This window comes from Leisingera sp. ANG-S5 (genome assembly GCF_000813925.1).
Lineage (GTDB): Bacteria > Pseudomonadota > Alphaproteobacteria > Rhodobacterales > Rhodobacteraceae > Leisingera.
Window position 1 is genome coordinate 1 of sequence record NZ_JWLH01000016.1, and the last position, 55,822, is coordinate 55,822.

Sequence of the window (55,822 nt, forward strand, 5' to 3'; positions counted from 1 at the left end):
GCGCAGTCAGGAAGCCCCGCATGCCGCAACACCCCGCCCCGCCTGAGTCCCGCCGCGACGATCCGGCAGAAAATTCTGCCCGCGGTTTCGCTTGGGCGGTTCCGCTGATGCGCGCAGGCTACGCCGGGCGCGGTCTGGTCTACCTGCTGGTGGGCGGCGCTTCGCTGTGGTCGATCTGGCACGGCGGCAGCGCCGAAGGCACAGGCGAGGCGATGGGCCGCCTGCAGGGCGCGCTTGGCACCGCCATTCTGCTGCTGATTGCCCTTGGCATGGCCGCCTACGCCATCTGGCGCGCGGTGGACAGCATTTGGGATCTCGAAGACTACGGAAACAGCCCCAAGGGCTTGATCGCCCGCGCCGGGATGATCACTACCGGCCTGGTGCATCTGGGCCTCAGCGGGCTCGCCATCACGGTGCTTCTGGGACGCTCCGAAGGCCTCGGAAAGACAGAGCTGGTGAACCGCCTCCTCGCCTCCCCCGGCGGGCAGGCCGCCGCAGGCATCGCCGGGGCGCTCACCCTCGGCGCCGGCGGCTATTACTTGCACAAGGCCTGGAGCGAAGGCTACCGCGACCACATGCAGGGCAATCCGGCGACCCTGCATCTGAACCTGGTGCTTAAGGCTGGCATGGCCGCCCATGGCGTTGTCATTGCCATCATCGGGTTTCTGATGATGCAGGCAGCCGCCCATGCCTCCAGCCACGAAGCCGGCGGGATTGGCACCGCCTTCAACTGGCTGCAGGACAAGACCTACGGCCAGATCCTAGTGACCTTCCTGTGCATCGGCCTCCTGGGATTTTCCCTGGTTTGTTTCGTCAACGCCGCCTGGCGCATCGTGCCCAAGGCCGATGACCGCGGCCTCCAAACTCTGAAAGACATGCTGAACAGCTAGGGGCGGCCTGCCCGAAAGCGGCCTATCCCGCTTCCGGCAAATCCACCGTGCCGCGCATCAGCACAAAGCCCTCGCCGGCCACCCGCACGCCTTCGATCGCATCCGGCGCGCCGATCCGCGCCACCCGGGCCTGACCGGGGCGGCCCAGCCCGTGGCCCTGCTCTGCAGTGAATTCCGCCTTCTCCATCAGTCCGTGCTTCCACAAATAAGATGCCATCGCCCCGGTGGCCGACCCGGTGAACGGGTCCTCCGGCGGGCTTGGCGGCGCCATCAAGAGGCGCGAGAAGGTGTCGCCGGCCGCGGTCGCGCCTTCCAGCGTCACCAGAAACGGCTCCATCATGTCGATGCCATCAGCGCCCAGCGATTTGCCCAAAACGGCCAGCGCCTCCAGGTTCAGCTCCGCCGCCTCCAGCGCCGCGCGGTCGCGTAAAACGGTGACACAGAACGGCAACCCGGTAGAGACCTTCTGCGGCTGCCCCACGATGGCCTCCACCGGCAGCGACACCGCCGCCGCCACCAGCTCCGGGTCGGCAAAGGGGCCGAATTCCGGCGCCACCTGGGTCATCTCAATCAGATCACCGTCCAGCCGCACCGGCACGATCCCGGCGCCGGTCTCCAGGGTGATGCTGTCCCCCTGAAACAGCCCCCGGTCCCGCATCGCCGCAACTGTCGCAATGGTCGGATGACCGGCAAAGGGGATCTCACGGCTGGCCAGGAAATAGCGCACCTTGACGTCAGCCACGTCCGACGGACCGGTAAAGGTGCACTCCACCAGCGAGGTTTCCCGCACGTAGGCGGTGCAGACCTCCACCGGCAGATGCGCGCCGCCATGCACCACCGCACAACCATTGCCGCCGAACGCCCGGTCCGAGAACGCATCCACCCAGTCGAAATTCAAAAGACTCATTGTTTCTTGTCCTTTCCGGCCTCTTTGCCGCGCCCTAACCCGAGCGGTGCCTGCAAGCGGCGCTCCACCTTTACTTCAAATGTCTCAACCGGCATTGCGAAGCTGCTGGCAAAGGCCTGCCGCCAGCCCATACCCTGCCCGAGCTTGTGCCAGTAATCAAATACCGCTGCCTTGCCGTGTTCCTCCGCCAGCAGCCGTACGGCAAAATGCGCCAGCGGGTAGTTGTCTGTATCGAAGGCCACCTCTGACAGGCGCATTTCCTGCAAACTGCGGGAGGATCCCTTTGCTTCCCGGCGCAGCTCCCCGAGAGACGCCCTGGGTTCATCCAGCATCTCGAAGGCAAACTCCGCCTGTACCAACTCAGCGGCGCCTTCGATCAGCCACAGGGGATGGGCCAGGGACCAATTCGCCTGGTTCGGTTTCAGCATGCCGAACTCGCCCGAGACTTCCGCCTGCCAAAGATGCATGTACTCATGCGCAATTACCGGGCCAAGCCAGCGGTACGATGCCTCCAGCCATTCCGCATCGTATTTTTCGACCTTCTCCCAGCAGATGATGAAAAGGCCGGGGAAGGCCCGTCCCGCATAGCCGCCATCAATGGAACAGGCCTCCTCTATAACTGCAGAAAAATCAATTGGCGGCAGCCCCAGGTCCTCCAGCATATAGCGGGTCTGCAGCATCAGGCTGCTGCGGTCTTCCCCCACAGCGATGCCAGGCCGCGACGCCATAGGCATCTTCAGGCTATTGTTGAAAAAGTTCCGCACCTTTCGGTAGTTCACCATCAATGCGGTGCGCGCCATGCCTTGCTGCGCATGAATGACCGGCCGCTGATCGTTCGGCATGTGCCGCGCCAGCTTCGGACGCAAAGTGGCCAGTTCCCGGCACCAGTGCACGGCACTGCGTTGCGAAAGCCCCGGCAAGCGGCCCAGACGCCCGGGCGGCCGGTCCCCCTGGTTGCCGGTCATCTTGTTCCAGGCCTGCCAGTGCTGGTAGGTGACCCGGTTGTTCTCCGCTCCCGGATCAAACCCCAGCTCCGCCAACTGCCCCTGAACACAGGCGACAAACGGGTCTGCCGCAGCCGGGACGGCCGCCAGGGCCAGCCCCGCCGCCAGCACAAGCCGCCGCAGCCTTCCGCCAGCTCTCAAGACTGCTTCCGCCGCATCTTGGAAATATAGGCCCGCGCGGTGCCGGGCCGCTTGCGCAGCTCCATTACCTGCGTCTCAAACTCGGCCAGAGCGACGCCAAAGGCGCCCTTGAAAGCCTGCTCCCAGTTCTGACCCGCGTTCAGGCGGCGCCAAAAGGTGAACAGCGCCTCCTCGCCGCTGATCCGGGTCAGGATATGCACCGCATAATGGGCGAAATCATAGTCGCCACTGGTGCTGACCGTCTTATGCGCCCGCATGCCGCGCAGGCTCTTTTTTGACTTCAATGACCATTCGTGCAGCTCCGCAAGCCCCGGCGCGCGCAGCCGCAGGGCTCTCTTGCCGAACCGTGCCGCAACCACTTCGGCGCTGCCTTCCACCAGCCAGGCCGGCCCCATGCGGGCGCGCAGCGAATTGCTGTGGAACCCTTCTGAGCGGGCGCCGCCCAGTTCCGCCTGCACCAGGTGCATGTATTCATGCGCCATCATCATGCCCAGCCACTTGCGCGACCGCTTGAGCCAGGCATTGTCGGCCTCATGCGGGTTGTCCCAGCAGATATACATGAACTTGAGATAGGCCGCGCCAGCAACACCAAAGGGCTTGTTGCAATGGGCGGCGATGGAGGCATCCGGGTTGAACCGCGCGCTCGACATATCGCGCAGCAGGCGGCGCACATAGGTTTGCACGTCCTTTGTGTTGCCTGCCGCACCGATGCCGATATGCCCGGCCAGCACGATGCCGTATTCCCGGTCCATGAAGCGCAGCACCTTGTCATAGGCCTGCCGGATACCCTTTTCCACGTTGGGCGTATCCGCCAGGATCCGCACCGGCGCCGCCGACGGCATATGCCGCTCCAGGCCGGTCTTCAGAGCCGGCAGCTCGCGGCACCAGTGGATCGCGGTCTTTTGGCTCAGCGGCGGCAGCGCGGCCAGCAGCGCGGTGCCTGCCTTTGCCTGGCGCAGTGCCTGCCAGGCGCCCTTGGTCTGCTGCGTCAGCCGCCCGTCCGGCTGGCCCGCGGCATAGCCCAGATCCGTCAGCTGCTGCTGCACGCATTTCACAAAGGGGTCAGCACCTGCAGGCGCAGCCAGGGCGGACAGCCCGAACGCCAGCCCCAGCGCCTGCGCCAGCGGACGGAAATTCCGGATCATTATTTGCCTCACTTGAAATATCAGCCGTTGAAAACAATTCAGGCCCCCAAAATGGGAGCCTGTCTCTCAGAAATGCAAGTGTTTTCCGGCGGATGCCGGGACGTCAGTGCACCGCAACCGGCGTCATGTCGTTCTGCCGGGCCAGCACAAAGGCCAGCTGCCGGTCGGCCACCAGCGCCAGCTGGCCGCCCTCGGCGTCGTGCACGGCGTAAAGCAGCTCGCGCCCGCCGGCATTCTCCTGCACGTCCTTGGGAAGATCTGCCACCGCAACCGCCTTCACATAGACGGTCCGGTCTCCGGCATCCTTGAAGTCAAACGGTGTATGCATTGCTCTTACCCCTTTCTGATACTGATTGTCTGGACCACGGTTTCAGGCCGCGCACGGGTCAGATCCACATGCAGCAGCCCGTTTTCCATCACCGCCTCGCCCACTTCGACGCCATCGGCCAGCACGAACATGCGCTGGAACTGGCGTGCCGCGATGCCGCGGTGCAGGAACACCCGCCCCTCGCTGTCGTCGCGCTGTCGGCCTCGGATCACCAGCTGGCGGTCCTCGACGGTGATCGCCAGATCCTCTTCGGCGAAACCGGCCACGGCCAGGGTGATGCGGTAGGAATGGTCTGATGTCTGTTCGATATTATAGGGGGGATAGCCTTCGTTGCCCGATTTTGCCGAGCGTTCCAGGAGGCGTTCCAGCTGCTCGAACCCCAGCATATGCGGGTAAGAGCCCAAGGTTAGTTTCGACACGTTGTTCGTCCTTTATGCCAAAGCGACGTATGCGCGCGGCCCCGGTCCCGGCAGCCGCTTCCCCAAGAATATGGGAAGTTCTTTATGGATTCACAAGACCATGTGCCCATAGGTCTAGCGGAAAAGCCCTTAACGAAGTATCTTCACTCTCACTTCATTCATAAGCCCGATTGAGTCCCCCATGAATGCACCCACAGATGTGTCGATGAAGACGGACGAAGTCCTGAAGGTCGAGCTCGAGGTTTTCCGCAGGCAGCACCGTGATCTGGACGAGGCCATCGCCGCGCTGGAAGAGCGCGGCACCGCCGATCAGCTGACCATCCGGCGGCTGAAAAAGCAGAAGCTGGTCCTGAAGGACAAGATTGCCCTGATCGAAGACCGGCTGACCCCGGACATCATCGCCTGACCCCGCGCCGGGTGTCCGGCGCGCCACCCTGTGCCCAAGCTGCACGGGAAAAGCTGCAGAACGCAGCGGTTTCACTGAATTAAAACAGGGCCTCCCGCCCCCTCCTCCGCGCAGGCAAGCTGCGCCGGAAGGCGTTGGGCATGGCAGCGGGCCTGACGGCGCGCTGCGGCCGCGCTGTGCGGCAGGTGTCACAGATCCTTGCAAAGGCGCAGCGCATCATAGACCGCCGCATGGATATTGCGCCCCGCCACCGCGTCACCAGCACGGGCCAGCCAGTACGCCCCTGACGGGTTCACCTCCGCAAAGGGGCTGCGGCCCGCAATCATCTCCTGATGATCGAGCTGCCCCAGATTGCGCGAGCCCGGCTTCAGTGCGTGGTACAGATCCTCCGCCGGGGTGATCCCGCGCTCCGAGACTACATGATCCACCACCCGCTCCTGCAGCTCACCGCTCAGCACATGGCGCAGGGTGATGCGCTTGCGGTTGCCCTCAGCAGCCACAGACACAGGTTCCAGCAGGCTCTCGAACACCACCCCCTGCAGCGCCAGATCGCGCAGGACCACGGCTGAGTTGGTCGGCCCCAGGTCATGCCCCGCCATCCGGTCCGGCGTTGCCAGCGTGACCGCGCAGCCCATTCGCGCCATCACATCGGCGCAAACCAGCGCCGCGTGATCGCCGACCTCGTCCAGCAGCAGAACCTCGCCAGCCACCCGCGCCTCGCCGGACAGCACTTCCCAGCTGGACGTCACCAGATGCCCGCCCGGAATATCCAGCGGCTCCGGCCAGCCGCCGGTCGCCACAATCACTGCATCCGGGCTTTCCGCCAGCACATCCTCCGCCTCGGCATACGCATTGAGACGCACATAGGCGCCCAGCCGCTCCACCTCCGAGATCAGCCAGTCCGCTACGCCCCAGATCTGGCGCCGGGTCATGCCCTTGGCCGCCAAGCCGATTTGCCCGCCCAAGCGGCTGCCAGCCTCAAACAACACCACCTCATGGCCGCGCTCTGCCGCCACCCGCGCGGCTTCCAGCCCCGCCGGGCCGCCGCCGGCCACCACCACCTTGCGCCGCACCTCCGCGGGTGCAATCACATGCGGCATCACCATCTCGCGCCCCGTCGCGGCGTTATGGCCGCAAACCGCGGGCTTGCCCTGATTGACCCGGTCGACGCAATAGCCCAGCGCCACGCAGGGCCGGATACGTTCTTCCTCGCCCTGGCGCAGCTTCTGCACCAGATAAGGGTCGGCCATATGCGCCCGGGTCATGCCGATCATGTCCGCCTGGCCTTCGCGGATGGCATGGCGGGCGGTGGCAATATCGGCCACCCCGCCCGCATGAAACACCGGCAGATCCACCGCCGCGCGGATTGCGCCCGCCACGTTCAGATCCGGCGCCGCGGGCATCCCCATCGGCGCCACCCAGCCGGCAAGGCCAAGGTCATCATAGGGCGCCCCTGCCAGCACGTTCAGGAAGTCCACAGAACCGGTGGCGGCAATCTTCTGCGCTGCCTCAATACAGTCTGCCGCGCCGAGTCCGCCCTCGGTCAGCTCATCGCCGGTGACCCGCATGCCGAGGATCAGGTCCGGCCCCACCGCCTCACGCACCGCTTCCAGGACCTGCAATGTCAGCCGCAGCCGGTTGTCCAAGGAGCCGCCGTAGTCATCCTCCCGGCAGTTCACCAAGGGCGACAGGAACTGCCCCAAGAGATGCGAATGCATCAGCAGTTCAATTCCGTCAAACCCACCCGCCCGGCAGCGTTCAGCAGCGGCGGCGAAATCCTTGATAACGCGGGAGATATCTTCCATCTCCATCACCTTGGGAAACGCGCGGTGCGCCCGCTCCCGCCGCCCGGACGGCCCCAGCACCGGCAGCCAGTGGCCGTCGTCCCAGGCGGTGCGCCGGCCCATATGGGTGATCTGGCACATCACCGCCGCGCCATGCTTGCGCACCCCGTCCGTCAGCCGCTGGAACCACGGGATGATGCTGTCATCACCCGCATACAGCTGCCCGAACACAGACGGGCTGTCCGGCGCGATATTGGTCGAGCCGCCGATCATCGTCAGCGCAATGCCGCCCTTCGCCTTTTCCTCATGGTACAGCCGGTAGCGGTCCCGCGGATGGCCGCCCTCCTGGAACGAGGGCGCATGCGCCGTGCTCATGATCCGGTTGCGCAGGGTCAGATGGCGCAATTGCAACGGCTGGAGGAGCGGGTCGGTCTGCTGGGTCATCAGGGAATTTTCCGGGCAAAATCTCCCCAGCACAAGAGCGGCCCTGCCAGCCCCCTGGCTTGCAGAAAACCGGCATCCGCCCGCCTCTGTTGCGACACCCTGTCCGCAGGCCGCAAAAACACCCTCTGACCGGATGGTCAAAGCCGGATTTTCCCTTTAGGAGCACTGCAATTTTGCCCGCACCCCAGCAACACCCCGGTCCGGGCCTGCGTAAACACCTGAGATAAGAGCGAGACCATGACCGCCACCAGCGACCCCGCCGACGCGCCCTCCGCCCCCGGAACCGATTACAAATTCACCCCGAAACAAGCCCTTGTCGGCGCCCAGATGCTGTTTGTCGCCTTCGGCGCGCTGGTGCTGGTGCCGCTGCTCACGGGCCTTGACCCCAGCGTCGCGCTGTTCACCGCAGGCCTTGGCACGCTGATCTTCCAGATCGTCACCCGCGGCCAGGTGCCGGTGTTCCTGGCGTCTTCCTTTGCCTTCATCGCGCCGATCATCTACGGCGTGCAGACCTGGGGCATGGCGGCCACCACCGGCGGCCTGGCGGCGGCGGGCCTCTTGTATGTGGCGCTCTCCTTTGCCATCCGCGCCTTTGGCGCAGGCTTCCTGCACCGGCTGCTGCCGCCGGTCGTGGTCGGCCCCGTCATCATGGTGATCGGCCTGTCGCTGGCGCCGGTTGCGGTCAACATGGCCACCGGCCTCGCAGGCGACACCCAGGTGATGCCGCGCAATACCGCACTGCTGCTTGCCGCCATCTCGCTGGGCGCTACCATGCTGACGGCGATCCTCGGCCGCGGCATCATGCGGGTGGTGCCGATCCTCGCAGGCGTTGCCGCGGGCTACATCGCCACGCTGGTCATCGGCGCCGTCACCGGCGAGGCGCTGGTCAACACCGCCCCGCTGGCGGACGCGCCCTGGTTCAAGGTTCCGGGCTTTGTCGCGCCCGAGTTCAACCTCGCCGCCATCCTGTTCATCCTGCCGGTCGCCATTGCGCCTGCGATTGAGCATTTCGGCGACATCATGGCGATCTCCAGCGTGACCAAGCGCGACTACATGGAGAAACCCGGCATCCAGAACACGATGCTGGGCGACGGCCTTGCCACTGCCGCCGCGGGCCTGCTGGGCGGGCCGCCCAACACCACCTATTCCGAGGTGACCGGCGCCGTCACCCTGACCCGTGCCTTCAACCCGGCAATCATGACCTGGGCGGCACTCTTCGCCATCGCGCTGTCCTTTGCGGGCAAGCTCTCCGGTGCGCTGTCGACCATCCCGATGCCGGTGATGGGCGGCATCATGATCCTTCTGTTCGGCATGGTCACCGTGGTCGGCCTGTCGGTGCTCGCGAAACTGGGCGAGGCGCTGTCGGAGGCCCGCAACATGGTGATCATCTCCACCGTGCTGATCATCGGCCTCGGCGGGCTGACACTGCAGTTCGGCGAAGGTTTCACCCTTGCGGGCATCGGCCTGTCGGGTGTTGCCGGCCTGCTCCTCAACCTGATCCTGCCGCAGCAGCGGGATTGATTCCACCGCCTGCGCAGCCCCGGCGGCTGCGCAGGCAACACCTTGTCATGGCAGGTTGCACGACTCTCAGGACACCACTGTCTCTCGACTCATGAAGCCCGGCAGCACCTCTGCGATGGCCACAAACTCGGGCCGGAACTTATCCAGAAGCTGCTTCATCGCAGCGCTGATATTTTCTGCATCATGCACATCCCGGATCTCCAGCGTGTTGTTCTTCAGGAATTTTGAGTATCTCTTGCCCTCTCCGGCAGCCCCTTTCTGGAACCGGATCCGGCTCAAACCTTCAGAAGCGGCCACACCCTCAATCTCTTCGATCAATGCCTTGCGCGCGGCATGGTCGGACAACGGCCCGACTTCCGCAAACAGCCGTAACTGACCCTTGCTTCCGTCATTGCCCGGCACCAGCGCCAGCCAGCAGGACAAAGGAAACCCCATCCACCAGTTTTCGCAGCCCGGCCAGCTGCCGCCCCGACCCAATGCGGCGACCCACTCCTGCGGCAGAAAGCTCACCCCGTCGCGGTGCAGGGCCCCAAAGCAAAAGACGCCTTTGCCGATTTTCTTTTCTTCCAGCGGCCCCGGACTGTCTCCGAACTGCTCATGCGCCGCCATTGCGAACTCCGATGCCGCACCATGCTCAATGACAAAATCCAGCACCTTCTTGTGGCTGCGGTACAATTCCCGCGCCAGTTTCACCATTTCATCGCGTTCCTTGCTCATGCCGGTCGCTTCCTGCAAAATTTCTATGTAGTGGGTCAAAAACGTGCTGATCTCGGGCCGCAGAAGATAGGCCTCCTGCTCCAGAAAACGCGATAGGAAAGTGCAGATCTCGCCATAGCCAATCGGCACATAGTCGTGGTTGTCAAAGGCCTCATCGCGCAGCGTCAGGAACACGCCCTGGATCTGCAAGTCCTCCTGCGTTTTGTAGACACCGCGGACTTTCCTCATGTAATTCGCAAGCTGGTCCCCGTGCAATTTGCTGTCGAACTTGTTTTCAATGACAAAAGCCCAGCGGTTGCGCTCGCTCAGAATGAAAATATCGATGTTCAGCCATTCACAGCGCACTTCGGCATCGCGCATATCTGCCTGCGAAATCTCCAGCGCAGTCGGCCCTGCCGGCAGGCTGCTGCCGCGGTAGGCCTCCGCGAGAAAGACCTTCAGGAACCGGTCGCCCAGACCATGCGTTTCGCTTGGATCCAACAGCCAGGCAAGTATCGCAGAATGGCGGATTTCCATCCGTTCCATCTTCATGACCCGGATCGGGTTGAACCGGTTCAGATAGGCTTCGATCCGTTCCAGGTGCTCATTGTTCACGAACAGCGCTTCCAGCGCGCCATGCGATGGCATCTGGTCTTTGGTTTGCATTGGTCAAATTACCCTCAATTAAAATCGGTCTGCCCAGAGAAATGATCAATCGGAGCCAGGCACATTTGGCTCCCCTTACCTCTCCTCCGGCTTCAAATGCCGGATGCGCGCCACATGCGCCGCAATATCCTCGCGGCTGAACTTCGAGTGCCGCCGCTTCACTGACGCCGGATGGTTCCCCAGCCCCAGCTTCAGCGCCTCCCGCCAGGCCCGCTTGGGCCGGACCGGGCGCGGCGCAAAACCGCCGCCGCAGGTCGGGCAGACGTTGTGCAGCTCCCGCTCCACGCATTCCGCACAGTAGGTGCACTCATAGCTGCAGATCCGCGCGTCCGCAGCCTCCGGTGGCAGATCCTTGTCGCACAGCTCGCAATTGGGGCGCAGTTCCAGCATTTTGCTCTCCTCATTCAGCCGCCACCGTGCCCCGCTTGCCGGTGGCCCGCAAGCCCCGCCACAGCCACACGCGCCGCGCCTGGGCGCGGCGCCACGCCCAACCGCGGGGGCGGTGCAGCTTGCCTGCATTCCCGCGCGGGCGGGAGCCGCCCCCTCCAATCCCCTGCCCATCCCCCTGCGGCATAGCGCCAAACCCTGCAAAACAAGGCAAATCCCGCCGTTTTCCAGCGCGGCCCGCATTGCGAAAACCGCAACTTTCCCTATAGTGCGCGCTCCACAAGCCGCGACAGGAGCCACCATCCATGGGTGACATCAAAGTGGGCATCATCATGGGCAGCCAATCCGACTGGCCCACCATGAAGGAAGCCGCCAATATCCTCGATGAACTGGGCGTCGAATACGAGGCCAAGATCGTCTCTGCCCACCGCACCCCGGACCGGCTGTGGAGCTACGGCAAATCCGCCGCCGACCGCGGCCTGCAGGTGATCATCGCAGGCGCCGGCGGGGCAGCTCACCTGCCCGGCATGGTAGCCTCCAAGACCCGCGTGCCCGTTGTGGGCGTGCCGGTACAGACCCGCGCGCTCTCCGGTGTCGACTCGCTCTATTCCATCGTGCAGATGCCCAAGGGCTTCCCGGTTGCCACCATGGCGATCGGCGCCGCAGGTGCCGCCAACGCAGGCCTGATGGCCGCAGGCATCCTGGCCCTGCAGGATCCCGCGCTGGCCCAGCGCCTGGACGACTGGCGCGAGGCGCTCTCCGCCTCCATCCCCGAGGAACCTTCTGATGACTGACGTTCTTGCTCCCGGCGCCACCATCGGCATCCTCGGCGGCGGCCAATTGGGCCGGATGCTCTCGATTGCGGCCTCCCGCCTCGGCTTCAAGACCCATATCTTTGAACCCGGCGCCAACCCGCCCGCAGGCCATGTCGCCGACCGCGTGACCACCGCAGGCTACGAGGATGCCGAGGCGCTGGCCGCCTTTGCCGCCTCGGTCGACGTCATCACCTATGAGTTCGAGAACATCCCGACCTCCGCGCTGGACCTCTTGGAATCGCAAAAACCGATCCGCCCGGACCGCGAGGCGCTGCGGATCAGCCAGGACCGGCTGACCGAAAAGAGCTTCCTGCAGGACCTCGGCCTGCAAACCGCGCCTTTTGCAGACATCAGTGATCAGGCCAGCCTCGACGCGGCGCTCGCGGATATCGGTGCGCCGTCGATCCTGAAAACCCGCCGCTTCGGATATGACGGCAAGGGCCAGGCCCGCATCAAGTCCCCGGAAGACGCCGGCGAAGCGCTCGCCGCCATGGCGGGCGCGCCCTCGATCCTCGAAGGGTTCGTGAATTTCAGCCACGAGGTCTCCGTCATCGCCGCCCGCGGCGTGACCGGCGAGATCGCCTGTTTCGACCCCGGCGAAAACGTCCACCGCGACGGCATCCTGCACACCACCACCGTGCCCGCCAAGCTGACCACCGGCCAGCGCATGGATGCGGTGCTGATGGCGGGCAAGATCCTGAACGCGCTGGAGTATGTCGGCGTCCTCGGTGTCGAACTGTTCGTGACCCCCGACGGCCTGATCGTCAACGAGATCGCCCCGCGGGTGCACAATTCCGGCCACTGGACCCAGAACGGCTGCACTGTGGATCAGTTCGAACAGCACATCCGCGCGGTGGCCGGCTGGCCGCTCGGCGACGGCCAGCGCCACTCTGACGTGGTGATGGAAAACCTGATCGGCGATGACGTGGACCGCATCCCGGAGCTGGCGAAAGAGGCCGATTGCGCCATTCACCTCTATGGCAAGGCGGAGGCCAAGCCGGGCCGCAAGATGGGCCATGTGAACCGGGTGGTGAAGGCGGAAGGCTGACGGACTGGGGGCGTTGCCCCCAGACCCAGGCTGAACTTGGGGCTTCGCCCCAAACCCGGGATATTTTCAGACCAGAAAGAAGAAGGCGGCCCAAGAACGGAACGCCCGTGAAAGCGGCCCCGCCGGGTTCACGCGCCGCAAGGAGGGCCATCCGGCCTGATGCGCGGCGCCCCTGCTCCAAGAACCGGCCGGTAACGTTGCGGGCTAACAATCACTGCAGCATAGCACCGGCGCGGGGTTAGTCGAACTTTGCGCTCAGCCCCTGCGACTTCCGCCACTGACGCCAGACGCAATAGATAACCGCCCAAATCACACAACAGAGGACCACTCCAAAAAACGCCATGTCGAGTGCAGTCTCAAACCAAAAACGCAGTGCGGTCGTCTCTACCCATTCAGCAGGCCTCCTCCCCACGCGTAGCAAGAGAAAGTACTGGCCTGCATCGGTTTTGGCCTCCCGCACACGACCTTCCAAAGAAAGCGCGGCTAACAGGCTGATTGCCAGATAACCATGTACAACCCAGCCCAACATATTGCGTATTTTCTTAAGAAATGAACGCATGTTGTTCTATCGTGCCAACCGATTGCCCCTGCCTTCAGGCAAGGAAACGACCCGCCACATCCCCCGACATATAGCTGACCTGCCCGCCGGACAGTGTCGCCGCAACCCGCAGGCTCTCCTTGTCCAGCACCACGATATCCGCCCGCTTGCCTGCCTCCAGCATGCCGCGGTCCGTAAGCCCCAGCAGCTGCGCAGGCCCTTCCGAGACCAGCCGCCACGCCCCCGCCAGATCCAGCAGGCCGGAGCGTTCCAGCATCAGCGCCGCACGCCGCGGGCTGGGGTAGTGATAGTCGGAGGCCAGCGCATCGCACAGCCCCATGGCGATCAGCTCCACGGCAGAAGCATTACCCTTGTGCGAGCCGCCCCGCACCACATTCGGGGAGCCGAGGATCACCGGATCACCCGCGCTGCGCGCAGCCTCTGCCGCCTCCAGCGTCTCGGGGAACTCGGCAATCCGGGCGCCGCGCTCGCGCCAGACGGCGCGGTCCTCTGCGGTCTGATCGTCATGGCTGCCCAGCCGCACATCCAGCGTGGCCAGTTCAGCACAAAGCGCGTCCAGCCTGCCCGGCACCTCGTCCCGGCGCGCGTGCATATCCTTCAGCATCTGCCAGTGGACCTCCGGGTTGCGCCCTGCCTTCAGCGCCTGGCCGGTCAGCCGCGGCGGCTTCTTGCCCGCTGCCAGCCGCTCATGCGGCAGGTGGTCGTTGAACACCACATAAGGCACCTGCCACTCCGCCACCTTGGCGGCGAGTGCGGCATAGTCCTCCAGCATATGGATTTCGAACCGCAGCTGCGGCAGCAGATCAGTCACCAGCGACCCGCGCACCGCCTTGATGCCCTCAAACACCTGTCCTGCAAACTCGGGACCGCGCAAGCCGCCCTCCCAGGAGTAGAACTGCGCCAGCACCGCGGTGGTGATGCCGTTGGCGGCCAGCTCGGCCTCCGCCGCGACGACGCCCTCGGACATCTGCTTCATCGCGCCGCGCCGCGGCGCCAGGTGGCGTTCGAACCCGTCGCCATGGGCGTCCACGATGCCCGGCAGCACCAGATAGCCCGACAGATCCACAACACGCCCCGCCGGCGCATCCGCCACCAGACCACCCGCAATGGCGATCTCACCGCCACGCTCCAGCCCGCCGGGGCGCAGCACATCGCCGCCCTGCAGCGTCAGTTCCAATGTCATTGTTCCGCCTCTTCACAGCCGCCGTTCAGCTGGCACGCCTCGCCAATGATCTCTTCCACCGCCGCCAGCCAGCCCAGGCTGGGCTCAAACCGCCCCTCCTCCAGGAAATGCAGCGCCTGCGTCATCACCTGCGGGTTGTTCATCATGTAGGTATGGGTGACCGGCAGCGTCAGATGCGCCGCCATGCCGTCCACCTTGGTGCTTTCGACCGAGACCTTGCCGTCATCCGCCCCCGGGATCAGCGCCGAAAATACCGGGTTCAGCGTCTCATCCCCCGCAATCACGCCGAGCTCAAACGCCACCGGTGGCAGCTTCTTGGGCAAGCTGTCCTCACCAGTGCCCAGCTGCAGCCCGGCGGGGCCGTTCAGGAAACCAAAGACCTCCCAGTCGCCCAGTTCGTCCACCAGCTCGCTGCCCTGGTTCGGCGGCCCCATCATCACCACCCGGCCCAGGTTTTCCGGGCTATTGTCCTGCAGCCAGTACCGCAGCAGAATACCTCCCATCGAGTGGGTCACCACATGGGCCGTCTCCCCGCCGCAGGCGGCAAAGGCGGCGGGCAGGGTCTCTTCTGCCAGAACCTGGATAGTCTCCTCAGTCGAGGCATAGCCGGGCCGCACCACAGCAAGCCCGCGCGACTGCAAGACCTCCTCCATCACCGCGAATGAGGTCTCGGAGCGCGCCAGCCCATGCAGCAGGATCACGCAATCGGCCGCCGCAGGCAGCGGCAGCAGCACTGCAGCAGCGGCAAACAGGGGTTTCAGAACATCACGCATGGGGCCCAGATAAGCGCAAGCGGCACCACAGGGAAGCCCCCGCAGTTACTTGGCTGCACGAACCCTGCGCGCAGGCGCCCGCAGCACCACCAGCGCAATGCCGCCCAGCACCGCCGCGCTGCCAAAGACCAGCCGCAAACCAATCGCCTCACCCAGCAAGGCCGCCCCGGCGAGGATCGCAATCACCGGCACGCTCAATTGCACGGTAGCGGCCACCGCGGGCAGGATCTGCGGCAGCAAGCGGTACCACAGCGCATAGCCCATGCCGGAGGTCACCGCGCCCGACACGACCGCCAGCACCGCACCATACAGGCTCACCGTGCTGCCGCCCAGCCACAGGGCCACCGGCAGGAACATCGCCGTGGACCACAGGAAATTCACCGCCGTCGCCGCCAGCGGCTGCGCAGCACCCCGCCCCAGAATGCTGTAGATCCCCCAGCCAAGCCCCGCCGCCGCCATCAGGAGCGACGCGCCAAGGGGCGCCGTGCCGCTGCCATCCGGCCAGACCACATAAGCAAGCCCCAGAAACGCCAGCACCGCGCCTGCCACCTGGCCCGCGCTGACCGGATTGCCCCGCAGCGCGCCCCATAGGAACATCGTGACCTGTACCACCCCGAACAGCACCAGCGCGCCAAGACCTGCGTCAAGCTGCTGATAGGCCAGCGAAAACCCGGCGATATACAGCGTCAGCGCCGCCCCGCCCTGCAGGCTCGCCGCCAGGTTCTGGCGCACCGCCAGCCCCTGCATCCGGCACAGCACCACCAGCATCGCAGCCCCCGAGGCCAGCCGCAGCAGACCAAAGCTGCCCGCATCCATATGCCCGCCCCCGATCGCCAGCCGGCTGAGGATGGAATTTGCGGCAAAGGCGATCATGGTGAGGGAGACGAGAAGAAACAGGCGCATGCGGAACGGGTAGCGTGCAAGCCTCGCGCGGACCAGTGATAATTTCGTGTCAGCCGTTGATACTCTTCAAGACATCTGCGTGCCGTTTAGCGTTTCAGCCCTTGAACACATTTTCCCGGTGCCAGCGAAGGTAGGATCGATGTGGCTTGAAAGCCGGGTTTACCGGTTCAATCAATCGCCGGTCTGGCAGCAGCAAACGGTTCAGTGTCGCCTCATCCACCGCCCTCTTCGCAACCAGCACCTCATTGTCATCGCTGATCGACAGCAGCCCCCGGTCAAACATCCAATGCACGGTTCCCGACAGGGCCAGCCCATTCCGCACCGTATCCGGGCCGCGCTCCGACACCGGAACGATATGCGCGGCCTCCACCTCCGGCCGTCCGCCGCCATTGCGCAACTCCAGCCCAGACATGGAACAGCGTCCGCCATAGGCGTGTTTGACCTGCCTCGCAAAACTACGGTCCCGGAATGCCCGCTGGGACAGCAGCATCTCGCGCGGCTGACCCTGGGGTTCGAAGGCGGCCTGCGCCTCAGCAAAACCAGGCTCTGCGGTGAAATCACCGGTGCGCGGAATGGCGTTCGGTTCTTCGCGCGCCGCCAGACCAGCGTTGATAATGCGTGCAAAATCCGCATCGGAGATCAGCCGGACCGCGCTGGTATTGCTGCCGCGCGACCTGGGCAAGCCGGTCTCATACGGCCCCTCCCCCTCCACCCACCGGGGAACAAAATTCTCGAAGGAAAGCTCACTCCCTGTGTCCAGCAGCGCATAAGCCAATGCAGGATCCGCGGGGTCATCCTGCACCTGAAGCACACGCTGAACGGAATGGTAGCCTTTACCGCCGCCGCGCCGCCCCTCATAGAAGATGACCCAGTCGCCGACGGTTTGTTCAACCCGGCTGAGATAGTGCTTTTTCGGGAAATGGTACGCTTTGCCAGGCTGGTCGTCATAACCAGAATGCGAAGACTGAATGAAAACCGCTTTGACCATGGCGGCGACTTTAGGGCGCTGTTTCCAAAAGGAAAAGAGGGGAGAGAAGAAGCACCCCGCATTCACCTTTGCACAAATACTCGCGCCGCAGGCAGCCCCGCAAGGCGGGCCTTCTTCTCCCAGTAAAAACGAAAAGGGGCCGCCCGAAGGCAGCCCCAAATCTTGCGGTCTTCAGCGGCGGGCTCTCGGCAGATTGGCCTGGTCGGCCAATCGCCTGTCGCCTCATCCCAAATCCCGGTGGGATTTGTGATTACATCATGCCGCCCATGCCGCCCATGCCGCCCATGTCGGGCATGCCGCCGCCGGCGCCTGCGCCTTCTTTGGCGGGCTTGTCGGCAACCATGGCTTCGGTGGTGATCAGCAGGCCAGCAACCGAGGATGCGTCTTCCAGCGCGGTGCGGGTCACCTTGGCCGGGTCGATCACGCCGAAGGAGAACATGTCGCCATATTCACCGGTCTGCGCGTTGTAGCCGAATGCGCTGTCCGAGGATTCGCGGATCTTGCCGGCAACCACGGCACCGTCGACGCCTGCGTTCTCGGCGATCTGGCGCAGCGGCGCTTCGATGGCCTTGCGGACGATGTTGATGCCTGCGTTCTGGTCGGCGTTGGCGCCTTCCAGGCCTTCCAGGCCTTTGCCGGCCTGCACCAGGGCAACACCGCCGCCGACGATCACGCCTTCCTGCACGGCTGCGCGGGTCGCGTTCAGCGCATCGTCCACACGGTCCTTGCGCTCTTTCACTTCCACTTCGGTCATGCCGCCGACGCGGATCACGGCCACGCCGCCTGCCAGTTTGGCAACGCGTTCCTGCAGCTTCTCGCGGTCGTAGTCAGAGGTGGTCTCTTCGATCTGGGTGCGGATCTGAGCAACACGTGCTTCGATCTCGGCCTTCTCGCCAGCGCCGTCGACGATGGTGGTCTCGTCTTTGGTGATGGAGACCTTCTTGGCGGTGCCCAGCATGTCCATGGTGACGGACTCGAGCTTCATGCCCAGATCCTCGGAGATCACCTGGCCGCCGGTCAGGATCGCGATGTCCTGCAGCATGGCCTTGCGGCGGTCGCCGAAGCCCGGCGCCTTGACGGCTGCGATTTTCAGGCCGCCGCGCAGCTTGTTGACAACCAGGGTTGCCAGCGCTTCGCCTTCGACGTCCTCAGCAATGATCAGCAGCGGCTTCTGCGACTGGATCACCTGCTCCAGCAGCGGAACCATCGGCTGCAGCGAAGACAGTTTCTTCTCGTGCAGCAGGATCATGCAGTCTTCCAGATCCGCGACCATCTTGTCGGGGTTGGTGACGAAGTAGGGCGACAGGTAGCCGCGGTCGAACTGCATGCCCTCGACCACGTCGGTCTCGGTTTCCATGCCTTTATTCTCTTCGACGGTGATGACGCCTTCGTTGCCAACCTTTTGCATCGCGTCAGCGATCTGGCGGCCGATTTCAGCTTCGCCGTTGGCGGAGATGGTGCCAACCTGCGCAACCTCGTCGGAGTCTTTCACTTCGCGGGCCATGTCCTTGATGCCCTGCACGACTTTGGCAGTTGCCAGGTCGATGCCGCGCTTCAGGTCCATCGGGTTCAGGCCGGCTGCAACCTGCTTCAGGCCTTCTTTGACGATCGCCTGGGCCAGAACGGTTGCGGTGGTGGTGCCGTCACCGGCTTCGTCGTTGGTGCGGGAAGCAACTTCCTTCACCATCTGGGCGCCCATGTTCTCGAACTTGTCTTCCAGTTCGATTTCCTTCGCCACGGACACGCCGTCCTTGGTGATGCGCGGTGCGCCGAAGGATTTGTCCAGAACCACGTTGCGGCCTTTGGGGCCCAGGGTCACTTTCACGGCGTCAGCCAGAATGTTGACGCCTTTCAGCATGCGGTTGCGGGCATCGGTGTCGAATTTGACGTCCTTAGCAGCCATTTTTCACTCTCCTAGAGAAATTCTGTGTGTATCAGCGATAGTGGGATCAGAGCAGGCCCGCGGGCTTACTCGATGATGCCCATGATGTCGCTTTCCTTCATCATCAGCAGCTCTTCACCGTCGACGGTGATCTCGGTGCCGGACCATTTGCCGAACATGATGCGGTCGCCAGCGGACACCGCCATCTCGATCAGCTCGCCGCTGTCCTTGCGGGCGCCAGCGCCGCATGCAACAACAACGCCTTCACTCGGCTTTTCCTTGGCGGAATCGGGGATGATCAGGCCGCCCGCGGTTTTTTCTTCGCTTTCGGTGCGGCGCACCAGCACACGGTCATGCAGCGGTTTCAATGCCATCTTTGCAGCTCCTTGAAAGGCTCAAAGGTTGTTATCTGTTGGACCTCCGCCTCCCCGGCGGGGCCGTTATCACTCACGAGAGGTGAGTGCTAACGAGGGGAAGCTAGGAATGCCCCCGCATGTTGTCAACACGGAATCAGCAAAAATAATGAGGGCGCCGGAGCGCCCCCTGTCCTGCTTCGGATTTCCGCTTATGCAGCCTTGTCTTTCAGGTGCGGAAAGCTGTCCTTGAAGCGGCCGAATTTATGCGCGCCGCAGGTCACTGGCTCATAGCGCGCAGGGTTATCCGCACTGACGCAGCTGTCCAGCGGCTGGAATACGGCGTCCGCATCGGCGTCAATGAAGAACGGAATCGAATAACGCTCCCGGCCCGAGGCATTCACCACCCGGTGCAGGTTGGCAAGATACAGATCATTGGTCAGCCGCTGGATCAGGTCGCCAATATTGATGACAAATGACCCGGCAATCGGCGGCCCCTCGACCCACTGGCCGTCGCGGTTCATCACCTGCAAGCCGCCCACATCGTCCTGCGCCAGGATGGTCAGGCTGCCGTAATCCGTATGGGCGCCGATCCCCATTACACTCTCGTCGATCTGCCCCTCCTGCGGCGGGTAGTGCAGCAGCCGCTGGATGGTGATCGGGTTCCGCATCTTCGGCGCAAAGAAATCCGCCTCCAGATCCAGGCTGACCGCAATCGCCCGCATCAGCCGCTGCGCCAGCCCCTTCATCTCCTGATGATAGCCATAGACCGCGCGTTCAAATTCCACCCGCGCCGCGGGCCACAGGTTGGGGCCAAAGAACGGCGCGTCCCCGGCCGGGCCTTCCGGCCCGATATCAAAGCACTCCTTCAGATCCTTGGTCTTCTTGGGGTCGGTGTTCTCGCCGAAGATCTCGATATAGCCGCGCAAAGCCAGGCCGGATTTCGAGATATGCAGGTCCATCTTGTCCTGCAGCGGCAGGTCAAAGAACGCCCGGGTTTCATCAAAGGCGCCGTTCACAACCGCCTCCGGCACCCCGTGGTTCTTCACATAGAAGAAGCCGACGTTGGTCAGCGCCCAGCGGATTTCCTTGGCGACCTCAAACAGGCTGCCGCCCGTGTTCAGCGCGCTGATGTCGATCACCGGGATCTTGTCGAAAGAGACCCGCTGCGCCCGCAGCCGGTCCTGAAGCCGGTCAATGTCCTGATCTGCCATTGCTCTCTCCCCTTGTGCAAAGCTGGGGCAGTCATCGGCTGACAGGGCCCCGCGCTCAACAGGGAAAAAATGCAACTGACATGAATCTGATTAACTCAAGGGGCGACAATTTCCTGCAAAATAGGGGCTGTACACAACTGAACGCATTAGCCCGCAACAGCACAAAGCCGCCACATCACTTCCCCTCCCAGCTCTCCGCCCAATGCACCAGCCCTTCACGGCCCGCATCGGTCAGCTGGTAGATGCCGGTCGCCACCCGTTCGAACCAGCCATAGTGGTTGCTGGCCATCAGCCGGGTGGCCCGCGCCACGCCGGTGGCCTTGGCGACCTCCGCCCCCTTGCAGGCGCCGGCCCCGGCCAGATGCGCGGCGCAGGCCAGCGCGTCCTGGCGGTAGGCGGTGACAATGCCATGCCGGGTGGCGCCGCCCGCGTTGGGGTCGCCGCGCAAGGCCTGGAATTCGCGCAACAACCGCGCCTGCTTTTTCTTCGACTTGCGGGGCGCATAAGGGCCGGGATCGCAATGCACCTCTGCCCGCCCGTCCGCCAGCACCGTGATCAGCCCCAGCCCCAGCCGCCGGCACATCGCCAGATTGTCCTTCATCATCCGCCGCGCCTGCCGCCCGCCGGGCCTTGGCACCGCGATATAGACATGGTCGGTGATTGCCAGCCGGGCGATGGCCTGGTGGAACAGCGACAGCGAAAACTTCAGCTTCAGCTCGACAATCACCGGCACCTCATCGCCGCGCACAGCCACCACATCGGCCGCCCCCACCTCACCCTTGACGGCATAGCCCTGGGCCTCCAGCAGCGCCTTCACCGGCGCATAAAGCTGATCCTCGCGTTCCATGCCCCATGACTGGCAGGAAGCGCGCGGCTTGGCAATCCGCCGCCCGGTTTTACGGGGCAACGCAGGGTTTTACATTGCCGCCACCCCTGCCCCGCCCTAGGCTCTTAAGTTCAGGCCAAGAGTTCCGGATACCCCGGGGAAAGGGCGCGTGATGAAACGGATTGCACTGGCACTTGCGCTGATGCTGCAGGCCACCGCCGGTTTTGCCGCCTGCCGCGGCATCGACTACCGCGACCACCTGCCGCCCGCGACCCAGGCGCAGCTCGACCGCGAAATGGCCGCAACCCCGTTTTCCCAAGGCAACCACTGGGTCGCCACCAAGGGCCGCCGCACCATCCATGTGATCGGCACCATGCATGGCGGCGACGCCCGCATGGCCAAGGTGATGCGCACCCTGCGCCCGGCGCTCAGTTCGGCGCAGGCGATTTACCTGGAAACCTCCGATCAGGACATGGAGCGGCTGGACCGGATGCCGCCCTCGATGGCGCGCAGCTTCCTGCTGCCGCAGGGCCGCGAGCTGCGCCAGCTGCTGGCCCCCGATGCCTGGCAGCGCTTCAAGCTGACCGCCCAGGTCACTGGCGCCAATCTGGAAACCATGAACCGGATGCAGCCCTGGGCAATCTCGATGTTCCTGGTGCAAAGCGGCTGCCGCCCCTACGGCTTTGGCCTGCGCCGCGGGCTGGACGACCGGATCGCCGATTTCGCCGCCCGCAAGCGGATCCCGCTGGGTGCCCTGGAAACCCCGGAGCAGGCGCTGGCGGCCATCTCCGGAATGCCGCTGCGTGACCAGGCCCGGATGCTGGAGCTGGAGCTGCAGCTGATCCAGTCCGACAAGCCAGAGGACGCCACCCCGGTTGAGGCCTATTTCGATCAGAGCGTCTGGACCTCCTTCGTGCTGGCGCCCTGGATCAGCGCCCAGTACAGCAGCTTTTCCCATGCCGAGACCACGCGGCTTTGGGACCAGTACAACCGCCGCCTGCTGGACCAGCGCAACATCCGCTGGATGAAGGTGATCGGCGCCGCCCGGCAGGAGCGCTTTGTGATTGCCGTCGGCGCCGCCCATCTGCCAGGCAAAAACGGCCTCTTGAACCTGCTCAAGGCACAGGGCTTCAGCCTGGCCCGCGCCCCGTGGTAGGCTGCGGCAAACCTGCCATTCAATTCACGTTTCAGGACATTTCTTCATGCGTTTCATTCTCGCCTTTGCCTTCCTGCTGCTGCCTGCTTCGCTCTGGGCCGCCTGCACCGGCACTGACCAGCGGCTGGCGCTGAGCGCCAGCGACCGCGCCGCCATTGACGCCGAGGTCGCCGCCGCCCCCTTTGCCGAAGGCAACCACTGGATTGCACGGCGCGGCAGCCGCACCCTGCATGTGATCGGCACCATGCACATCAACGACCCGCGGCTGGACGCGGTGACCGCTGCCTTGAAGCCTGTGATTGCCGAGGCCGACCTGCTGCTGCTGGAGGGCACCAAACGCGAAGAAGCGGAGCTGATGGCCGCCATCGGCCGCGACCCGTCGCTGACCCTGATCACCGAAGGCCCCAGCCTGATCGACCGGCTGCCGCCGCAGGAATGGGACGACCTGGCGGCCAAGGCCCGCGCCAATGGCGTCGCGCCCTGGATGGCCGCCAAGATGCGGCCCTGGTTCCTGGCCGTCTCGATGGCGGTGCCGCCCTGCCTGCGCACATCACCCGAACGGACCCGCGGCCTCGACAAACGGCTGGAGCAGGCCGCCGATGAAGCCGGCACCGAAACCCGCGCGCTGGAAAGCCCGATGACCCTGTTTGAGGTCTTCAACAGCGAGCCGCTGGAGGAGCAGGTCCGCCAATTGCGGGCTTATCTAACCCTGCTGGGCGGCGAACAAGACGCCATTTTCACCATGATCGAAAGCTATTTCGACGAGCAGGCGCTGACCTATTTCACCATCTATGAGCGCGACTTCCTGCAATCCGACGCGCTGCCGCCTGAGGAAACCCGCCGGATATGGCAGGAGTCGATGGAGGCGATGCTGGACAACCGCAACCGCGCCTGGATCCCGGTGATCGAGGCGGCGGAGGGCGACCTGATCGTAGTCGCCGCAGGCGCCCTGCACCTGCCTGGTGAGACCGGCGTTCTGAACCTCTTGCAGCAGGCAGGCTACACGCTGGAACGCGCACCGTTCTGAGGCCGCGCCTCAAGACACTGTTTTACAAAGACATCTGCACATGGCCAAAATCCCCTTTTCCGATCCGATCTGGGCCCGGCTGTACGGGCCCTACGGCAACCAGTCCGGGCCGCAGCAGTTGCAGGCGCTGGCAGCCGGCTGGGACCAGGACGCCGCAAATGCGCTCTATTGGGATAAGCTGCACCATCAGGAAACCCTCTATCCGCTGACCTACGCCGCCTTGCCGTGGCTGTGGGATCTGGCCCCCAGAACCCTCGATAACCTCTACTTTTTCTCGCATTCTGTCAGCTGCGCGCTGTCAAACAGCGATGACTGGGAGCACGCGCCGGACCCGCAGCGGCGGCTGACCGGCCTGTCTCTGGATGCCAGCCGGCACGCGCAAGACTGGCTGCCTGCCGCGGAGCATCTGAGCCCTGAAGACATGGGCCTGCTCGCCAGTCTGGAACGCTGGTTCCTGGCAGCCGCGCCAAACATCGCAGAGGCTGCCCTGGCGGGCCTTGATGCCGCGAACACCCTTTCGGAAATTGCGGTTCTATGCAGCGCCCATTGCAGCCTCAGCGGCTGCTATCCGGCCTTTACGGCGCTGGAAATGATGGCAGAAAGGGAACCGGATGAGTTTCTTCTGGAGGAGCTTGGCGCGCTGGATCAGCGCAACCGCCAGATGCTGCTGACGCTGGCCGGGCGGATGCAGGACCGCCACCCGGACCACGCCCGGAACGTCAGGGCGTTTGCCCGGCATCCCGGCCACGGGGAAGCCCTGGCGGAGCGGGATCCAGGAACGGCGGACATGTTCGCCTGAGCCTTCCTTCAGGCACAACTCCGCATTGCAGCAGCTGCGGGGTGACAAGCTTGCGCGCCAGCCCTATAAGGCGCGCAAATCCCGCCTTTGCGACTCTTTCGACGAACAGGACAGCCCCATGACCATCCAAGTTTTCGGCCACAAATCCCCCGACACCGATTCCACCGGCTCCCCCATTGTCTGGGCCTGGTACCTGAACGAGGTGAAAGGCGTGGCCGCCGCCCCGAAACTGCTGGGCGAGCCGAACACCGAAGCCGCCTTCATGCTGCAGCGCTGGGGCCTGGAAAAGCCGGAAATCATCGCCGATGTGTCTGACGACGCGGCGGTTGTCATCGTCGACACCAACAACCCGGCAGAGCTGCCCGCCAACATCAACGGCGCCGACGTGCAGGCGATCATCGACCACCACAAGCTGGTCGGCGGCCTGGAAACCAAAGGCCCGATCGACATCACCATCCGCCCGCTGGCCTGCACCGCCACCATCATGCACGACCTGATGGGCGACGATGCCGCCAAGATGCCGGAAGCCGTCAAGGGCGCAGCGCTGACCTGCATCCTGTCCGACACGCTGGAGTTCCGCTCCCCCACCACCACCGCCCATGACAAGGCCGTGGCCGAGAAGCTGGCGGGTGAGCTGGGCATCAACATCTCCGAATATGCCGCCGAGATGTTTGCCGCAAAATCCGACGTCTCCTCCTTCTCCGATGCGGAGCTGATCCGCATGGACTCGAAGGAATACGAGGTCGACGGCACCAAGTTCCGCGTCTCCGTTCTGGAAACCACCGCGCCGGGCGTGGTGCTGGACCGCAAGGCCTCGCTGATGAACACGATGACCTCTGTCGCGGCCGAGGACGGCGTTGATCAGGTGCTGCTGTTCGTGGTCGACATCCTGAACGAAGAAGCCACCCTGCTGGTGCCGAACGACCTGGTGAAAACCGTTGCCGCCAAGTCCTTTGGCGCCGATGCGGCCGGTGACACCGTGGTGCTGCCGGGCATCATGTCCCGCAAAAAGCAGATCATTCCGAACCTCAAGGTCTGATCCGCCTTCTGGCCAAGCTTAAAAAAGGGCGCCCGCGGGGCGCCTTTTTCGTTTGTGCCGGCGTTTTAGGCGTGCCGTCAGTCCAGCCCGAACACCGTCATCCATTCGCTGCCCGCCGGGCGGAAACCGGCGTAATCCGCCAGCATCCGCGTCACCGCAGGCATATGCGCGGCGCCATAGACGATAGCGATGGAAAGCGGCTGATCCCGGTCCAGCACATCCGCCAGCTTTTCGCAAAGGCGCGTGTCGCGCTGATGCAGCAACACGCCGCGCAGCAGGGCTTCTTCGGTATCCCAGGACAGGCTGCTTTCGCGCGTGCTGAGGTCATCCACATTGCGCCCGCGCGACAGGCTGTCCCGGGTGGCGAAACAGCGCCGGCGCAGCCCGATCCAAGGCGCATAGACGAAGCAGAGTGCACGCATGGCAAGCGGCAGCGTCTTCCAGGCTGCCTCGAACTCCGCCTGGGTGACGTCGGCGTGAATGCGTTCTGCCCGGCCCGCTCCGGCCGGCAGTTTGGGCTGCGTCACCAGCCCCAGGCGGTTGCCGTGCAGCCAGCGGTAAGACCGGGTCAAATTCTGTCCGACCGGCGATTTCACACCCTCGAACAGCAGAACATCGTGGTCCAGCGCGTCGCGGTAGACCGCGTCATAGAACCCGGCCTCGCCGATATGCAGCATCGGGAACAGGGTCACCTCTGCCGGGTGTGCGGCGCTTTTGAAAACATGGCGGGCGGACCTCAGCCCCATGAAAGACCGTTCAATAAATTGCATCAAGCGCCTGAAAAAATTGAAGTTCAGGGCGCAGGCTACACCAGAGGCTGTGAATGCGGAAGGCCCGGCCTCCTTACGGAGGCCGGGCTCTTACTCACGCCAGGTTATTCCAGCGGCTTGCCTCAGGCGGAGCGGGCAGCCGGTTCGCTTTCTTTGCCGGACCAGGTTGCGCCTTCATCGCCGAAGTCCTCCCAGCGGTCTTCTTCCAGGCTTGCCGCCATGGCCTCTTCATAGACCGTCTCCGTGTCCAGCTGCTGCTTGCCCATGTCTGCCGGCCCGGGCGTCACCTGCGTGTCCAGCGCATCCGGCCGGGCGCTGTCGAGCAGCACGAACTGGCCGACCATGCGGTTCAGCTCCACGGTTTCGCCGCTCATGGCGCGGATCGCGGAGCCGGTTTCCTCCACCATCGAGGCGTTCTGCTGGGTCACCGCGTCCAGCTGCGAGACGCCTATGTTGATCTCGTTCAGCCCCTGCGCCTGCTCTGCCGACTGGCGCGATATGCCGGCCACAAGTTCGGTGATGCGGCTGACCTGGGTGACCACGGTCTCCAGCGCCTTGCCCGCGCCGTCCACCTTGTGCACGCCGTCCTGCACATGGCCGGAGCTGGCGCTGATAAGCGTCTTGATCTCCATCGCCGCGTCAGAGGAGCGCTGCGCCAGCGCCCTGACCTCGGACGCAACCACTGCAAAGCCGCGCCCGACCTCGCCCGCGCGGGCGGCTTCCACCCCGGCATTCAGCGCCAGCAAGTTGGTCTGAAAGGCGATATCGTCAATGACGCCGATGATCTGGCTGATCTGGTTGGAGGAGTTTTCGATCTCGTTCATCGCCGCAATCGCGCCCTCGACCACTTCACCGCTGCGCTCCACATCGGCGCGGGCGGCCTCAACCGCGCCCTGCACCTCTTGCGCGTTCTGGGCCGAGGAATTGACGCTGGCCGTCATCTGCTCCAGCGCCGCGGCGGTCTGCTCCAGTGTCGCCGCCTGGCTTTCGGTGCGCTGCGACAGATCCTCTGCCGCGATGCGGATGCCATCCGCCTGGCTGTTCAGCCGCCCGCCGGCCTGCACCACCTTGGACAGCAGCTCATTCAGCTTGTCGACGGTCTCATTGTAATTCACCCGCAGCGGATCGTAATCGGCCCCGAATTGTTCAGCAATCTGGTCGCTGAAGTCACCCTCTGCCAGATGCTGCAGCGCCTGGCGCAAGCGCTCGATCACTGCCTCGCCTTCCTGGCGCAGCTTGTTCTGCTCCTCCAGCGCCTTGACCACGCGGCCCGAAACCGCATCAATGTCCTTGGCAATCTCGCCGAAATCATCCGCCCGCATCCGGTCCGCAACCTTGAGGCTGAAGTCGCCCTCTGCCACCTCGCGCAGGGCGGCCCGCATCCGTTCAATCGGCCGTGTGATGGTCAGCGTCACCTTGCGGGAATTGCGGGCCATGATGACCGTCGCAACCGCCGAAATACCCAGCACCAGATAGAGCAGGTTGTAATTATGCTGGCGTGCTTCAATCGCGGTTTCTGAAGCTGATGCCTTGATCGCGGTGCCAAGCCTGGACAGTTTTTCGGAGATCGTAGCGGAGTAGGACTGGAAGGCGGGCAACGCATCGACGGCTTCCGCCGTGTCGGTAAAGGCGAGCGCCACGACCTCTGCGCCCGTATTGTTGAACCCGTCGACCAGCGGCAGCAGCGACGCCACCATGTTGCGGATATGCTCCGGCTGCTCCAGCCCGTGCAGCAACTCCATCTCGGTGCGGAATTTTTTTGCTTCAGCCTCCATGGCGGCCTGCAGCTCTGCCTTGCGGTCCTCCGCCCCGTTCTGGCCCAGCACCACTGCAGAAACCACCGCGGCCTCCACCTTGCTGTGGGCCATGTCCGCCGTCAGCTCATGCCGGACCGCCTGGGTCACATTGATCTGCTTTTCCAGGTTCAGCTCGCTCTGCCACAGGCTGAAGAGCGATACCGTGGCCAGGATAACCACCGAGGACATGGCGATGACGCCGGACAGCAGAAGCCGCCGTTTCAGGGACATCGTGCGAAAAATAGACGGACTGCGAAACATGACAAAATCACCACAGGGTTGTTTTCTGACATACAAGATCGCCCGGGTTAATTTTTGAAAAATCTGCAGGCCCGATGCAGCTTTTTAACGGTAGCTGAACGGAACGGCGGCAATTCCGGGGCGCGCGGACCACTGGCCTTCTGCTGCCGTCTCTGCCATAGCTGGCGGCAAAGATCCCACGCGCGAAGGCCCGGACATGACTCAGATCATCAACTCCCTTTCCGACATTTCCAGCCGCTACAAGGCGCTGTTCGTGGACCTGTGGGGCTGCGTGCACAATGGCATCACTGCTTTTCCTGATGCGGTGGCGGCGCTGCAGGCCTACCGCGCGGCGGGCGGCATCGTGGTGCTGGTGACCAATTCGCCGAAGCCGCGCGCCGGTGTGGCGGCGCAGCTGGGCCAATTCAACGTGCCGGATGATGCCTATGACACGATCTCCACCTCCGGCGACAGCGCACGGGCGGCGATGTTCACCGGTGCCGTGGGCAACAAGGTCTATTTCATGGGCGAGTGGGAGCGCGATGCGGGCTTTTTCGAGCCGCTGCACGTGATCCATGAACCGGTGGAGATCACCCGGGTGCCGCTGAAGGAGGCCGAGGGCATCGTCTGCTGCGGGCCGTTCGACACCATGGCGGATCCGGAGGTGAACCGCGCAGATTTCCTCTATGCCAAGCAGATGGGGATGAAGCTCTTGTGCGCCAACCCTGACATCATCGTCGATCGCGGCGAGAAACGGGAATGGTGCGCGGGCGCCCTGGCGCGGCTTTATACCGAGATGGGCGGCGAGAGCCTGTACTTCGGCAAGCCGCATCCGCCGATCTATGACCTGGCCCGGCTGCGGCTGCAGGAGGTGGCGCCTGGGATTGCCGATTCCGAGATCCTGGCGATCGGCGACGGGCCGCATACGGATATTGCCGGCGCCATGGGCGAAGGCATCGATTCCCTGTTCATTACCGGCGGGCTTGCAGCCAGAGAGACAAAGACATTAGTCCAGCCGGACCCGGAGGCACTGGAAGCCTATCTGGCGCAGGAGCAGTCCGCGCCCAGCTATGCCATTGGTTTCCTGCGGTAAATACAGCGGTCGGCACCCCTTCCAGCTTACTATGCCTTGCAACCCCGCCCGCTTTGGGCGGGGTTTTCTTTTGTCAGAAACTTCTTGATTTTCTGCAGTTGCAAAGTAATAAAGTTGCGCAAGGCGTCACGCTGGCGCGCAAAAGTTACAACGCCAAACGGTCAAGCAGCACGATCAGGACCGGGCGAACGGAGGATGAAATGTTGGACAACATGCCGCGCGGAACCATCTGCATCGAAGACATCGAGATGGGCATGGTGCGTTACCTGCGCAAAGTCATCACCGATGAGGACATCGAGAAGTTCGCCCAGGTGTCAACCGACCGCAATCCGGTGCATCTGGATGACGATTACGCCCAGGACACCATTTTCGAGGGCCGGATCGCGCACGGGATGCTCACCGCCGGGCTGATTTCAGCCGTCATTGGCGAGCAGCTGCCGGGCCACGGCACCATCTACATGAGCCAGTCGCTGAAATTCCTGGCGCCGGTGCGCCCGGGCGACCTGGTGCTGGCGGAGGTCGAGGTGACCGACATCGTGATCGACAAGCGCCGGGTCAAGCTGGACTGCCGCTGCATCGTGGATGGCAAGAAGGTGCTGGTGGGCGAAGCCATGGTGATGGCGCCCTCGCGCAAGTTCGACTGAGGCAGAGGCCGGGCCCGGACAGGGGGCGTTGCCCCCTCGCGCCTTTGGCGCTCACCCCCAGGGTATTTCGGACCAGAAAGAAGCGCAGGCGCAGTGTGCGCGGTGCGCGCAGCGTTGTGAGCCGCCGGGGGCCTTTGCCCTTGGCGGTTTTCTCTTGCCGTGTCTGTTGTTTTGGTCTTTCCGTTCGGTTCTGCGCTGAAGCCCAATTAAGGGGGCGGCGCCGCCGGGTGGAGGTGGACAGACCCCCCCGGGGGCCTGCTCGGACAGGATATCCTGGACGACCCCCTTTTTATCAGGGCCGGTCTCCGGGTGTTGCGCAGGCAGCCCAAAGATGCCTGCGCCTCGTATCATGGCCCATGCGCGGAGCCATGGCGGGGGATCGCGATCATTGGGGAGTATGGCAGAGGGGCATGAGGATTGCGTGAAGGGGGCGTACGGTGGGTCCGCAACACCCTGTGAACATGCCACTCAACCTGCAGCCTCAGCCCCTGTGAAACCCGGCGGCAGCGTGCGCCCTAGTCACTCAATCTTCTGCCAGACAGAACCTGTTTCCCTGGCAAACCTTTTGGTCCAGATCGAAAAGGCCAATCATTGTGCTATTGATTTCATGGGGCGTGCCTGAAAACTCTGACGCAACAGTTACTATTACCCATTCCCGTTTGCCATTGTCATCATTGACATAGGAGTAATGCCGGGACGTTTTCACAGGTCCCAAAATACTGCTGTTTGGCACATCTGCAGTCAATGGTCCTCCGATTCTGGCCCATGTGTCATATACTTGCCGCAACACCTTTTCGCCAAACGGTACGGTTTCCTGAATACATTCCTTAACGACCTGGCTTGGTTCCTGTTCGGCCGCGACCAGGATCATTTTTTGAACTCGTTCCTTGTTCGGAGCCGGGTCAACGAATTGGAATGGCCCATCCTGAATGTGAAAATCCGGCTGGATGCCTGTGGCTTCTTTCAGAAATCCCCTGAGGCGTTTCGCATTCAGTTCAGGATACTGAGAGCATACAACGATTGCTTTGATCAGGACAAAGCTCTTTGTACTTGTACCTAAAGTGAATTGGGCGATCAGCTCCGCCCGAGCCTGAGTCAGCAGCGTTGCATACATTGCCATTGCGGCCAGAATTGTTAGTCGCAAGATTCGAATACCCTTAACCTGATGCGCTTTTTCAATCAGCCTGTTCTAAGCTTTTAACGCGGTCCCCCGCCAGAGTCCTTGTGACTGCCGGTCCCGCCCTCCCCCGCCACTGGCCGCTTGAACCGCCGCGCGGCTGCGGGTACGGATGCGCCATGCGTATCGTCAGAGATTATGAATTCGTCGAAGACCAGGACCGGGGCGCCACCGTTGCCATCGGCAATTTTGACGGCGTGCATCTGGGCCATCAGTCGGTGATCGAGCTGGCCCGCGATGCGGCACCGGAGGCGCCGCTGGGGGTGATGACGTTTGAGCCGCACCCGCGGGAGTATTTTGCGCCCGACAGCCCTCCGTTCCGGCTGATGCGGGCCGAGACCCGCGCCCACCGGCTGGAGAAGCTGGGGGTGGAGCGGCTGTATGAGCTGAACTTCAATACCGCGCTGTCGAGCCTGACGCCGGAGGAGTTCGCCCGCGACGTGATCTCCGAAGGGCTGGGGCTGGCGCATGTGGTCGTCGGCGCCGATTTCTGTTTCGGCAAGGGGCGTGCGGGCAACGCCGAGGACCTGCAGCACTTTGGCGAACAGTATGGTTTTGGCGTGACGATTGCGCCCTTGATGGAATATTCCGAGCACGCGGTGTCCTCCACCGCGATCCGCAACGCGCTGAGCGAGGGCCGGCCTGCGGATGCCAAAGAGATGCTGGGCCATTGGCACCGGATCGAGGGCACCGTGATCGGCGGCGAGCAGCGCGGGCGGGAGCTGGGCTTCCCCACGGCAAACATGTCGATCGACGGGCTGCACCAGCCGTGTTTTGGCGTCTATGCGGTGCTGGTCGATGTTTTGGACGGGCCGCATAAGGGCAGCTACCACGGCGCCGCCTCTGTCGGGGTGCGGCCGATGTTCGGGGGCGTGGTGCCGAATATCGAGACCTTTGTGTTTGATTTCTCCGGCGATCTTTATGGCGCGACGCTGTCGGTGGGGCTGGTGGCCTTTTTGCGGCCGGAGATGAAGTTTGACGGGCTGGATGCGCTGATTGCGCAGATGGACGCGGATTGCGCCGAGGCGCGTGACATACTGGTGGCGCTATGAAACCTGCAAAAGACGTTATCGACCGCTCCGGCCTTGGCCAGCGCTTCTGGGAGAAGAAGCCGCTGGAGAAACTGAGCCAGAAGGAATGGGAAGCGCTGTGCGACGGCTGCGGCAAATGCTGCCTGAACAAGCTGGAGGATGAGGAGACCGGCGAGGTGGCGCTCACGCGGGTCGCTTGCCGTCTGCTGGATGACAGCACTTGCCGCTGCGCCCAGTATCCGATCCGGCACCAGTTCATCCCCGAGTGCATCGTGCTGAAGCCGGACAATCTGGACACCCACGCCTATTGGATGCCGCAGACCTGCGCCTACCGCCTCTTATGGCAGGGCAAGCCGCTGCCGGAATGGCACCCGCTGCTGACCGGCACCCCCGAGAGCGTGCATCAGGCGGGTGTTTCGGTGCGCGGCTGGACGGTGTCAGAGTTTGAGATTTCCGAGGATGAGTGGGAAGACCACATCATCGAAGAACCGACCGGCTGATCCTGCCCTGCCGCGGGACTGTTAAACAGAAATACAATTTCAGGTTGCATTGCACGCCACCCCGCCGCCATGATGAGGGAATCCAAGCGGGTTTCCCACAAGGAGGGCAGCAAATGCCATTCGAGCACGGCACCTATTTCAGCGAGAAAGAAGCCTATAAGGCCAAGGCGTTCCTTTCGACCCTGGGGCTGAGCGGCAAGCAGGCCGCGGAGATCCAGGCCTGGCATCAGTATCACCTGGGCAAGCAGCTGACGGTCTGGGCCACGGTCGGGACCTTTGCCGGCATCGGGCTGGGGCTGCTGTTTGCGCGGATGTTCTGAACCCGCCGGGCCGGGGCGGCTTGGCATCGGCGCCGGAACTGCCTACTGCTAGGCAATACTTCTGGCAGACAAGGGACTTCGCTGATGCATTTCGCCTCCGACAACTCCGGCCCGGTGCCGCAGCAGATCCTCGACGCGCTGGCGCGGGCCAACCAGGGCTATGCCATGGGCTATGGCTCTGACGCTGAGATGGCAGAGGTGACGGAGCGGATCCGGGAGATTTTCGAGGCACCTGAGGCGGCCGTCTATCTGGTGGCCACCGGCACCGCGGCCAATGTGCTGGCGCTGTCCACCCTGGCGCAGCCCTGGCAGACGGTGTTCTGCACCAAGCCCGCCCATATCAACATGGATGAATGCAACGCGCCGGAGTTTTACAGCGGAGGCGCCAAGCTGACGCTGGTGACGGAGGCGGACAAGATGACCTCCGAAGGGCTGCGCGCCGCCATCGAGGGCGAGGAGACCCGCGGCGTGCACGGGCCGCAGCGGGGGCCGGTGTCGCTGACGCAGGTCACTGAGTTCGGCACCGTCTACAGCCTGCAGGAGCTGCAGGCGGTCTGCGGTGCAGCCAAGGAATACGGGCTGCCGGTGCATATGGATGGCGCCCGGTTTACCAATGCGCTGGTGTCGCTGGGCTGCACGCCTGCGGAGATGACCTGGAAAGCGGGCGTCGATGCGGTGTCCTTCGGCGGCACCAAGAACGGCTGCATGGGGGTAGAGGCGGTGATCTTCTTTGATCCCCGCCACGCGCAGGAGTTCGAGTACCGGCGCAAGCGCGGTGCGCATCTGTTTTCCAAGCACCGTTACCTGTCAGCGCAGATGCTGGCCTATCTGAGCGACGATCTGTGGCTGGAGAACGCCCGCGCTGCCAATGCGAAAACCGCGCTGCTGGCCGAGGGACTGAAGGCGGCGGGCGCGCATTTCACCCACCCGGCGCAGGCCAATATGATCTTTGCCGCCCTGCCCCGCCGCAAGCATCAGGAGCTGTTCGCCGCCGGCGCCATTTATCACCTTTGGGACGGGCTGCTGCAGGGGCCGGAGAACGAGATGGTCACGGCCCGGTTTGTCTGCGACTGGTCGGTGCCGGAGGAGGACATCCGGGCGTTCCTGTCGCTACTCTGACCGCAAGCAGGGCTGCGGTCAGCGCTTGCCCTGCGCCCAGAGCAGCGCGTCCTCCAGCCGGTCGTCACCCCAGAAAACCTCCCCCGCCACAACGAAGCTGGGGGCGCCAAAGATGCCCAGCGCCATCGCCTCCTCCGTTGCATCCGCCAGCATCTTGACGGTCTTGTCCGACACCGCCTCAGCCAGCACCCTGCCCGGGTCCTGGCCCGCGGCCTGGAGGCTAGCGGAGAGGTTCGGGTCCTCGCCCGCGGGCTGGCCGGCTTCGAACCAGCAGCGGTAAGCGGCCTGAGTATAGGCCTCGCCCCAGCCCTCTGCCGCGCCCAGCGCCGCCACCTGGTTGGCCAGCACCAGTTCCGGCAACGGGTACGGCGCAGGCAGCCGCACGTGGAGGCCGTAGCGCCCGGCGCGGCGTTCGATGTCGCGCCACATATAGGCGGTCTTTTCCGGCTTATCCTTGAACGGGATGTTGTTCTGCACCGTCATCACATGGCGCACGTTGAAGGGGCGCCAGCGGACCGGAATGCCCGCCTGCGCCGCGGCGTCACCGATCCGCATCACTGTTAGGTAGCTGTAGGTGCTGCCGATCGAATACCAGAAATCCAGTCCGGGCATGGGGGCCTCCTGTCAGTCAGTGCTGCGGTAGAGATTAGCAGCGGGGCGCGGTTTATCCACTCTCCCCCTGCCGCCGCCCCTGCTGCCGCGGGCTGTTTTATGGTAGAGTAACGAAAGCAGCGGGTGGCAAGACCCGCGTCCTGGGGCCCTGAGCGAGCAGAATTTGCCAGCAAGGGAGGGGACATTCAAATGACACGATCCACCATTGACGGCGCGGCGCTGGACTATGCCGCGGGCGGCGGGCTGCTGAGCCGCCGGACGCTGTTGGCTTCAGCCGCTGCGGGGACGGCCGCGGGGCTGCTGCAGCCGCGCGTGGCGCGGGCAGAGGCGGAAATCCCGGAATGGACCAAGGCCGCAGGCGCAAGGGCGCGCGGTTATGGCGCGCCGGCGGCGGCGGAATCTGCGGTGCAGCGCGCCATCATCGAACCCTGGCAGGACGTGGCGCCGGCCTTCAGCCTGTCGGGCACGCCGCACCACAAGTTGCGCGGCACCATCACCCCCAGCGGGCTGCATTACGAGGTGCATCACGGCGGCCGGCCCGACATCGACCCGGCCCGCCACCATCTGATGATCCATGGGCTGGTGGATTACCCGCTGCAGTTCACCCTGGACGCGCTGGAGCGTTATCCGATGGTGACGGCGACGCACTTCCTGGAATGCGCCGGCAACAGCCTGTTCAACGCCATCATGCCGGAGCCGATGCAGGCGGGCTGCGACATGCTGCATGGGCTGGTGTCGAACACCGAATGGGCCGGCATCCCGATGCGCATTCTGATGGAGGAAGCCGGCGTCAAGCCAGAGGGCAAATGGGTGGTTGCCGCGGGCGCTGACGGGCCGAGCCTGGCGCGGTCGATCCCGATGGAGAAGGTGATGAGCGACGGGATGCTGGCGCTGTACCAGAACGGCGAGCGGATCCGGCCCGAGCAGGGCTATCCGATGCGGCTGCTGCTGCCCGGGTTCGAGGGCAATATGAACATCAAGTGGCTGACGAGCCTGTGGGTGACGGAGGAGCCAGTGCATACCAAGGATGAATCGGGCGAATATACCGAGATCCTGGCCGATGGCTCCTCGGTCCAGTTCACCTTTGCGATGGGGGTGAAGTCGTTCATCACCCATCCGTCCTCCACCATGACGATGAGCGGGCCGGGATTTTACGAGATTTCCGGGCTGGCCTGGACCGGCGCGGGCAAGGTCGCCAAGGTCGAGGTGTCAGCCGATGGCGGCACCAGCTGGGCCGAGGCGGCGCTGGCCGGGCCGGTGCTGCCGCAGGCGCTGACACGCTTCAGCCTGCCCTGGCACTGGGACGGATCGCCCCTGGTGCTGATGAGCCGCGCCACCGACGAGACCGGCGCGGTGCAGCCTGCGCGCGCTGACTGGAAGGCGCGCTATCACGCCTCGAATTTCCTGCATTACAACGCCATCCAGCCCTGGCAGGTCACGGCAGAAGGAGCGGTTCAGAATGTCTATCTTTAAACTCGCCACCACCGCCCTGCTGCTGACCGCCGCTGCCGCCCGCGCCGAAGGGCCGGGGCTGGGGCAGCCGCTGGAGGCCGCGGATATCCCGTTTTATGCCACCTATGTGAAACCCGATGGCACCGGCCTGCCCGAAGGCAGCGGCACTGCAGCGCAAGGCGCGGAGATCTATGCCGCAAAATGTGCCACCTGCCATGGCGCAACCGGCAGCGAGGGCCCGGTGATGCCGCCGGTTGGCCCCAATGATGTCTGGGCCAAGCCCGCAGGCAGCTACTGGCCCTATGCCACCACGCTGTTTGATTACATCCGCCGGGCGATGCCGCTGGAGGCGCCGAAGTCGCTGAGCGATGACGAGACCTATGCGCTGGCGGCCTTCATCCTGGAGCGCAACGGGGTGATTGATGCGGACACCGCGATGACGGCAGAGACCCTGCCCGCAGTGAAGATGCCGAACCACGGCAACTTCACCGACGTCTGGGCCAAGCAGGGCGCGAAACCCTGGTGAGGACGGGCCGGGCTTAGAACTTGCCGTTGTCGTTCTTCCACTCGCTGCGCGGGGGGATGGCCTCGATCGTGTCCCAGTGCTCGGCGATCCGACCGTCCTCGATGCGGTAGAGATCGTAGAAGCTGGTGTGGATGCCGCCCCGCTGCCCCTCGCAGGCGCAGAGGACGAAATTGCCCTCTGCCAGCACCCGGTGGAGGTACTCGTACTGGATTGCGAGCGTGCTGTTTTCTGTGGCTGACAGCGCTTCGCGCAGGGCGGGCAGGCCGTCGGTCAGATCCGGGTTGTGCTGGATGAGGTCCGCGTGGACATAGTCCGGCCGCTGGTCCAGCTGCCGCCGGATCAGCACCTGCTCGGTATAGCTGCGGGCCAGGGTGCGGTTCTTTTCGGTCTTGTCCAGGTCCGTGATCTCCGTGGCGCCGTCCTGCATCCCGCGTCCGGAGGGGTTGGGGCCGCGCAAAGGCTGGATGTTATCCCAATGCTCCACCGCCTGCCCGTCCTCGAAGCGGAACACTTCGAACGCCGCGCGCAAGGAGGAGAAATCGTATTCGATATGGGCAAAGGCGAAATCGCCATCCTCAAACACCCGTTTGAAGGTGACGCGGGGCGAGGTCTTGGCGAGGCGGGCAAACAGCTCCGCCAGCCCCTCGCTGCCCTCGTGGGTCTGCGGGTTGTGCTGGATGTATTTCGCCTCGTTCACGACGGCGGCAGAGGCCGGGTCGCCGGTCTCCAAGCCTTTGAGGAGGGTTTTCAGCAGGTCTTTCTTCGATGCCATCTGTGCCGTCTCCTCGCTGCAGGCGGTGGTGCTTATCCTGCCCCGTCCATCGCAGTGGTGCAAAGGGTCAGTGCAGGTGCCAGAAGCTGCGCAGCAACGCTACGGTCTGTGCCGGGTGGGTGAGTGGCAGCATGTGGCCCGCGCCCGGCACCGCGGTGTGCGCGGCGTTCAGGCGTCGGCAAAGGCTGCGGGCGATGGCGGGGATCACCGGCGGGCTGTCCGCGCCGGTCAGAATCTGCACCGGCATCGTCACGGGAGCCAGTGCGCCGGGGGCCAGGGTGCCGTTTGCGTCCTCATGCAGCACCGCGCGGCTGGCCATCACCACTGGCATGGCGCGCAGCATTGCCGCACGGGCGGGGGCTGGCAGGTCGGGCCATTTCACCTCTCCGATCCCCCACATGCGGTTGAACAGACGGGTGGTGAGTTCCCGGTCTCCCGCTTCCCAGGCGGCTTCGGCCGGCTGGCTGGCCTTTTCCAAAGCGGCAAAGGCGGCGGGATCCTCGGCCTGCGCGGCGGCAAACAGCACCGGCTCGATCAGGGTGAGGCTGCGCACCAGATCCGGCCTGGCCATCGCCATCCGCAATGCCACGGTGGCGCCGAAGGAGTGGCCGACGAGGTCCACGGGAACCGTCAGCAGCGAAAGCCCTGCCTGCATGTTCAAGAGCTGGTAGTTGCCCTGCCCGTCCCAGTCCGGGCTGCGGCCATGGCTGAGCATGTCGAAACCGGTGAGGGTGACCTCCTCTGCCATTTGCTCTGCCACGCCGCGCCAGGCGCCGGAATGGGCCAGCGAGCAATGCACCGCCAGAACAGACCGAGGCCCCTGACCGAAGCTGCGATGGAACACCTGCGGGGCGCGGCTCATGCAGCCGGCCCTTCACGATGCGGGTTTTGACGAGGGGTTGTAGGGCTGCGCCTGCGTGCCACCAAAAGCTGTTTCTCCCGCTTAGAACTTTGCGCGAGGGTAAGTGCATGATAAGCGGGGTTCAATATCACGAATCTGACACATTGCCATTGCTGCCTGGGGATCACAGCCAATGCCGACCTTGAACGAACCCAAGCTGATTGCTGGGAACGCCAACCTTCCTCTTGCCCAAGCCATTACCCGCCGCATGAGCCTGCACCGCGGTGTCGACCAGGGGCTGGTGGACGCCCGCGTCGAGCGGTTCAACGACGGCGAGATCTTCGTCGAAGTTTATGAGAACGTCCGCGGCGAGGACATGTTCATCATCCAGCCGACCTCAAACCCGGCCAATGACAATCTGATGGAGCTCTTGATCATCGCCGACGCGCTGCGCCGCTCCTCAGCCCAGCGCATCACCGCGGTGATCCCCTACTTCGGCTATGCCCGCCAGGACCGCCGCACCAAGGCGCGCACGCCGATCTCGGCCAAGCTGGTCGCCAACATGCTGACCGGCGCCGGCATCGAGCGGGTTCTGACCATGGACCTGCACGCGGCCCAGATCCAGGGCTTCTTTGATATTCCGGTGGACAACCTTTATGCCTCGCCGATCTTTGCGCTGGACGTGAAGGACCAGTTCAAAGGCCAGATGGATGAGTTGATGGTGGTGTCGCCGGATGTGGGCGGCGTGGCCCGCGCCCGTGAGCTGGCCAAGCGCATCAGCGCACCGCTGTCGATCGTCGACAAACGCCGCGAGAAGGCCGGTGAAGTGGCGGAGATGACCGTGATCGGCGACGTGAAGGACAAGATCTGCCTGATCGTCGATGACATGTGCGATACTGCCGGCACCCTGTGCAAGGCAGCCCAGGTGCTGCTGGACAACGGCGCCAAGGAAGTGCACGCCTATATCACCCACGGCGTGATGAGCGGCCCGGCGGTGGAGCGCGTCAGCAATTCGGTGATGAAGTCGCTGGTGCTGACCGACACGATCCAGCCGACCGAGGCGGTAAAGAACGCGCCCAACATCCGCATCGTGCCGACCGCGCCGCTGTTTACTCAGGCGATCCTGAACATCTGGCACGGCACCTCCGTGTCCTCGCTGTTCGAGGACAAGACGCTGGTGCCGATCTACGAGAGCCTTTATTCCAACGGCGGCTGAGGCGGCTGTTAAATCGAATTGGAAAGCCCCGCGGTTGCGGGGCTTTTTGCTTTTCAGGCTCTCGCACGGTGGCGGCCGGCTAAGACGGTCGCGGCGGCGGCTGTTGCCGCCACCAGCGCCAGCAGGGCTGCGGCAGCACCGAAAGCGCCGACATATCCCCACTGTGTGATGGCCGGCGTGCTGGCAAAGGGCGACAGGAACTGGCCGCAGAACACCGAAGCCGTGAGGATTGCGCCTGCCGTGCCGCGCCGTCCCGAGGGGGCAAGCGCCAGCGTAATGGCAACAAAACCGGGGGAGACCGTGGCGTAACCGATGCCGACAACCATGGCGCCTGCCAGGGACAGCGCCGCGCTTCCTTGCTGGGCCAGCACCGCAAAGCCCAGCGCCAGCGCGCCGTAGCCGAGCGCAAAGATTGCAGCATGCGGCAAACGGGCTTTGAGCCGGCCGTAGAACAGCGCGGCGATACCGCCGCAAAGCGACAACAGGCCCAGCCCGGCCCCGGTCATCAGCGCGCTGTTGAGGCCCTGGGACGCAAAGAAGAACGGCAGCTGGGTCGGCATCATGAAAAAGAGGCCATTGGTCAGCATCTGCAGGGCAGAGATGGCAATGACCAGCAGCAGCCACGACGGGTGGCCCGGTGTTTCTGCCTGCCCTGCCCCGCCGGTGCTGCGCCGGGATTCCGGGGCGTGGCGCCAGACGGTGTAAAGGCACAAGACGGCCAGCCCGTAGATCAGGAACGGCAGCCGCGGTGACAGGGTGGCGGCCAGCCCTGCGGTGCCGATGAAAACCAGCCCGCCGAAGTTGCGGGCCGAAATCTGCAGGCCGGTCAGGGCCTGGCGGCTGGCACCGGTGAAATAGTCGCCGATCAGCGCGGTCTGCGCGGTCATGATCAGCCCGACGGCAATGCCAAGGCCAAAGCGGCTGATGAGCATCAGGTGCAGGTCCGGCAGGTAATACCCCGCGGTGCCGCACAGGAGGAACAGCCAGACCCCCGCCAGCAGCACGGGCCGCCGCCCCTTGCGGTCGGTGAGCCAGCCCGCCAGCGGCGCGGTCAGCATCACCCCGAGCGAGGGCACGGTGACCAGAAGGCGTACCAGGAAGCCTGCATCGGGCACCTCCGCAAATTCCTGCTCCAGCCCTGCCAGCGCCGGGCTGATGGTGGCGTTGGCCATCACTGTAAGGCTGGCGGCCATCAGCAGCGCAATGGCCTGGGGATGCCGCCAGAGGCTTTGATTGTTGCTCGTCATCAGGGATTTTCCTTGTTCAATCCGTGCAAGGCTGGCAGCCTGCAAATTAAAGTCAACTTGAGGTCAAGGATGAAACTTCTGGATATCGGCGAGGTCGCGGAACGCTCTGGCGTGGCGCCCTCTGCCCTGCGGTATTACGAGGAGATCGGGCTGATCACCTCCGCGGGGCGCAAGGGACTCAGGCGGCAGTTCGGACCGGAGGTCCTGTTGCAACTGTCGCTGATTACCTTGGGCAAGGCGGCAGGGTTTTCGCTGCAGGAGATTGCAGGCATGTTCGGCAAGGACGGCCAGCCCGATCTGCCGCGGGACCAGCTGCACGCCCGCGCCGATGCGCTGGAGGCGCAGATCCGCGAGCTGACGGTGCTGAAGGACGCGCTGCGCCATGTGGCGGACTGCCCGGCGCCAAGCCATCTGGAGTGCCCGAAATTTCGAAAGCTGCTGCGGGCCGGGTCCATCACGGCGGAGGTTTAGTCGACGTCCCAGTCATCAGCGTGGGGCAGTTCGCCGATCGCCAGCCAGGCGGCGCGCAGGCGGGCGGCGCGGCTGTCGGCCCAGGTGCGGAAGACGATATCAAAGCCCTGGCAAGTGATGTTTTCCGCCACCAGTTCCGCGCGGATCGCGGCGGAGGTGTCCATATCCCAGAGCGACACAGACACATGCACTGCGGGCGGGCTGGCAAAGGCAGCGGTGAACTCCACCGCCCGGCGCCGCACCCGCGGGCCGGTGCCGGTCCACATCTCGCCGCCATCCTCGAAATCCGAGAACACGGTGACATCGCCCTGTTCGACGCCGGTGCGGGGATTGCGCAGTCGTTTCATTCCGGTTCCCAAGCCGTTAGCCCGTTTCTCAGAGTAAGTCATACAGCGGTATAATCCAGAAACCAGCCGAAAAGCCGCGCTGCCTATGGCCTTTCTTGCAGTGCTGAGGCCAGGGCTGCCCCCCTTCCTGGCGCATTGGCCCGGCGTGCCATGAGGGGAATATTCCCTCCTATCATCCGAAAATCCCCGAAAGAGGCCATTCTTCCCGAATGTCGCAATATCTGTGGATTCCGGCGCGCTGGCATCGAGTCCGCGGCGGCGATCTCTGGTGTGTATCTGCATCCGCCAAAGTCAGGCGTTTTGACCAAAGGGAGGAGAAACCCCGTGTCACCATCTGATCCGAATATTGCCAAACCCGGTCTCGGACTGGCGCTGCTGCCGATCCTGCTGACCTTGCTGGTACTGGGCATCCAGCTGTTCTACTTCGGGGATTTCACCCCGCATATCCCGCTGGCGATCGGCATCGCCATCACCGCGCTGGTCGGCCTGAAGCTGGGCCACAAGTGGGACAATATCGAAGAGGGCGTGTTCCACGTCATCAACATCTCGCTGCCGTCGGTGTCTATCCTGATCACCGTCGGCATGATTGTCGGCATCTGGATTGCCAGCGGCACCGTGCCGACGCTGATCTATTACGGACTGAAAATCCTGTCGCCGGAGCTGTTCCTGGCTGCGGGCATGGTGCTGTGCTCCATCGTGTCGGTATCGCTGGGCACCTCATGGGGCACCGTCGGCACCGTCGGCCTGGCGCTGATGGGGATCGGCGCGGGCTTTGGCATTCCGATGTACTGGACCGCGGGCGCGGTGGTTTCCGGCGCGTTCTTCGGCGACAAGATCTCCCCCCTGTCGGACACCACAAACCTGGCCCCGGCCGTGACCGGCACCAATCTGTTCGATCACATCCGCAACATGCTGCCGACCACCGTGCCGTCGATGCTGATTGCGCTGGCGATCTACCTGGTGGTGGGATTCACCCTGATCGACACCTCGCAAGTGTCGTTTGAGCGGATTGACGCGATCACCGCGGCGCTGGACAACGCGTTCTGGATCTCGCCGCTGATGCTGCTGCCGGCGCTTCTGGTCATCGTGCTGGCGGTGAAGAAACAGCCGCCGATCCCGTCGCTGTTTGCCGGTGCTGTTGTCGGCGGCATCATGGCGATGGTGTGCCAGGGCGCGGGCCTGCATGAGACATTTACGTTCGCCAACAGCGGCTATTCCATCGACACCGGCGTGGCCGAGATCGACCCGCTGCTGAACCGCGGCGGCATCCAGTCGATGATGTGGACCATCTCGCTGGTGCTGCTGGCGCTGGGGTTCGGCGGCGCGCTGGAGCGGACCGGCTGTCTGCAGGCGATCATCGAGGTGATCATTGCCCGGGTGAAGAGTTTTGCCGGCATCCAGACCTCCGCCATTCTGACCTCGGTTGCGACCAACACCGTGGCGGGCGATCCGTATCTTTCCATTGCCCTGCCGGGCCGGATGTAAGCGCCGGTTTACCGCGGCATGAAGTACTCGCCGCTGAACCTGTCGCGCGCCATCGAGGAAGGCGGCACGCTGGTGTCGCCGCTGATCCCCTGGAACGCGGGCGGCGCCTTTGTGATCTCGGCTCTGGCGCTGGGGATCGCCGATGGCAACTTCGAGAACCTGCTGTACATCCCGCTGGCCTTTGCCTGCTGGCTGTCGCCGCTCATCGGCATCTTCTATGCGATGACCGGGCTGTTCTCGCCCAAGGCAAGCGACGAAGAGGTCGCGGCCTGGGAGGACAGCGGCGAGCCGGTGCAGGAACTGACCGCCTGATCCCCCCTGCGCGCCGGAGCCTCCCCTCCGGCGCGCGTTTCACTGTGAACGTCCCATCTGTTAGGTTAGCGATATGACACTCCGCAGCTTTGTCCCGAAGGGTGCGGCCAGTTTCCGGGTCGATTACGACGGGCCGCCCAAAGACATCTACTTTGTGCTTCTGCCGAAGCTGACCATGCTGGCCTTCAGCGCTGCGGTGGAGCCGTTGCGGATCGCCAATCAGGTCACCGGCAAGGAGCTGTACCGCTGGTTCCTGCTGAGCGAGGACGGCGCACCGGTGCCCTGCTCCAACGGGATCGGTATCAACACCGACATGGCGCTGGAAGACCTGCCGCGGGGCAGTTTCGGGTTTGTCTGTGCGGGCATTGAACCCTCAGAAAGCGCCAGCCCCAAGGTGCTGTCCTGGATGCGGCGGCAGAATGCCCATGGCAGCCGCTTTGGCGGCATTTGCACCGGGGCTTTTGCTTTGGCCCAGGCCGGGCTTTTGCAGGGGCAGCGCTTTACCCTGCATTGGGAGAACCAGCCGTCGTTTTCCGAATATTTCCCGGGGCTTGAGCCGACGTCGAACCTATATGAGATCGACCGAGGGCTGATGACCTGCGGCGGCGGCAATGCGGCCACCGATATGATGCTGGAGATGATCGAGACCGACCACAGCAAGGATCTGGCGGTGATTGTCTCTGACATGTGCATCCACTTCCGGTCCAACAACCGCGAGGCGCTGCAGAAGTCGGCCTATTCGGTAGCGCTGAGCAGCCGCAACCAGCATCTGATCAACGCCATGCAGTTCATGCACGACACCATCGAGGAGCCGGTGGAGGTCGGAGTGGTGGCGGAGCACGCGCAGATTTCGCGGCGCCAGCTGGAGCGGCTGTTCCAGCGTTATGTCGGTACCTCACCGGTGCAGTTCTATATCGACCTGCGCGTGGGCCGGGCACTGGCGCTGCTGAATGAGACCAACATGACGGTGGCAGAAATATCCGCCGCCACCGGCTTCAGCAGCGCGACCCAGCTGTCGATCCGCTTCAAGAAGCGGTACGGGCAGTCGCCTTCGTCCTTCCGCAAGAGCTGGGCAGAGAAGGCAGCCAAGGAGTAGGCTCAGCCCTCGTCACTGGCCAGCGCGGTGCTGAGTTCGCTGATCTTTTCCAGCCGGGCCGAGATCCGGTCCTGAAAGCGCCCCAGCTCGTCGATGATGGTGTTCAGGGTCTCGCCGACATTGCCGAGCCGGGCGCATTCGATTTTGCACAGCACCCGGGTTGTGGTCAGCGCCATGAAATGGCGGTGCAGGGTCTGGCACGCCTTCTGGATGCGGTCGGCCTCGAAGCGGACGTCCTGCAGGCTGCTCCGCGCCTTGCTGAACTGGATACCGGTAAGGTCGCTCAGAATGCCCTGCTCGCGGGTGATGTCGGTCGCTGCGCTGCCGTCTTCCTGTTCCAACTGATGGCCGCATTCGGTAAGTATGCGGGCCAGCCCCTCGACAAAGATGGCCGCCGTTACCGTACCCTTGATTGCGCGGAAGTTGCTGTCCTTGCCCCAGACGTGGGCCTCAAACCAGTCCGACATGTCGCGCGACATGGCGCTGTAGTTCTGGGACAGCACTGTCACCGGGCCGCCGGCCGGTTCGATGCGCGAGGCAATGACCCGCAGGTTATGAGGGATGGTGCGCATCGATTCAAACTCCTGCACCAGCGCCTCGGTCTCCGCCACCAGCTGCCCGGCGGTGGAATGCATTGCGCGGCGTTCGGCGAGACGTGCGCAAGGCGGGCGTTTCAGGCCCGCATCACGCGCCAGCAGTTCCTCAGCCAAAGCGTGTCCGGCAAAGTCGCTGTAGGTGGCAAAGCCCAGCTCGCGCAGGCGGGCCAGCAGCCGGGCAGCGCTGTCCTCGGGGCTCAGCTCCTCTGCCTGTTCGGCTTGGCGCAGGGCGGCGTATTCCTGCTGCACTGTCTTGAGCAGCGGGCTGGTCGGTTTGATACGGGCGGAGAGATAGCCGCCGTCGCAAGGGGTGACCACTGCAAAAACCCAGTAATAGCTGCCGTCGCTGGCGCGGTTCTTGACATAGGCGCCAACGGTTTCGCCGCCCTTGATCGTATCCCACAACAGCTGGAACACCGCGCGCGGCATGTCCGGGTGGCGGATCACCTTGTGCGGCGCCCCCAGCAGCTTTTCCAGCGGGTATTTGGCGACCCGGCTGAACACGGCATTGCCGGCCTGGATCACACCGCGGGGATCGGTGCGGGAAAAGAACACTTCATCAAGGGCAAAGGCCGATTCCCGGCCCGTGGATTGAGCAGCCAGCGCGCGGTCTTCAAAGGACACGTTTCGGTTCCTGTAAGTGGTTGTCTTGTACCGGTCCTGTTTACCGGCCAGTGCTTGCCGAAATGCTAATGAGGGGCGGATGGCGCATGTTTTCCCGCCCCTGCATTCCTACGGTTCAGGCCGCGGCGTTCTGCGCCTGCGCCGGGGCCTGGCGGCTGTCCTCCAGCGTCACCCCGAGGCTTTCGCAGAGCGGGAGGCGGCGGGCTGCGAAATTACCCGCACGGGCACGCAGGAGGGCGAGGTTTTCCTCCTCCGTCTCCAGCACCCGTCCGTCGTGCTGCAGGCGCTGGCCCTGCGGCGCCAGAATGCGCCAGGCCAGGGCGGCCCAGTCCGCGGGCGTCTCCAGCCCCTCGCTGCGGGCAAGAAGAAACAGCTGCTCGAACCGGTCCAGTTCCACCCCGCCGCCGGTGACGGGTGAAGCGAGATAGCGCAGGGCATCGCTTTCCTCGGCCCGCTTGCAGACCGCGAGGTTGAAGGCGCGGCAAGCGGCGGTGCGGTGCTCCAGCCCCACCTGCGGCAAGGCCGGGGCGATCTGGCCGGTGCCGGCCAGCACCGTCAGCATCCGGGTTATGGCGCCCCACTCCATGGTGCCGAAGGCGCCCTGATCCAGCAGGCTGCGCACCGTGGCCGGGCCTTGGGAGAGCGCCTGCAGCACGGGCGCGTATTCTGCCTGCGCCAGCGGCACATCCTGACTGCGGTGGTGGAATTTGAGCGCGCCGCCATTGTAGGGGCGGGTCAGGGCCAATGTTGTGGCAAACCAGGCGCCGATTTCACCGCGCGGGGTATGCGCCAGCCGCCCTTTGACAAAAACATCGGTGCGGAAGTGCTCGTTCAGCAGCACATCGCGCAGGCCTTCGCGGCGGACCGGGTCGCTTTCGCTGTCCAGCAGGGCGCGTTGTTCTGGCGTGAAGCGGACACAGTCGAGATTGTCCATCAGGCTGACGGAGCCTGCAAAGCTGAGCTTGGCGGTGCCCAGTTCGGCGGCAAGGTCCTCGAAGAAGAAAGGGGTCCAATCCTTGTTGAAATACTCATGCGCCACATAGTTTTCAGGCATCGACGCCATATGCTCAAGGCGGGCAGCAACCGCCGGGTTCCGTTCGAAATAACCGCCACCGGCACCGGCCAGCTGGCGGCCAAACGCCATCGCTTCCCTGATCCGGTCTTGCAGGGTGCCCCGGCCCTGCTCTGCCCGGCTGGCCAGGATCCGGCGCAGCGGCATCGCGGCGGCCCAGCCGGGCTGGGTGTTGCTGCTGACATAGACCAAGCCGCCCGGTTTCAGCCGGTCGGCAATGAAGCGCAGGATATGCTGGCGATTCTCCTCTGACACCCAGCTGTAGACCCCGTGCAGCGCGATGATGTCGAAGGACGCAGGCAGGCCGGAGGTATCGCCGAAATCCTCGAAGCTGCGCTCGTGGAAGAACATGTTGTCCAGCGCCGCCTCCTGCGCCAGCTCGACGGCGCCTGCGATATGGGAGGGGCTGAAATCCATGGCGTGAAATTCGATATGCGGGTTGGCGGCAGCCAGCAGGTTGGCTGAGAACCCCTGGCCGCAGCCCAGCTCGCAATAGGTGAGGCCTGCGCCGTCCAGCCCGTGCCGGTGGCCCTGGGCGGTTGCGGTGAAGCCCAGCAAGGCTGGGGTCAGCTGGCGGTGGAAGTCGAAGGTGTAGTCGATGCCGGCGACATAGCCGGAGGTCCAATCGGTCACGGGGAATCCTGCTGGTTAGGTAAACGTCATTCAGGGCAATTTCGGAAAATTTGGTGAGAATTGGGTTAAGGCTTGGGTGATTTGAACAGCGGCCGGGGACGGTGGCGAAATGCGGAAAAGGATCCCTGCTGGCGGGATACGCTGCCCGTCTCAAGGGCAGATCCGGGGCCGGCTCGGACAGGCCGGGTGCCCTGTGGTACACTCGGCCGGAGCCTGCTGGGAGGAGTTGATGAGGAAAATGCTTTTGGCAATCGCTGCCGCAATGGTCATGGCCACTTCGGTAAGCGCCGCCGCTCAGGCCGGTTCAGGCACTGATCCGGCCGAACAACTGATCACCGACTATGAATCCATCGTTGCGGTCGAGCATGATTCCCGTCACCTCTACCACCTTCAAACCAAGGCACTTGTTGCGCATCTCGGTGGCTGGGCCCGCCCGGCCAATGAAGACGGCTCTGAGATCGACGTGTTCTCCGGCGTTTCCAAACAGGTCATCCCGCTCAACCTCAACCGGATCAAGGCGCAGCTGCGCAGAGGCCGCACGGATGAGCAAACCGCGTCGGAAATGTCCGAAATAATCGCGCTGTTTGAGACCGCGATTGCAACCGGGCAGGAAATCTCAACCCTTCTGGAAGCGGGGAAATTCGAGCAGGCCAGTGAACTCTACCGGACCCGGTCGGTCCCGGAGTATGAAAAACTCTGGCGGCGGACGTTCACCCTGATGCGCGGGATCGAGCGCAGGCTTTGATGCCTGGCAAGGCAGGCTCCATGCCCGGCTGATTGTGCCGTTTTCAGTCTGCCGCCCGGAGTTTCAGCAAAACTCCGGCTAGAAAAATTGCCAGATTTCCTGGGCGTTTCCCTCCCAGGAAAACGTCTTAGGCGGCCCAACAAAAAACCGGCCCCCACTGGGAGCCGGCTTCTTATTCGTCCAATCCGCGCCTGGATCAGAGGGACATATGGGTGCCCAGGGCTTCCATGTCGGCGAGCAGCTTGGCTGCGTCCTCGACCAGACCGTGCGGCTGGTCTTCCTCTTTCGCGGTCTTGTACATCTCGCGGGCTTCCTCGATCAGATCGTTCATCTGATCGCGGGTCATCTCGGCCATCGGGATCGCGCGTTCGGCCAGAACCGACAGGCTGTCGCCTGCGATTTCGGCAAAACCGCCGGTCACCAGATACTCCGAATTGCCTTCGGGGCTTTCGACCTTCAGCACGCCGGGGCGCAGGGTGGTGATGGTCGGCGCGTGCTGAGGCATCGCCGTCATGTCACCCTCGGCTCCGGGGATCTGAACCGCGCTTGCCTGCAGCGAAGCCAGGCTCCGCTCGGGGCTCACGAGGTCGAATTGCATCGTTTGTGCCATTGGGGCCTCCTTTCAGGGTCCCCCCGCACCGCGAGGGCGCGGGGGAAAATCCGTTCTTAGGCGGCTTCCGCAGCCATCTTCTCGGCTTTGGCGATCACTTCGTCGATGCCGCCAACCATGTAGAAGGCGCCTTCGGGCAGGTGGTCGTATTCGCCAGCCACAACGGCCTTGAACGACGAGATGGTGTCTTCCAGGGAAACCTGGACACCGTCGGAGCCGGTGAAGACCTTCGCAACGTCGAACGGCTGGGACAGGAAACGCTGGATCTTACGCGCACGCGCAACGGTCAGCTTGTCCTCTTCCGACAGTTCGTCCATGCCGAGGATCGCGATGATGTCCTGCAGCGACTTGTAGCGCTGGAGGATTTGCTGAACGTCGGAAGCCACTGCGTAGTGCTCCTCGCCAACGATCTGCGGGTCCATCAGGCGCGACGAGCTATCGAGCGGGTCCACAGCGGGGTAGATGCCGAGCTCGGAGATCGCACGGTTAAGAACGGTGGTCGCGTCCAGGTGGGCAAAGGTGGTTGCCGGTGCCGGGTCGGTAAGGTCGTCCGCGGGAACGTAGACGGCCTGGATCGAGGTGATCGAGCCGTTCTTGGTGGAGGTGATGCGTTCCTGCATCGCGCCCATGTCGGTTGCCAGGGTCGGCTGGTAGCCCACAGCCGAAGGAATACGGCCGAGCAGAGCGGACACCTCAGAACCGGCCTGGGTGAAGCGGAAGATGTTGTCCACGAAGAACAGAACGTCGGTGCCGGACTGGTCGCGGAACTGTTCGGCCAGGGTCAGGCCGGTCAGCGCAACACGGGCACGGGCTCCCGGAGGTTCGTTCATCTGACCGTAAACCAGGGCCACCTGGGACTCTTCCAGGTTGTCCGGCTTGATCACGTTGGATTCGATCATTTCCCAGTACAGGTCGTTGCCTTCACGGGTCCGCTCGCCAACACCGGCGAACACGGAGTAGCCCGAGTGCACTTTTGCGATGTTGTTGATCAGTTCCATGATGAGAACGGTCTTGCCCACGCCGGCGCCGCCGAACAGGCCGATCTTGCCGCCTTTGGAGTAAGGCGCCAGCAGGTCGATCACCTTGATGCCGGTCACCAGAACTTCCGACTCGGTCGACTGTTCGTTGAACTCGGGTGCCGGCTGGTGGATGGCGCGGGTCTCGGATGCGTTGACCGGGCCCTTTTCGTCCACGGGCTCGCCCACGACGTTCAGGATGCGGCCCAGGGTGGCGTTGCCGACCGGGATCGAGATCGGGGCGCCGGTGTCGGTCACTTCCTGACCGCGGACCAGGCCCTCGGTTGCGTCCATTGCGATGGTGCGGACGGTGTTTTCGCCGAGGTGCTGAGCCACTTCGAGAACCAGGGTCTTGCCGTCGTTCTCAGTGTTCAGTGCGTTCAGAATTGCGGGCAGGTGGTCGTCAAACTGGACGTCCACAACGGCGCCGATGATCTGGGTCACCTTGCCTTTTGCTTGTGCCATTAGTTGGTCTCCGGTTGTCTCTTAGAGCGCCTCAGCGCCCGAAATGATTTCAATCAGCTCATTGGTGATCACGGCCTGGCGCGAGCGGTTGAACTGGATGGTCAGTTTGTCGATCATGTCGCCCGCGTTGCGGGTCGCATTGTCCATCGCGCTCATCCGCGCACCCTGTTCGGATGCACCGTTTTCCAGCAGGGCCGAGAAGATCTGGGTCGCCACGCCGCGCGGCAGCAGGTCCGCAAGGATCTGCTCTTCGCCGGGCTCGTAGTCATAGACGGCGCCAGTGCTTTCGCCTTCCGATGCCTCGAAGGACGCCGGAATGATCTGCTGTGCGGTGGGGATCTGGGTCACGACGTTGACGAACTCCGCGTAGAAGATCGTGGCAACGTCGAATTCACCTGCGTCAAAGCGGGTGAGGATCCCCTTGGCGATGTCCTGCGCGTTGGCATAGCCAACACGTTTGACTTCGCTCAGGTCCACATGGCCGATGAAGTCATCGCCAAGGTCGCGCTTCAGGGCATCGCGGCCCTTCTTGCCGACGGTGAGGATCTTCACCGTCTTGCCCGCGGCCTTCAGCTCAGCCGCCTTTTGGCGGGCGAGCTTGGCAATGTTCGAGTTGAAGCCGCCGCACAGGCCGCGCTCGGCGGTCATGACGACAAGCAGCTGGACTTGGTCGCTGCCGGTGCCGCGAAGCAGCTTGGGCGCTGACTCGCTGCCGCCGACCGAGGCCGCCAGCCCTGCCATCACGGCATTGAACCGCTTGGTATAGGGACGGGAGTCCTCGGCAGCTTCCTGGGCGCGGCGAAGTTTCGCCGCGGCCACCATCTGCATGGCTTTGGTGATCTTGCGGGTCGATTTGACCGACTCGATCCTGGTTTTAAGGTCCTTAAGACTCGGCATTGCCTCGTCCCCCCTTAAGCGAAGCTAGCGGCGAACTCGTCCAGCGCAGCCTTTACCTTGTCAGCCAGCTCGTCCTTCACCTTACGGTCGTTGTTGGTGATGTCGGCAAGCAGGTCGGCATGTTTGCCGCGCAGGTGGCTCAGCAGGCCTGCCTCGTAGCGGCCGACGTCCTTGACGTCGACTTTGTCGAGGTAGCCGTTGGTGCCGGCGAAGATGACGCAGACGATTTCGGCGTTGGTCAGCGGCGAGTACTGCGGCTGCTTCATCAGCTCGGTCAGACGGGCGCCACGGGCCAGCAGCTGCTGGGTGGCGGCATCCAGGTCGGAGCCGAACTGCGCAAAGGCAGCCATTTCGCGGTACTGAGCCAGCGACAGCTTAACCGGGCCTGCAACCGAGGACATCGCCTTGGTCTGGGCCGAGGAGCCAACGCGGGAAACCGACAGACCGGTGTTCACGGCGGGGCGGATGCCCTGGTAGAACAGTTCGGTTTCCAGGAAGATCTGGCCGTCGGTGATCGAGATCACGTTGGTCGGAATAAATGCGGACACGTCGCCGCCCTGGGTTTCGATGATCGGCAGCGCGGTCAGCGAGCCGGCACCGAAGTCCTCGTTCAGCTTGGCCGAACGCTCCAGCAGGCGGGAGTGCAGGTAGAAAACGTCGCCCGGGTAAGCTTCACGTCCCGGTGGACGACGCAGCAGCAGCGACATCTGACGGTAAGCAACCGCCTGTTTGGACAGGTCATCATAGATGATCAGCGCGTGGCGGCCGTTGTCACGGAAGAATTCTGCCATTGCGGTTGCGGCGTAGGGCGCCAGGAACTGCAGCGGTGCCGGGTCGGACGCGGTTGCGGCCACAACGATGGAGTATTCCATCGCGCCGGACTCTTCCAGTTTCTTCACCAGCTGAGCCACGGTGGAGCGCTTCTGGCCAACCGCGACGTAAACGCAGTACAGCTTCTTGCTCTCGTCGTCGCCGGCGGCGTCGTTGTAGGATTTCTGGTTCAGCATCGCGTCCAGAGCAACGGCGGTTTTGCCGGTCTGACGGTCGCCGATGATCAGCTCGCGCTGGCCGCGGCCGATCGGGATCATCGCGTCAACGGACTTGAGGCCGGTTGCCATCGGCTCGTGAACCGACTTACGCGGGATGATGCCCGGCGCCTTCACGTCGGCCACGCCGCGGGTGACGTCTTCGATCGGACCCTTGCCGTCCAGCGGGTTGCCCAGGCCGTCAACAACGCGGCCCAGCAGGCCGTTGCCGACCGGAACGTCCACGATGGCGTTGGTGCGCTTGACGGTGTCGCCTTCTTTAATGTCGCGGTCGGAGCCGAAGATCACGATACCGACGTTGTCGGCTTCGAGGTTCAGCGCCATGCCCATGATGCCGCCCGGGAACTCGACCATTTCGCCGGCCTGGACGTTGTCGAGGCCGTAAACGCGGGCAATACCGTCACCGACGGACAGCACGCGGCCGATTTCTGCCACTTCGGCTTCTTGACCAAAATTCTTGATCTGGTCTTTCAGGATCGCAGAAATCTCTGCTGCTTGGATACCCATTTATCCGACCTCTTTCATTGCATTCTGTAGGGAGTTGAGCTTGGAGCGGATCGAGCTGTCGATCATCTTCGAGCCCACTTTAACGACAAGACCGCCGATGATGGAGGCATCGACGGAAGCATTGATGGTAACTTTCTTGCCCACGCGCTCGGCCAGGGTCTTGGCCAGCTTTTCGCTTTGGGTCTTGGTCAGCGCCTTGGCGGAAACCACCTCGGCGGTCACTTCGCCGCGGGCGTCAGCCAGACGGGCGCGCAGCGCCTCGATCAGCGCGGGCAGCACGAACAGGCGGCGTTTGTCTGCCATCAGGGCCAGGGTGTTGCGCAGGACGGGATCAATGCCCATCTTGTCTGCCACCGCGGTGATTGCGGCGCCCTGCTCTTCGCGCGACACAAGCGGCGAATGGATCAGGCTGTTAAGCTCTTGGCTGTCAGCCAGCGCGGCTGCCAGATCATTGATGCTGGTTTCAAGGCTGTCGAGCGCCTTGTTTTCTTCCGCGATGTCGAACACCGCCGTGGCATAGCGCGCGGCAATGCCTGCAGAAATCGAAGCTGGTTCGGACACGTCCACCCTTCCGATATGTTTTTGGCCCCGGTTGGCGTACCTGGCGATCAGGAGGCGTCCGGGGGCGTGAGACATCCCCCTTGGCAGCGGGGCGTTGAAATCAGCGTGGGTCTAGCAGAGCGGATGCGACCTATCAACTGCCTATAACGGTAACAGGAAAAAGCTTGTTTTCATTGTTTTCAACGGCTTGCAGCAAGTGCGGCCCTTTGACCACAGTCGTTTTTTAAAAAAGTGCGGCTGAACTGCAGGATTTGGCGATTCCGGAAAGCGGCATTTACGCCAAAAAACGTCACATATGGAGAAAAAACCACCCAAATGGGCGGTGCGGACAGATTTCGGGAATCGAAATGCAACGCCGTTTTGCCGCCGCATGGCCTCTTGAAAGGAAAGGCGCGCTCTTGCTTGCAGCGAGCCGCCCCGAGTGCTGGACAAACCCCTGTTTCGGCGCAATTGTGACGATTATTGAAAAAAATGATTCAACCGAAGGACCCGCAGTATGCTTGCCGCAATCCTGATGGCCACGGCCGGCGTCGCCGCAGCAGCCGCCGTCATCGACTCGATCAACGACGAAGACGATGCCCCCGTCCCCCCTGACGAGCCGGAACTGCTCCCCGAGCCGGAGCCAGAACCCGAGCCTGAATTTGAGGAAACCGTTCGCGGCACGGCCGGAGACGACGTGCTTGAGATATTCAGCGGCCAGACCGGGTTTGGCCTGGACGGCAACGACACTCTCGGCCAGCGCTTTGAGGACAATCTCACCCTGCATGGCGGTGACGGGGATGACTACCTGTACTTTGGCAACAACGGCATCGCCACAGGCGGGGACGGAAACGACACGATTGATGCGGGATCCTTCATCGAAGTGTCCGGCGGTCAGGGCGACGACGAAATCAGCGCCGGCCGGGAAGCCGAGGTTGATGGCGGCAGCGGCAATGATACGATCAGCGCAGGCTTGCAAGGTACCGTTACGGGCGGTGCCGGAAATGATCTCATTGACAGCGGCAGGGAGAGCGCGGTTTCAGGCGGCACCGGCGACGACACGCTGAGCGGTTCAAGCGGCAGCACGCTTGAAGGCGGCGCCGGAAACGACGAAATCCACCTCCGGCCCTGGTCTGGCGAACGTGCTTACGGCAGCGGCGGTGACGGCGCAGATAACCTGACCGGCAACGGCCACGTGGATCTTCATGGCGGTGAAGGCAACGACACGCTGACCTATACCCACGCCTTTGACCGGAGCGAGGCCCCTGGCATTCTGACAGGCGGCGCCGGGGCAGATGTGTTCAACGTTGGGACGACGCATACCGGCGCGACAATCACGGATGCGGAGAAGACAACCGCCATCATCCGGGACTTTGACCCCGAGGAAGATGTACTGGCGCTTTATACCGGCGAATTCGAGGGACAGGATTTTGGCAGCATAGTGGAGTTTGAAACGCGCCCTGACGGGGACAGCACAGAGGTGGTTGTTCGCTTTACAGGTTCCCATGCCGCCTCTGACGCCTACGTCAAGACGGCGGTGATCCGGGTGGAAGGTGTCAGCGATCTCTCTGCAGACCAGATCCTGCTGATCGACAGCGGCGGACCGGAGCTTGACCCGGTGTTTGGCGACGGCACCGGTGAAACCTACGCTGGCGGCAGCTCCTCCTATTATTCCACTTTTGGCGGAGATGACACTGTTGAGGCGGGCGGCATTCACGATGTTGCACGGCTGGGAGACGGCAATGACGTGCTGACCGCCACCAGCCACAGCCTGTCGGTGAACGCCGGCAACGGCGATGATGCCATTGTCTGGACCCCTGCCGGATCTTCGGACAGCGGCAGCATCATCGACCTGGGCGCAGGCGATGACACGCTGACGGCCAGCGGTGACAACCTTGAGGTCCGCACTGGCCTGGGCACGGATGTGGTCGACATTTCCCGCGACGCCGGCGCAGACATCGAAGTCCAGAGCCAGGGCGGCAATCAGCTCAGCGTTGGCATGGGCCACGATGTGCATATGGCTGGCGATGGCGACCGGATGACCGTGAATATCTACCCTGAGCATCTGGACCGGGACTCGGGGCTGCTGACGCTGGCTAGCTCAAGCGTCACGGATTTCACCGTCACATTGAACCTGCCTTCGGAGATTGAAGGCCCCCTCGAAATCACCCGCGAATTCGACGGGCGGTATGAGCAGCAGGAAGTCTACCGCTACACGTTCGCGGCTGAGGATGGGACTGAGCTGCTGGTGATGGACATTCCGGAGGGCAACGCATTCTCCGCGGATGATGTCATCGTGAACAGAGACGTGGTGTTTACCTGATTGCCAGAGCCGGGCGGTTCTGATTGCCCCGGTGCCGCTTCAGGCCGGTTCCGGCATCGGGTTTGACAGCCCCTCCAGCACCCGGATGCGGCTGGGCGACTTGGTGCGGGTCATGTGGCCTTTTTGCGGGTAGGTCTGCTTGCTGACTTCGACCATGAACACCCCGCCGGCCAGCATTGCGGGCAGCTTGCGGCCCATCTTTTCCAGCATAGCGCCGGATTTCAGCCAAAACCGCTTGTGGCTGGGCAGCCGGTAGAGCGCGGCGGTGTGCTGCTCAATGGCGAACTGATGTTCGCGCAGCTGCCCCTCCAGCTGGCGCAATGTGTAGGGCCGGCCAAAGCCGAAGGGCGTCAAATCGGAGCGCGCCCAGAGGCCCGC

Annotated in this window: 56 protein-coding genes and 1 pseudogene (1 of these 57 cut by a window edge); 24 read left to right on the forward strand and 33 right to left on the reverse strand. The window is 63.8% G+C overall.

Annotated elements, in window-relative coordinates:
- The first annotated feature begins 20 nt into the window (after nt 1-20).
- Nucleotides 21-890 carry a DUF1206 domain-containing protein gene (locus RA25_RS18590; protein ID WP_039174387.1) on the forward strand — a complete coding sequence of 290 codons (870 nt, stop codon included), beginning with the start codon at nt 21-23 and terminating at the stop codon, nt 888-890.
- Nucleotides 891-912: 22 nt separating this feature from the next.
- Here the strand turns inward: RA25_RS18590 and RA25_RS18595 are convergent, their stop codons facing one another.
- The 5 genes from RA25_RS18595 to RA25_RS18615 form a co-directional block, all read right to left on the reverse strand.
- Entirely contained in the window at nt 913-1,797 is an 885-nt protein-coding gene (locus tag RA25_RS18595; RefSeq protein WP_039174389.1) for a PhzF family phenazine biosynthesis protein, read from the reverse strand.
- Entirely contained in the window at nt 1,794-2,942 is a 1,149-nt protein-coding gene (locus tag RA25_RS18600) for a hypothetical protein (protein WP_152612239.1), read from the reverse strand. The genes RA25_RS18595 and RA25_RS18600 overlap by 4 nt, the downstream gene beginning before the upstream one ends.
- Nucleotides 2,939-4,087, reverse strand: coding sequence for a peptidoglycan-binding domain-containing protein (locus tag RA25_RS18605; protein ID WP_039174392.1), 1,149 nt, complete (start codon nt 4,085-4,087; stop codon nt 2,939-2,941). The genes RA25_RS18600 and RA25_RS18605 overlap by 4 nt, the downstream gene beginning before the upstream one ends.
- 103 nt (nt 4,088-4,190) lie before the next feature.
- Nucleotides 4,191-4,415: a DUF1150 family protein gene (locus tag RA25_RS18610; RefSeq protein ID WP_039150398.1), complete on the reverse strand. Its 225-nt coding sequence runs from the start codon at nt 4,413-4,415 to the stop codon at nt 4,191-4,193.
- A 5-nt stretch (nt 4,416-4,420) separates the two neighbouring features.
- Nucleotides 4,421-4,834, reverse strand: coding sequence for an Hsp20 family protein (locus RA25_RS18615; protein WP_019298576.1), 414 nt, complete (start codon nt 4,832-4,834; stop codon nt 4,421-4,423).
- 181 nt (nt 4,835-5,015) lie between these two features.
- Between RA25_RS18615 and RA25_RS18620 the strand changes: the two genes are divergently transcribed.
- Nucleotides 5,016-5,240: a YdcH family protein gene (locus tag RA25_RS18620; RefSeq protein WP_019298577.1), complete on the forward strand. Its 225-nt coding sequence runs from the start codon at nt 5,016-5,018 to the stop codon at nt 5,238-5,240.
- A gap of 188 nt (nt 5,241-5,428) precedes the next feature.
- Here RA25_RS18620 and RA25_RS18625 read toward each other — a convergent pair whose 3' ends face one another.
- Nucleotides 5,429-7,468: an NADH:flavin oxidoreductase gene (locus RA25_RS18625; protein WP_039174394.1), complete on the reverse strand. Its 2,040-nt coding sequence runs from the start codon at nt 7,466-7,468 to the stop codon at nt 5,429-5,431.
- Nucleotides 7,469-7,705: 237 nt separating this feature from the next.
- Between RA25_RS18625 and RA25_RS18630 the strand changes: the two genes are divergently transcribed.
- Nucleotides 7,706-8,989 carry a uracil-xanthine permease family protein gene (locus tag RA25_RS18630; protein WP_039174397.1) on the forward strand — a complete coding sequence of 428 codons (1,284 nt, stop codon included), beginning with the start codon at nt 7,706-7,708 and terminating at the stop codon, nt 8,987-8,989.
- A gap of 66 nt (nt 8,990-9,055) precedes the next feature.
- Here RA25_RS18630 and RA25_RS22215 read toward each other — a convergent pair whose 3' ends face one another.
- Together RA25_RS22215 and RA25_RS18640 are read right to left on the reverse strand one after the other, a co-directional pair.
- Entirely contained in the window at nt 9,056-10,351 is a 1,296-nt protein-coding gene (locus RA25_RS22215; protein WP_052254295.1) for a PDDEXK-like family protein, read from the reverse strand.
- 75 nt (nt 10,352-10,426) lie between these two features.
- Nucleotides 10,427-10,741, reverse strand: coding sequence for a DUF1272 domain-containing protein (locus RA25_RS18640; RefSeq protein WP_019298581.1), 315 nt, complete (start codon nt 10,739-10,741; stop codon nt 10,427-10,429).
- Nucleotides 10,742-11,043: 302 nt separating this feature from the next.
- On the opposite strand from RA25_RS18640, the gene purE reads away from it, so the two are divergent.
- Together purE and RA25_RS18650 are read left to right on the forward strand one after the other, a co-directional pair.
- Nucleotides 11,044-11,532, forward strand: coding sequence for a 5-(carboxyamino)imidazole ribonucleotide mutase (gene purE / locus RA25_RS18645; protein ID WP_039174399.1), 489 nt, complete (start codon nt 11,044-11,046; stop codon nt 11,530-11,532).
- Nucleotides 11,525-12,601, forward strand: coding sequence for a 5-(carboxyamino)imidazole ribonucleotide synthase (locus RA25_RS18650; protein WP_039174402.1), 1,077 nt, complete (start codon nt 11,525-11,527; stop codon nt 12,599-12,601). Before purE ends, RA25_RS18650 begins: the two co-directional genes overlap by 8 nt.
- Nucleotides 12,602-12,839: 238 nt before the next feature.
- Here the strand turns inward: RA25_RS18650 and RA25_RS18655 are convergent, their stop codons facing one another.
- The 9 genes from RA25_RS18655 to RA25_RS18695 all read right to left on the reverse strand — a co-directional run bounded on the left by RA25_RS18655 (nt 12,840) and on the right by RA25_RS18695 (nt 21,303).
- Nucleotides 12,840-13,160, reverse strand: coding sequence for a hypothetical protein (locus tag RA25_RS18655; protein WP_039174403.1), 321 nt, complete (start codon nt 13,158-13,160; stop codon nt 12,840-12,842).
- Between the two features lie 34 nt (nt 13,161-13,194).
- Nucleotides 13,195-14,343: an alpha-D-ribose 1-methylphosphonate 5-triphosphate diphosphatase gene (locus tag RA25_RS18660; RefSeq protein WP_039174405.1), complete on the reverse strand. Its 1,149-nt coding sequence runs from the start codon at nt 14,341-14,343 to the stop codon at nt 13,195-13,197.
- Entirely contained in the window at nt 14,340-15,116 is a 777-nt protein-coding gene (locus tag RA25_RS18665; RefSeq protein ID WP_019298588.1) for an esterase/lipase family protein, read from the reverse strand. The genes RA25_RS18660 and RA25_RS18665 overlap by 4 nt, the downstream gene beginning before the upstream one ends.
- A 45-nt stretch (nt 15,117-15,161) precedes the next feature.
- A complete protein-coding gene (locus tag RA25_RS18670; protein ID WP_039174407.1) occupies nt 15,162-16,019 on the reverse strand; it encodes a DMT family transporter in 858 nt (285 codons plus the stop codon).
- A 94-nt stretch (nt 16,020-16,113) separates the two neighbouring features.
- Nucleotides 16,114-17,007: an HNH endonuclease gene (locus RA25_RS18675; protein WP_039174408.1), complete on the reverse strand. Its 894-nt coding sequence runs from the start codon at nt 17,005-17,007 to the stop codon at nt 16,114-16,116.
- Between the two features lie 250 nt (nt 17,008-17,257).
- The gene (gene groL / locus RA25_RS18680; protein WP_039150417.1) at nt 17,258-18,910 is read right to left on the reverse strand and encodes a chaperonin GroEL; all 1,653 of its coding nucleotides are present in this window, start codon (nt 18,908-18,910) and stop codon (nt 17,258-17,260) included.
- Nucleotides 18,911-18,975: 65 nt separating this feature from the next.
- Nucleotides 18,976-19,263, reverse strand: a complete 288-nt coding sequence (locus tag RA25_RS18685) for a co-chaperone GroES (RefSeq protein ID WP_019298592.1) — start codon at nt 19,261-19,263, stop codon at nt 18,976-18,978.
- Nucleotides 19,264-19,454: 191 nt separating this feature from the next.
- A complete protein-coding gene (locus tag RA25_RS18690; protein ID WP_052254296.1) occupies nt 19,455-20,456 on the reverse strand; it encodes an isopenicillin N synthase family dioxygenase in 1,002 nt (333 codons plus the stop codon).
- A gap of 175 nt (nt 20,457-20,631) precedes the next feature.
- Nucleotides 20,632-21,303: a DUF2161 domain-containing phosphodiesterase gene (locus RA25_RS18695; protein WP_039174410.1), complete on the reverse strand. Its 672-nt coding sequence runs from the start codon at nt 21,301-21,303 to the stop codon at nt 20,632-20,634.
- A 151-nt stretch (nt 21,304-21,454) separates the two neighbouring features.
- Between RA25_RS18695 and RA25_RS18700 the strand changes: the two genes are divergently transcribed.
- The 4 genes from RA25_RS18700 to RA25_RS18715 all read left to right on the forward strand — a co-directional run bounded on the left by RA25_RS18700 (nt 21,455) and on the right by RA25_RS18715 (nt 25,303).
- Nucleotides 21,455-22,438 carry a TraB/GumN family protein gene (locus RA25_RS18700; RefSeq protein ID WP_039174411.1) on the forward strand — a complete coding sequence of 328 codons (984 nt, stop codon included), beginning with the start codon at nt 21,455-21,457 and terminating at the stop codon, nt 22,436-22,438.
- Nucleotides 22,439-22,484: 46 nt separating this feature from the next.
- Nucleotides 22,485-23,465, forward strand: a complete 981-nt coding sequence (locus tag RA25_RS18705) for a TraB/GumN family protein (RefSeq protein ID WP_039174413.1) — start codon at nt 22,485-22,487, stop codon at nt 23,463-23,465.
- Between the two features lie 40 nt (nt 23,466-23,505).
- Nucleotides 23,506-24,264: a hypothetical protein gene (locus tag RA25_RS22220; RefSeq protein ID WP_052254297.1), complete on the forward strand. Its 759-nt coding sequence runs from the start codon at nt 23,506-23,508 to the stop codon at nt 24,262-24,264.
- A gap of 118 nt (nt 24,265-24,382) precedes the next feature.
- Nucleotides 24,383-25,303, forward strand: coding sequence for a manganese-dependent inorganic pyrophosphatase (locus RA25_RS18715; protein ID WP_039150699.1), 921 nt, complete (start codon nt 24,383-24,385; stop codon nt 25,301-25,303).
- Between the two features lie 77 nt (nt 25,304-25,380).
- Here RA25_RS18715 and RA25_RS18720 read toward each other — a convergent pair whose 3' ends face one another.
- Nucleotides 25,381-26,073: a hypothetical protein gene (locus tag RA25_RS18720; RefSeq protein ID WP_019298599.1), complete on the reverse strand. Its 693-nt coding sequence runs from the start codon at nt 26,071-26,073 to the stop codon at nt 25,381-25,383.
- A gap of 122 nt (nt 26,074-26,195) precedes the next feature.
- Nucleotides 26,196-28,100, reverse strand: coding sequence for a methyl-accepting chemotaxis protein (locus tag RA25_RS18725; RefSeq protein ID WP_241477446.1), 1,905 nt, complete (start codon nt 28,098-28,100; stop codon nt 26,196-26,198).
- Nucleotides 28,101-28,326: 226 nt separating this feature from the next.
- Between RA25_RS18725 and RA25_RS18730 the strand changes: the two genes are divergently transcribed.
- Together RA25_RS18730 and RA25_RS18735 are read left to right on the forward strand one after the other, a co-directional pair.
- Entirely contained in the window at nt 28,327-29,202 is an 876-nt protein-coding gene (locus RA25_RS18730; protein WP_039174415.1) for a TIGR01459 family HAD-type hydrolase, read from the forward strand.
- A 200-nt stretch (nt 29,203-29,402) separates the two neighbouring features.
- Nucleotides 29,403-29,846: a MaoC family dehydratase gene (locus RA25_RS18735; protein ID WP_019298602.1), complete on the forward strand. Its 444-nt coding sequence runs from the start codon at nt 29,403-29,405 to the stop codon at nt 29,844-29,846.
- 523 nt (nt 29,847-30,369) lie between these two features.
- On the opposite strand, the gene RA25_RS18740 is transcribed toward RA25_RS18735, so the two are convergent.
- A complete protein-coding gene (locus RA25_RS18740; protein WP_152612240.1) occupies nt 30,370-30,990 on the reverse strand; it encodes a hypothetical protein in 621 nt (206 codons plus the stop codon).
- Nucleotides 30,991-31,142: 152 nt separating this feature from the next.
- Here RA25_RS18740 and RA25_RS18745 point away from each other — a divergent pair, with 152 nt between their 5' ends.
- The 4 genes from RA25_RS18745 to RA25_RS18760 all read left to right on the forward strand — a co-directional run bounded on the left by RA25_RS18745 (nt 31,143) and on the right by RA25_RS18760 (nt 33,993).
- A complete protein-coding gene (locus RA25_RS18745) occupies nt 31,143-32,075 on the forward strand; it encodes a bifunctional riboflavin kinase/FAD synthetase (RefSeq protein WP_039174419.1) in 933 nt (310 codons plus the stop codon).
- A complete protein-coding gene (locus RA25_RS18750; RefSeq protein ID WP_039174421.1) occupies nt 32,072-32,554 on the forward strand; it encodes a YcgN family cysteine cluster protein in 483 nt (160 codons plus the stop codon). The genes RA25_RS18745 and RA25_RS18750 overlap by 4 nt, the downstream gene beginning before the upstream one ends.
- 113 nt (nt 32,555-32,667) lie before the next feature.
- Nucleotides 32,668-32,874, forward strand: coding sequence for a hypothetical protein (locus tag RA25_RS18755; protein WP_019298646.1), 207 nt, complete (start codon nt 32,668-32,670; stop codon nt 32,872-32,874).
- Nucleotides 32,875-32,958: 84 nt separating this feature from the next.
- Nucleotides 32,959-33,993: a threonine aldolase family protein gene (locus tag RA25_RS18760; RefSeq protein WP_019298645.1), complete on the forward strand. Its 1,035-nt coding sequence runs from the start codon at nt 32,959-32,961 to the stop codon at nt 33,991-33,993.
- 18 nt (nt 33,994-34,011) lie between these two features.
- Here RA25_RS18760 and RA25_RS18765 read toward each other — a convergent pair whose 3' ends face one another.
- Entirely contained in the window at nt 34,012-34,605 is a 594-nt protein-coding gene (locus RA25_RS18765) for a 2-hydroxychromene-2-carboxylate isomerase (protein WP_039150442.1), read from the reverse strand.
- A 189-nt stretch (nt 34,606-34,794) separates the two neighbouring features.
- On the opposite strand from RA25_RS18765, the gene soxC reads away from it, so the two are divergent.
- Entirely contained in the window at nt 34,795-36,078 is a 1,284-nt protein-coding gene (gene soxC, locus RA25_RS18770; protein WP_039174422.1) for a sulfite dehydrogenase, read from the forward strand.
- Entirely contained in the window at nt 36,065-36,583 is a 519-nt protein-coding gene (locus RA25_RS18775; protein ID WP_039174423.1) for a c-type cytochrome, read from the forward strand. Before soxC ends, RA25_RS18775 begins: the two co-directional genes overlap by 14 nt.
- Nucleotides 36,584-36,596: 13 nt before the next feature.
- On the opposite strand, the gene RA25_RS18780 is transcribed toward RA25_RS18775, so the two are convergent.
- The gene (locus RA25_RS18780) at nt 36,597-37,355 is read right to left on the reverse strand and encodes a nuclear transport factor 2 family protein (protein ID WP_039174424.1); all 759 of its coding nucleotides are present in this window, start codon (nt 37,353-37,355) and stop codon (nt 36,597-36,599) included.
- A 67-nt stretch (nt 37,356-37,422) separates the two neighbouring features.
- A complete protein-coding gene (locus RA25_RS18785) occupies nt 37,423-38,217 on the reverse strand; it encodes an alpha/beta fold hydrolase (RefSeq protein WP_039174425.1) in 795 nt (264 codons plus the stop codon).
- A 172-nt stretch (nt 38,218-38,389) separates the two neighbouring features.
- Between RA25_RS18785 and RA25_RS18790 the strand changes: the two genes are divergently transcribed.
- A complete protein-coding gene (locus tag RA25_RS18790) occupies nt 38,390-39,412 on the forward strand; it encodes a ribose-phosphate pyrophosphokinase (protein WP_019298639.1) in 1,023 nt (340 codons plus the stop codon).
- 53 nt (nt 39,413-39,465) lie between these two features.
- Here RA25_RS18790 and RA25_RS18795 read toward each other — a convergent pair whose 3' ends face one another.
- Nucleotides 39,466-40,659 carry an MFS transporter gene (locus RA25_RS18795; protein ID WP_039174427.1) on the reverse strand — a complete coding sequence of 398 codons (1,194 nt, stop codon included), beginning with the start codon at nt 40,657-40,659 and terminating at the stop codon, nt 39,466-39,468.
- Between the two features lie 69 nt (nt 40,660-40,728).
- On the opposite strand from RA25_RS18795, the gene RA25_RS18800 reads away from it, so the two are divergent.
- Nucleotides 40,729-41,130 (forward strand): helix-turn-helix domain-containing protein, encoded by a 402-nt coding sequence (locus RA25_RS18800; protein WP_019298637.1) that lies wholly within the window; start codon nt 40,729-40,731, stop codon nt 41,128-41,130.
- Here RA25_RS18800 and RA25_RS18805 read toward each other — a convergent pair.
- Entirely contained in the window at nt 41,127-41,477 is a 351-nt protein-coding gene (locus RA25_RS18805; RefSeq protein ID WP_039150465.1) for an H-type lectin domain-containing protein, read from the reverse strand. The two genes, RA25_RS18800 and RA25_RS18805, sit on opposite strands and share 4 nt — an antisense overlap.
- A 324-nt stretch (nt 41,478-41,801) precedes the next feature.
- On the opposite strand from RA25_RS18805, the pseudogene nhaC reads away from it, so the two are divergent.
- Nucleotides 41,802-43,274 (forward strand): annotated as a pseudogene (gene nhaC / locus RA25_RS18810) (Na+/H+ antiporter NhaC).
- A 73-nt stretch (nt 43,275-43,347) separates the two neighbouring features.
- Nucleotides 43,348-44,370 carry a GlxA family transcriptional regulator gene (locus RA25_RS18815; protein WP_039174429.1) on the forward strand — a complete coding sequence of 341 codons (1,023 nt, stop codon included), beginning with the start codon at nt 43,348-43,350 and terminating at the stop codon, nt 44,368-44,370.
- 2 nt (nt 44,371-44,372) lie between these two features.
- Here the strand turns inward: RA25_RS18815 and RA25_RS18820 are convergent, their stop codons facing one another.
- On the reverse strand, nt 44,373-45,590 hold the full coding sequence (locus RA25_RS18820; RefSeq protein ID WP_039174430.1) for a PAS domain-containing protein: 1,218 nt from the start codon (nt 45,588-45,590) through the stop codon (nt 44,373-44,375).
- Between the two features lie 115 nt (nt 45,591-45,705).
- Nucleotides 45,706-47,295: a class I SAM-dependent methyltransferase gene (locus tag RA25_RS18825; protein WP_019298632.1), complete on the reverse strand. Its 1,590-nt coding sequence runs from the start codon at nt 47,293-47,295 to the stop codon at nt 45,706-45,708.
- Nucleotides 47,296-47,524: 229 nt separating this feature from the next.
- Here RA25_RS18825 and RA25_RS18830 point away from each other — a divergent pair, with 229 nt between their 5' ends.
- A complete protein-coding gene (locus RA25_RS18830; RefSeq protein WP_152610568.1) occupies nt 47,525-48,040 on the forward strand; it encodes a hypothetical protein in 516 nt (171 codons plus the stop codon).
- A gap of 196 nt (nt 48,041-48,236) precedes the next feature.
- On the opposite strand, the gene RA25_RS18835 is transcribed toward RA25_RS18830, so the two are convergent.
- The 5 genes from RA25_RS18835 to RA25_RS18855 are packed head-to-tail and all read right to left on the reverse strand — an operon-like array spanning nt 48,237 to nt 53,142.
- Complete coding sequence (locus tag RA25_RS18835) at nt 48,237-48,650, reverse strand: F0F1 ATP synthase subunit epsilon (RefSeq protein WP_019298630.1); 414 nt, start codon at nt 48,648-48,650, stop codon at nt 48,237-48,239.
- A gap of 56 nt (nt 48,651-48,706) precedes the next feature.
- Nucleotides 48,707-50,131 carry a F0F1 ATP synthase subunit beta gene (atpD, locus tag RA25_RS18840; protein WP_019298629.1) on the reverse strand — a complete coding sequence of 475 codons (1,425 nt, stop codon included), beginning with the start codon at nt 50,129-50,131 and terminating at the stop codon, nt 48,707-48,709.
- Nucleotides 50,132-50,152: 21 nt separating this feature from the next.
- The gene (locus RA25_RS18845; RefSeq protein WP_019298628.1) at nt 50,153-51,028 is read right to left on the reverse strand and encodes a F0F1 ATP synthase subunit gamma; all 876 of its coding nucleotides are present in this window, start codon (nt 51,026-51,028) and stop codon (nt 50,153-50,155) included.
- Nucleotides 51,029-51,042: 14 nt separating this feature from the next.
- Entirely contained in the window at nt 51,043-52,581 is a 1,539-nt protein-coding gene (gene atpA / locus RA25_RS18850; protein WP_019298627.1) for a F0F1 ATP synthase subunit alpha, read from the reverse strand.
- Nucleotides 52,582-53,142 carry a F0F1 ATP synthase subunit delta gene (locus tag RA25_RS18855; RefSeq protein WP_039174431.1) on the reverse strand — a complete coding sequence of 187 codons (561 nt, stop codon included), beginning with the start codon at nt 53,140-53,142 and terminating at the stop codon, nt 52,582-52,584. It abuts the gene before it with no gap.
- Nucleotides 53,143-53,393: 251 nt separating this feature from the next.
- On the opposite strand from RA25_RS18855, the gene RA25_RS23140 reads away from it, so the two are divergent.
- Nucleotides 53,394-53,657: a hypothetical protein gene (locus tag RA25_RS23140; RefSeq protein ID WP_206539705.1), complete on the forward strand. Its 264-nt coding sequence runs from the start codon at nt 53,394-53,396 to the stop codon at nt 53,655-53,657.
- Complete coding sequence (locus tag RA25_RS18860) at nt 53,639-55,444, forward strand: hypothetical protein (RefSeq protein ID WP_039174432.1); 1,806 nt, start codon at nt 53,639-53,641, stop codon at nt 55,442-55,444. Before RA25_RS23140 ends, RA25_RS18860 begins: the two co-directional genes overlap by 19 nt.
- 39 nt (nt 55,445-55,483) lie before the next feature.
- Here the strand turns inward: RA25_RS18860 and RA25_RS18865 are convergent, their stop codons facing one another.
- Nucleotides 55,484-55,822, reverse strand: partial view of a class I SAM-dependent methyltransferase gene (locus tag RA25_RS18865; RefSeq protein ID WP_019298624.1) — the 3' end only. The gene runs 408 nt beyond the window's last position; 339 of the gene's 747 nt are visible here — the last part of the coding sequence; the start codon falls outside the window, past its right edge; its stop codon occupies nt 55,484-55,486.

Coding starts and splice junctions, on each gene's coding strand:
- RA25_RS18590 (WP_039174387.1), top strand. CDS start 21: ATGCCGCAACACCCCGCCCCGCCTGAGTCCCGCCGCGACGATCCGGCA.
- RA25_RS18595 (WP_039174389.1), bottom strand. CDS start 1,797: ATGAGTCTTTTGAATTTCGACTGGGTGGATGCGTTCTCGGACCGGGCG.
- RA25_RS18605 (WP_039174392.1), bottom strand. CDS start 4,087: ATGATCCGGAATTTCCGTCCGCTGGCGCAGGCGCTGGGGCTGGCGTTC.
- RA25_RS18610 (WP_039150398.1), bottom strand. CDS start 4,415: ATGCATACACCGTTTGACTTCAAGGATGCCGGAGACCGGACCGTCTAT.
- RA25_RS18620 (WP_019298577.1), top strand. CDS start 5,016: ATGAATGCACCCACAGATGTGTCGATGAAGACGGACGAAGTCCTGAAG.
- RA25_RS18625 (WP_039174394.1), bottom strand. CDS start 7,468: ATGACCCAGCAGACCGACCCGCTCCTCCAGCCGTTGCAATTGCGCCAT.
- RA25_RS18630 (WP_039174397.1), top strand. CDS start 7,706: ATGACCGCCACCAGCGACCCCGCCGACGCGCCCTCCGCCCCCGGAACC.
- RA25_RS22215 (WP_052254295.1), bottom strand. CDS start 10,351: ATGCAAACCAAAGACCAGATGCCATCGCATGGCGCGCTGGAAGCGCTG.
- RA25_RS18640 (WP_019298581.1), bottom strand. CDS start 10,741: ATGCTGGAACTGCGCCCCAATTGCGAGCTGTGCGACAAGGATCTGCCA.
- purE (WP_039174399.1), top strand. CDS start 11,044: ATGGGTGACATCAAAGTGGGCATCATCATGGGCAGCCAATCCGACTGG.
- RA25_RS18650 (WP_039174402.1), top strand. CDS start 11,525: ATGACTGACGTTCTTGCTCCCGGCGCCACCATCGGCATCCTCGGCGGC.
- RA25_RS18655 (WP_039174403.1), bottom strand. CDS start 13,160: ATGCGTTCATTTCTTAAGAAAATACGCAATATGTTGGGCTGGGTTGTA.
- RA25_RS18660 (WP_039174405.1), bottom strand. CDS start 14,343: ATGACATTGGAACTGACGCTGCAGGGCGGCGATGTGCTGCGCCCCGGC.
- RA25_RS18665 (WP_019298588.1), bottom strand. CDS start 15,116: ATGCGTGATGTTCTGAAACCCCTGTTTGCCGCTGCTGCAGTGCTGCTG.
- RA25_RS18670 (WP_039174407.1), bottom strand. CDS start 16,019: ATGCGCCTGTTTCTTCTCGTCTCCCTCACCATGATCGCCTTTGCCGCA.
- RA25_RS18675 (WP_039174408.1), bottom strand. CDS start 17,007: ATGGTCAAAGCGGTTTTCATTCAGTCTTCGCATTCTGGTTATGACGAC.
- groL (WP_039150417.1), bottom strand. CDS start 18,910: ATGGCTGCTAAGGACGTCAAATTCGACACCGATGCCCGCAACCGCATG.
- RA25_RS18685 (WP_019298592.1), bottom strand. CDS start 19,263: ATGGCATTGAAACCGCTGCATGACCGTGTGCTGGTGCGCCGCACCGAA.
- RA25_RS18690 (WP_052254296.1), bottom strand. CDS start 20,456: ATGGCAGATCAGGACATTGACCGGCTTCAGGACCGGCTGCGGGCGCAG.
- RA25_RS18695 (WP_039174410.1), bottom strand. CDS start 21,303: ATGGAACGCGAGGATCAGCTTTATGCGCCGGTGAAGGCGCTGCTGGAG.
- RA25_RS18700 (WP_039174411.1), top strand. CDS start 21,455: ATGAAACGGATTGCACTGGCACTTGCGCTGATGCTGCAGGCCACCGCC.
- RA25_RS18705 (WP_039174413.1), top strand. CDS start 22,485: ATGCGTTTCATTCTCGCCTTTGCCTTCCTGCTGCTGCCTGCTTCGCTC.
- RA25_RS22220 (WP_052254297.1), top strand. CDS start 23,506: ATGGCCAAAATCCCCTTTTCCGATCCGATCTGGGCCCGGCTGTACGGG.
- RA25_RS18715 (WP_039150699.1), top strand. CDS start 24,383: ATGACCATCCAAGTTTTCGGCCACAAATCCCCCGACACCGATTCCACC.
- RA25_RS18720 (WP_019298599.1), bottom strand. CDS start 26,073: ATGCAATTTATTGAACGGTCTTTCATGGGGCTGAGGTCCGCCCGCCAT.
- RA25_RS18725 (WP_241477446.1), bottom strand. CDS start 28,100: ATGTCCCTGAAACGGCGGCTTCTGCTGTCCGGCGTCATCGCCATGTCC.
- RA25_RS18730 (WP_039174415.1), top strand. CDS start 28,327: ATGACTCAGATCATCAACTCCCTTTCCGACATTTCCAGCCGCTACAAG.
- RA25_RS18735 (WP_019298602.1), top strand. CDS start 29,403: ATGTTGGACAACATGCCGCGCGGAACCATCTGCATCGAAGACATCGAG.
- RA25_RS18745 (WP_039174419.1), top strand. CDS start 31,143: ATGCGTATCGTCAGAGATTATGAATTCGTCGAAGACCAGGACCGGGGC.
- RA25_RS18750 (WP_039174421.1), top strand. CDS start 32,072: ATGAAACCTGCAAAAGACGTTATCGACCGCTCCGGCCTTGGCCAGCGC.
- RA25_RS18755 (WP_019298646.1), top strand. CDS start 32,668: ATGCCATTCGAGCACGGCACCTATTTCAGCGAGAAAGAAGCCTATAAG.
- RA25_RS18760 (WP_019298645.1), top strand. CDS start 32,959: ATGCATTTCGCCTCCGACAACTCCGGCCCGGTGCCGCAGCAGATCCTC.
- RA25_RS18765 (WP_039150442.1), bottom strand. CDS start 34,605: ATGCCCGGACTGGATTTCTGGTATTCGATCGGCAGCACCTACAGCTAC.
- soxC (WP_039174422.1), top strand. CDS start 34,795: ATGACACGATCCACCATTGACGGCGCGGCGCTGGACTATGCCGCGGGC.
- RA25_RS18775 (WP_039174423.1), top strand. CDS start 36,065: ATGTCTATCTTTAAACTCGCCACCACCGCCCTGCTGCTGACCGCCGCT.
- RA25_RS18780 (WP_039174424.1), bottom strand. CDS start 37,355: ATGGCATCGAAGAAAGACCTGCTGAAAACCCTCCTCAAAGGCTTGGAG.
- RA25_RS18785 (WP_039174425.1), bottom strand. CDS start 38,217: ATGAGCCGCGCCCCGCAGGTGTTCCATCGCAGCTTCGGTCAGGGGCCT.
- RA25_RS18790 (WP_019298639.1), top strand. CDS start 38,390: ATGCCGACCTTGAACGAACCCAAGCTGATTGCTGGGAACGCCAACCTT.
- RA25_RS18795 (WP_039174427.1), bottom strand. CDS start 40,659: ATGACGAGCAACAATCAAAGCCTCTGGCGGCATCCCCAGGCCATTGCG.
- RA25_RS18800 (WP_019298637.1), top strand. CDS start 40,729: ATGAAACTTCTGGATATCGGCGAGGTCGCGGAACGCTCTGGCGTGGCG.
- RA25_RS18805 (WP_039150465.1), bottom strand. CDS start 41,477: ATGAAACGACTGCGCAATCCCCGCACCGGCGTCGAACAGGGCGATGTC.
- RA25_RS18815 (WP_039174429.1), top strand. CDS start 43,348: ATGACACTCCGCAGCTTTGTCCCGAAGGGTGCGGCCAGTTTCCGGGTC.
- RA25_RS18830 (WP_152610568.1), top strand. CDS start 47,525: ATGAGGAAAATGCTTTTGGCAATCGCTGCCGCAATGGTCATGGCCACT.
- RA25_RS18835 (WP_019298630.1), bottom strand. CDS start 48,650: ATGGCACAAACGATGCAATTCGACCTCGTGAGCCCCGAGCGGAGCCTG.
- atpD (WP_019298629.1), bottom strand. CDS start 50,131: ATGGCACAAGCAAAAGGCAAGGTGACCCAGATCATCGGCGCCGTTGTG.
- RA25_RS18845 (WP_019298628.1), bottom strand. CDS start 51,028: ATGCCGAGTCTTAAGGACCTTAAAACCAGGATCGAGTCGGTCAAATCG.
- atpA (WP_019298627.1), bottom strand. CDS start 52,581: ATGGGTATCCAAGCAGCAGAGATTTCTGCGATCCTGAAAGACCAGATC.
- RA25_RS18860 (WP_039174432.1), top strand. CDS start 53,639: ATGCTTGCCGCAATCCTGATGGCCACGGCCGGCGTCGCCGCAGCAGCC.